The organism is Loktanella sp. DJP18 (assembly GCF_049310965.1).
Taxonomy (GTDB): domain Bacteria; phylum Pseudomonadota; class Alphaproteobacteria; order Rhodobacterales; family Rhodobacteraceae; genus Loktanella.
This window is the reverse complement of sequence record NZ_JBMERN010000027.1, coordinates 1-47,596: the sequence shown is the minus strand read 5'-3', so window position 1 is coordinate 47,596 and position 47,596 is coordinate 1. Positions and strand designations below refer to the sequence as shown.

At 64.5% G+C, this 47,596-nt stretch carries 52 protein-coding genes; 27 read left to right on the top strand and 25 right to left on the bottom strand.

Annotated features, from left to right (window positions below):
• The coding region (locus ACOI1H_RS10420; RefSeq protein ID WP_422437231.1) for a hypothetical protein at nt 1–363 on the bottom strand (363 nt) is incomplete at its 3' end.
• Between the two features lie 75 nt (nt 364–438).
• Complete coding sequence (locus ACOI1H_RS10415) at nt 439–1,722, bottom strand: tyrosine-type recombinase/integrase (RefSeq protein ID WP_422437230.1); 1,284 nt, start codon at nt 1,720–1,722, stop codon at nt 439–441.
• A 183-nt stretch (nt 1,723–1,905) separates the two neighbouring features.
• Between ACOI1H_RS10415 and ACOI1H_RS10410 the strand changes: the two genes are divergently transcribed.
• The gene (locus tag ACOI1H_RS10410) at nt 1,906–2,250 is read left to right on the top strand and encodes a RidA family protein (RefSeq protein WP_422437229.1); all 345 of its coding nucleotides are present in this window, start codon (nt 1,906–1,908) and stop codon (nt 2,248–2,250) included.
• Complete coding sequence (locus tag ACOI1H_RS10405) at nt 2,250–2,720, top strand: acyl-CoA thioesterase (RefSeq protein ID WP_422437227.1); 471 nt, start codon at nt 2,250–2,252, stop codon at nt 2,718–2,720. The genes ACOI1H_RS10410 and ACOI1H_RS10405 overlap by 1 nt, the downstream gene beginning before the upstream one ends.
• Nucleotide 2,721: 1 nt before the next feature.
• On the opposite strand, the gene pgi is transcribed toward ACOI1H_RS10405, so the two are convergent.
• The 8 genes from pgi to ACOI1H_RS10365 all read right to left on the bottom strand — a co-directional run bounded on the left by pgi (nt 2,722) and on the right by ACOI1H_RS10365 (nt 10,503).
• Nucleotides 2,722–4,320 carry a glucose-6-phosphate isomerase gene (pgi, locus tag ACOI1H_RS10400; protein WP_422437226.1) on the bottom strand — a complete coding sequence of 533 codons (1,599 nt, stop codon included), beginning with the start codon at nt 4,318–4,320 and terminating at the stop codon, nt 2,722–2,724.
• Nucleotides 4,321–4,322: 2 nt separating this feature from the next.
• Nucleotides 4,323–4,994 carry a 6-phosphogluconolactonase gene (gene pgl / locus ACOI1H_RS10395; protein ID WP_422437224.1) on the bottom strand — a complete coding sequence of 224 codons (672 nt, stop codon included), beginning with the start codon at nt 4,992–4,994 and terminating at the stop codon, nt 4,323–4,325.
• Between the two features lie 99 nt (nt 4,995–5,093).
• A complete protein-coding gene (zwf, locus tag ACOI1H_RS10390) occupies nt 5,094–6,548 on the bottom strand; it encodes a glucose-6-phosphate dehydrogenase (protein ID WP_422437223.1) in 1,455 nt (484 codons plus the stop codon).
• A 134-nt stretch (nt 6,549–6,682) separates the two neighbouring features.
• Nucleotides 6,683–7,267, bottom strand: coding sequence for an HNH endonuclease (locus tag ACOI1H_RS10385; protein ID WP_422437222.1), 585 nt, complete (start codon nt 7,265–7,267; stop codon nt 6,683–6,685).
• A gap of 170 nt (nt 7,268–7,437) precedes the next feature.
• On the bottom strand, nt 7,438–8,106 hold the full coding sequence (locus ACOI1H_RS10380; RefSeq protein ID WP_422437220.1) for an alpha/beta hydrolase: 669 nt from the start codon (nt 8,104–8,106) through the stop codon (nt 7,438–7,440).
• Nucleotides 8,103–8,732 (bottom strand): DNA-3-methyladenine glycosylase family protein, encoded by a 630-nt coding sequence (locus tag ACOI1H_RS10375; RefSeq protein WP_422437219.1) that lies wholly within the window; start codon nt 8,730–8,732, stop codon nt 8,103–8,105. The genes ACOI1H_RS10380 and ACOI1H_RS10375 overlap by 4 nt, the downstream gene beginning before the upstream one ends.
• The gene (locus ACOI1H_RS10370; protein ID WP_422437218.1) at nt 8,729–9,460 is read right to left on the bottom strand and encodes a cobalt-precorrin-6A reductase; all 732 of its coding nucleotides are present in this window, start codon (nt 9,458–9,460) and stop codon (nt 8,729–8,731) included. Before ACOI1H_RS10370 ends, ACOI1H_RS10375 begins: the two co-directional genes overlap by 4 nt.
• The gene (locus ACOI1H_RS10365; protein ID WP_422437216.1) at nt 9,457–10,503 is read right to left on the bottom strand and encodes a cobalt-precorrin-5B (C(1))-methyltransferase; all 1,047 of its coding nucleotides are present in this window, start codon (nt 10,501–10,503) and stop codon (nt 9,457–9,459) included. Before ACOI1H_RS10365 ends, ACOI1H_RS10370 begins: the two co-directional genes overlap by 4 nt.
• 85 nt (nt 10,504–10,588) lie before the next feature.
• Here ACOI1H_RS10365 and cobA point away from each other — a divergent pair, with 85 nt between their 5' ends.
• The 3 genes from cobA to ACOI1H_RS10350 are packed head-to-tail and all read left to right on the top strand — an operon-like array spanning nt 10,589 to nt 13,992.
• Entirely contained in the window at nt 10,589–11,440 is an 852-nt protein-coding gene (gene cobA / locus ACOI1H_RS10360) for a uroporphyrinogen-III C-methyltransferase (protein WP_422437215.1), read from the top strand.
• Nucleotides 11,441–11,489: 49 nt separating this feature from the next.
• Nucleotides 11,490–12,752 (top strand): cobyrinate a,c-diamide synthase, encoded by a 1,263-nt coding sequence (locus tag ACOI1H_RS10355; protein ID WP_422437213.1) that lies wholly within the window; start codon nt 11,490–11,492, stop codon nt 12,750–12,752.
• 25 nt (nt 12,753–12,777) lie between these two features.
• A complete protein-coding gene (locus ACOI1H_RS10350; RefSeq protein ID WP_422437212.1) occupies nt 12,778–13,992 on the top strand; it encodes an MFS transporter in 1,215 nt (404 codons plus the stop codon).
• Here ACOI1H_RS10350 and ACOI1H_RS10345 read toward each other — a convergent pair.
• The 3 genes from ACOI1H_RS10345 to cysS are packed head-to-tail and all read right to left on the bottom strand — an operon-like array spanning nt 13,989 to nt 17,900.
• Complete coding sequence (locus ACOI1H_RS10345) at nt 13,989–14,756, bottom strand: squalene/phytoene synthase family protein (RefSeq protein WP_422437210.1); 768 nt, start codon at nt 14,754–14,756, stop codon at nt 13,989–13,991. The genes ACOI1H_RS10350 and ACOI1H_RS10345 overlap by 4 nt on opposite strands.
• A 17-nt stretch (nt 14,757–14,773) precedes the next feature.
• Entirely contained in the window at nt 14,774–16,399 is a 1,626-nt protein-coding gene (cimA, locus tag ACOI1H_RS10340) for a citramalate synthase (RefSeq protein WP_422437209.1), read from the bottom strand.
• Nucleotides 16,400–16,439: 40 nt separating this feature from the next.
• Entirely contained in the window at nt 16,440–17,900 is a 1,461-nt protein-coding gene (gene cysS, locus ACOI1H_RS10335) for a cysteine--tRNA ligase (protein ID WP_422437207.1), read from the bottom strand.
• 207 nt (nt 17,901–18,107) lie between these two features.
• Here cysS and ACOI1H_RS10330 point away from each other — a divergent pair, with 207 nt between their 5' ends.
• Together ACOI1H_RS10330 and ACOI1H_RS10325 are read left to right on the top strand one after the other, a co-directional pair.
• Nucleotides 18,108–18,449, top strand: a complete 342-nt coding sequence (locus ACOI1H_RS10330) for an MmcQ/YjbR family DNA-binding protein (RefSeq protein WP_422437205.1) — start codon at nt 18,108–18,110, stop codon at nt 18,447–18,449.
• A 31-nt stretch (nt 18,450–18,480) separates the two neighbouring features.
• Entirely contained in the window at nt 18,481–19,656 is a 1,176-nt protein-coding gene (locus ACOI1H_RS10325) for a pyridoxal phosphate-dependent aminotransferase (protein WP_422437203.1), read from the top strand.
• 107 nt (nt 19,657–19,763) lie between these two features.
• Here the strand turns inward: ACOI1H_RS10325 and ACOI1H_RS10320 are convergent, their stop codons facing one another.
• The gene (locus tag ACOI1H_RS10320; RefSeq protein ID WP_422437202.1) at nt 19,764–20,360 is read right to left on the bottom strand and encodes an outer membrane protein; all 597 of its coding nucleotides are present in this window, start codon (nt 20,358–20,360) and stop codon (nt 19,764–19,766) included.
• Between the two features lie 99 nt (nt 20,361–20,459).
• Nucleotides 20,460–21,566 carry an anhydro-N-acetylmuramic acid kinase gene (locus tag ACOI1H_RS10315; RefSeq protein WP_422437201.1) on the bottom strand — a complete coding sequence of 369 codons (1,107 nt, stop codon included), beginning with the start codon at nt 21,564–21,566 and terminating at the stop codon, nt 20,460–20,462.
• A 61-nt stretch (nt 21,567–21,627) separates the two neighbouring features.
• On the opposite strand from ACOI1H_RS10315, the gene tyrS reads away from it, so the two are divergent.
• A complete protein-coding gene (gene tyrS, locus ACOI1H_RS10310; protein ID WP_422437199.1) occupies nt 21,628–22,878 on the top strand; it encodes a tyrosine--tRNA ligase in 1,251 nt (416 codons plus the stop codon).
• Here tyrS and ACOI1H_RS10305 read toward each other — a convergent pair.
• Nucleotides 22,875–22,997, bottom strand: coding sequence for a hypothetical protein (locus ACOI1H_RS10305; protein WP_422437197.1), 123 nt, complete (start codon nt 22,995–22,997; stop codon nt 22,875–22,877). The two genes, tyrS and ACOI1H_RS10305, sit on opposite strands and share 4 nt — an antisense overlap.
• 67 nt (nt 22,998–23,064) lie before the next feature.
• Here ACOI1H_RS10305 and ACOI1H_RS10300 point away from each other — a divergent pair, with 67 nt between their 5' ends.
• From ACOI1H_RS10300 to ACOI1H_RS10290, 3 genes are all read left to right on the top strand, one after another.
• Nucleotides 23,065–23,934, top strand: a complete 870-nt coding sequence (locus ACOI1H_RS10300; RefSeq protein WP_422437196.1) for a GNAT family N-acetyltransferase — start codon at nt 23,065–23,067, stop codon at nt 23,932–23,934.
• 179 nt (nt 23,935–24,113) lie between these two features.
• A complete protein-coding gene (locus tag ACOI1H_RS10295; protein ID WP_422437195.1) occupies nt 24,114–24,962 on the top strand; it encodes a PhzF family phenazine biosynthesis protein in 849 nt (282 codons plus the stop codon).
• Nucleotides 24,949–25,926, top strand: a complete 978-nt coding sequence (locus ACOI1H_RS10290) for a CorA family divalent cation transporter (protein WP_422437193.1) — start codon at nt 24,949–24,951, stop codon at nt 25,924–25,926. The genes ACOI1H_RS10295 and ACOI1H_RS10290 overlap by 14 nt, the downstream gene beginning before the upstream one ends.
• Here ACOI1H_RS10290 and ACOI1H_RS10285 read toward each other — a convergent pair.
• Complete coding sequence (locus tag ACOI1H_RS10285; RefSeq protein ID WP_422437191.1) at nt 25,923–26,657, bottom strand: DUF533 domain-containing protein; 735 nt, start codon at nt 26,655–26,657, stop codon at nt 25,923–25,925. The two genes, ACOI1H_RS10290 and ACOI1H_RS10285, sit on opposite strands and share 4 nt — an antisense overlap.
• Nucleotides 26,658–26,804: 147 nt before the next feature.
• Between ACOI1H_RS10285 and ACOI1H_RS10280 the strand changes: the two genes are divergently transcribed.
• The 3 genes from ACOI1H_RS10280 (at nt 26,805) to eno (ending at nt 29,515) form a co-directional block, all read left to right on the top strand.
• Nucleotides 26,805–27,218, top strand: coding sequence for a Fur family transcriptional regulator (locus tag ACOI1H_RS10280; RefSeq protein WP_422437190.1), 414 nt, complete (start codon nt 26,805–26,807; stop codon nt 27,216–27,218).
• 90 nt (nt 27,219–27,308) lie between these two features.
• A complete protein-coding gene (locus ACOI1H_RS10275; RefSeq protein WP_422437188.1) occupies nt 27,309–28,199 on the top strand; it encodes a DMT family transporter in 891 nt (296 codons plus the stop codon).
• Between the two features lie 38 nt (nt 28,200–28,237).
• On the top strand, nt 28,238–29,515 hold the full coding sequence (gene eno / locus ACOI1H_RS10270) for a phosphopyruvate hydratase (protein WP_422437186.1): 1,278 nt from the start codon (nt 28,238–28,240) through the stop codon (nt 29,513–29,515).
• Nucleotides 29,516–29,601: 86 nt separating this feature from the next.
• Here eno and ACOI1H_RS10265 read toward each other — a convergent pair whose 3' ends face one another.
• Both ACOI1H_RS10265 and ACOI1H_RS10260 read right to left on the bottom strand, forming a co-directional pair.
• A complete protein-coding gene (locus ACOI1H_RS10265) occupies nt 29,602–30,309 on the bottom strand; it encodes an NYN domain-containing protein (RefSeq protein WP_422437184.1) in 708 nt (235 codons plus the stop codon).
• Between the two features lie 133 nt (nt 30,310–30,442).
• The gene (locus ACOI1H_RS10260) at nt 30,443–31,024 is read right to left on the bottom strand and encodes a PRC-barrel domain-containing protein (protein WP_422437183.1); all 582 of its coding nucleotides are present in this window, start codon (nt 31,022–31,024) and stop codon (nt 30,443–30,445) included.
• Between the two features lie 143 nt (nt 31,025–31,167).
• Between ACOI1H_RS10260 and ACOI1H_RS10255 the strand changes: the two genes are divergently transcribed.
• From ACOI1H_RS10255 to ACOI1H_RS10240, 4 genes are read left to right on the top strand one after another with little or no spacing between them, the layout of a single operon-like run.
• Nucleotides 31,168–31,596 (top strand): cupin domain-containing protein, encoded by a 429-nt coding sequence (locus tag ACOI1H_RS10255; protein ID WP_422437182.1) that lies wholly within the window; start codon nt 31,168–31,170, stop codon nt 31,594–31,596.
• A gap of 34 nt (nt 31,597–31,630) precedes the next feature.
• On the top strand, nt 31,631–32,335 hold the full coding sequence (locus ACOI1H_RS10250; RefSeq protein WP_422437181.1) for an ABC transporter permease: 705 nt from the start codon (nt 31,631–31,633) through the stop codon (nt 32,333–32,335).
• The gene (locus tag ACOI1H_RS10245; RefSeq protein WP_422437179.1) at nt 32,332–33,042 is read left to right on the top strand and encodes an ATP-binding cassette domain-containing protein; all 711 of its coding nucleotides are present in this window, start codon (nt 32,332–32,334) and stop codon (nt 33,040–33,042) included. Before ACOI1H_RS10250 ends, ACOI1H_RS10245 begins: the two co-directional genes overlap by 4 nt.
• Nucleotides 33,039–33,839 carry a substrate-binding domain-containing protein gene (locus ACOI1H_RS10240; protein WP_422437177.1) on the top strand — a complete coding sequence of 267 codons (801 nt, stop codon included), beginning with the start codon at nt 33,039–33,041 and terminating at the stop codon, nt 33,837–33,839. The genes ACOI1H_RS10245 and ACOI1H_RS10240 overlap by 4 nt, the downstream gene beginning before the upstream one ends.
• Nucleotides 33,840–33,916: 77 nt before the next feature.
• Here ACOI1H_RS10240 and ACOI1H_RS10235 read toward each other — a convergent pair whose 3' ends face one another.
• Genes ACOI1H_RS10235 through ACOI1H_RS10215 form a run of 5 tightly spaced genes read right to left on the bottom strand, consistent with a single transcriptional unit; the run spans nt 33,917 to nt 38,353 of the window.
• The gene (locus ACOI1H_RS10235; RefSeq protein WP_422437175.1) at nt 33,917–34,426 is read right to left on the bottom strand and encodes a DUF6505 family protein; all 510 of its coding nucleotides are present in this window, start codon (nt 34,424–34,426) and stop codon (nt 33,917–33,919) included.
• The gene (locus ACOI1H_RS10230) at nt 34,423–35,124 is read right to left on the bottom strand and encodes a DUF4444 domain-containing protein (protein ID WP_422437174.1); all 702 of its coding nucleotides are present in this window, start codon (nt 35,122–35,124) and stop codon (nt 34,423–34,425) included. The genes ACOI1H_RS10235 and ACOI1H_RS10230 overlap by 4 nt, the downstream gene beginning before the upstream one ends.
• On the bottom strand, nt 35,121–36,185 hold the full coding sequence (gene apbC, locus ACOI1H_RS10225; protein ID WP_422437172.1) for an iron-sulfur cluster carrier protein ApbC: 1,065 nt from the start codon (nt 36,183–36,185) through the stop codon (nt 35,121–35,123). The genes ACOI1H_RS10230 and apbC overlap by 4 nt, the downstream gene beginning before the upstream one ends.
• Nucleotides 36,182–36,391: a DUF6494 family protein gene (locus tag ACOI1H_RS10220; protein WP_422437170.1), complete on the bottom strand. Its 210-nt coding sequence runs from the start codon at nt 36,389–36,391 to the stop codon at nt 36,182–36,184. Before ACOI1H_RS10220 ends, apbC begins: the two co-directional genes overlap by 4 nt.
• Before the next feature lie 12 nt (nt 36,392–36,403).
• Entirely contained in the window at nt 36,404–38,353 is a 1,950-nt protein-coding gene (locus tag ACOI1H_RS10215) for a 4Fe-4S binding protein (protein WP_422437168.1), read from the bottom strand.
• Between the two features lie 221 nt (nt 38,354–38,574).
• Between ACOI1H_RS10215 and ACOI1H_RS10210 the strand changes: the two genes are divergently transcribed.
• The 9 genes from ACOI1H_RS10210 to typA all read left to right on the top strand — a co-directional run bounded on the left by ACOI1H_RS10210 (nt 38,575) and on the right by typA (nt 46,274).
• The gene (locus tag ACOI1H_RS10210; protein WP_422437166.1) at nt 38,575–38,718 is read left to right on the top strand and encodes a hypothetical protein; all 144 of its coding nucleotides are present in this window, start codon (nt 38,575–38,577) and stop codon (nt 38,716–38,718) included.
• Nucleotides 38,708–39,307 carry a DUF3306 domain-containing protein gene (locus ACOI1H_RS10205; RefSeq protein WP_422437164.1) on the top strand — a complete coding sequence of 200 codons (600 nt, stop codon included), beginning with the start codon at nt 38,708–38,710 and terminating at the stop codon, nt 39,305–39,307. The genes ACOI1H_RS10210 and ACOI1H_RS10205 overlap by 11 nt, the downstream gene beginning before the upstream one ends.
• Nucleotides 39,304–39,909 (top strand): TorD/DmsD family molecular chaperone, encoded by a 606-nt coding sequence (locus ACOI1H_RS10200; protein ID WP_422437162.1) that lies wholly within the window; start codon nt 39,304–39,306, stop codon nt 39,907–39,909. The genes ACOI1H_RS10205 and ACOI1H_RS10200 overlap by 4 nt, the downstream gene beginning before the upstream one ends.
• Nucleotides 39,910–39,979: 70 nt before the next feature.
• Nucleotides 39,980–40,963, top strand: coding sequence for a quinone oxidoreductase family protein (locus tag ACOI1H_RS10195; RefSeq protein ID WP_422437161.1), 984 nt, complete (start codon nt 39,980–39,982; stop codon nt 40,961–40,963).
• A 57-nt stretch (nt 40,964–41,020) separates the two neighbouring features.
• The gene (locus ACOI1H_RS10190; protein ID WP_422437159.1) at nt 41,021–42,022 is read left to right on the top strand and encodes a serine hydrolase domain-containing protein; all 1,002 of its coding nucleotides are present in this window, start codon (nt 41,021–41,023) and stop codon (nt 42,020–42,022) included.
• A gap of 91 nt (nt 42,023–42,113) precedes the next feature.
• Nucleotides 42,114–43,322, top strand: a complete 1,209-nt coding sequence (locus ACOI1H_RS10185; protein ID WP_422437157.1) for an NADP-dependent isocitrate dehydrogenase — start codon at nt 42,114–42,116, stop codon at nt 43,320–43,322.
• A 108-nt stretch (nt 43,323–43,430) separates the two neighbouring features.
• A complete protein-coding gene (locus ACOI1H_RS10180; protein WP_422437155.1) occupies nt 43,431–44,033 on the top strand; it encodes a YitT family protein in 603 nt (200 codons plus the stop codon).
• 24 nt (nt 44,034–44,057) lie between these two features.
• Nucleotides 44,058–44,393 carry a DMT family transporter gene (locus tag ACOI1H_RS10175; protein ID WP_422437154.1) on the top strand — a complete coding sequence of 112 codons (336 nt, stop codon included), beginning with the start codon at nt 44,058–44,060 and terminating at the stop codon, nt 44,391–44,393.
• A 63-nt stretch (nt 44,394–44,456) separates the two neighbouring features.
• The gene (gene typA, locus ACOI1H_RS10170; protein WP_422437153.1) at nt 44,457–46,274 is read left to right on the top strand and encodes a translational GTPase TypA; all 1,818 of its coding nucleotides are present in this window, start codon (nt 44,457–44,459) and stop codon (nt 46,272–46,274) included.
• 768 nt (nt 46,275–47,042) lie between these two features.
• Here typA and ACOI1H_RS10165 read toward each other — a convergent pair.
• On the bottom strand, nt 47,043–47,596 hold a 554-nt coding region (locus ACOI1H_RS10165; protein ID WP_422437151.1), incomplete at its 5' end, for a hypothetical protein.

Genomic DNA, 47,596 nt, shown 5'->3' with positions numbered 1-47,596 from the left:
CTCGATTACGACTTGATCAGTCCAAGCTTCGCTAACCCATTCTTCAGGGGGTAGAATTATATCGTAGGACAGTTCGGTCTCTATCCGCCCCATTTCGAGGACGACAGTTGCGTTAGCGCCCGGCATTCTATCAAGCTTAGTTCGGGCTGGATAAGCTAACCGTGCGTTTAATGAACCCGCGATTACCGCCGATTTGAGGCTCTCGAAAACGGCATAAAAACCATCGTATCTATACTCGGGATCTCCTGTCTCGAAGTTCGGCTCTAAGCCCGCGCTAGGGTCCTCGCCAAGTATCAGCACCGCAGCGTGCGGCACAGATAGTCTGTCCGATAATCGCCAATGATCGAGATTCTTTGAAGTCATCTGCTATTTCCCTAAACATTCATTTCTTACTCGCTAACCAAGAGAGTTCCTCGATGGCAGCGCCAAATTTTTTGGTTACAAAAACCGAACAACTCCCCCTATTTTTTGATCATTGCCCACAAGAAAACCCGCCCAAGCGTCCATCATTGACCGCCGCTTTTCGATCATGTCTGACCTATCGTAGGCTTGCCTGACCTTGCTGCCCACCATATGCGCCAGTGCGATTTCGGCCATGTCGCCATCAAAGTTGGTGCGCTCCGTTACCCACACACGAAAGCAGCTTCTAAGCCCATGAGGCACGGCCCGCTCTTTTGTTTTGGCGTCAAGGTAGCCAATGCCACCCCGCTCAATGTCAGCTTCGTGTATCGCCCGCATGGACTTACCCAAGGTCGCGTCTGACAAGCTGCCGCCGCGCGGTGCCGTGAAAAGCAGGTCACCTAGGCGCGGCAATGTATCTAAAAGCTCAATCATAGCCTCCGTTAGTGGTACTCGGTGCGGTTTGCCTGTCGGGGGTATCTTGCTTGCAATGCGCCCCGGCTGGATGGTCCACAGACGTGCATCAAGGTCTATTTCATCCCACTTCGCGAAACGCACGGCCCCGGTTCGTGATGCTGTCAGAGCCTGAAATGCCAAGGCAGCTGCGCCCATACCTTTCTGTGCTTTCAGGTCGAACCACCATCGCGTTGCATCATCAAGCTGCAAGGCAGGATAGTTTTGCTTTGGCGCAATCTTATTCGGTGCTGAAAGTGCCAGTTCGAGATTGCCGCGCCATGCCGCCGGATTATCCCCAGTCCGGTGACCAGCCGCTTTTGCGTAGTCGAGGGTCTTCTCGATCCGTTGGCGAACTTTGGTTGCCGTCTCAGTGCGGGTTTCCCAGATCGGATGCAAAATCCGCAGGATGTCTTCACGACCGATCTCCTGCACCAACATGCCACCGAGTTCTGGGAACGCGTACTTTTCGACGGTCGCCCGCCACTGCTCCCGGTATCGTTCTGTTCGGAGTTCCGGCAATTTCTTTGCAGCATACTTTTCGAACGCCTCGATAAAAGTCAAACCTTGCCGTTGAGATGCGATCAGCGCCGATCTTGCGGCCTTGCGGCTTTCTACTGGATCAATACCTTTGCGGATGTCAGTTTTCGTCTCAGTGGCTCTCTCACGCGCCTTTGCAAGAGTTACCTCGGGAAAAGGACCCAAGCCAATTTCGCGCCGCTTGTGTCCGACCCTCACACGCAACAGCCACGACTGCGCACCATTTTCCGAGACTTGCATCAGCAGACCAGCCACGCCGCCCACATTATGCACACCCCGACCAAGCCGCCTAACTTCGATGGCAGAGAGTTCCTTGGCACGCTTTGGCATATCAGCCCCACATTCAACCCGCCCAAGAAGGGGTAATTGATTGCTACGTGACACAACGCGAGGTTACAACTGCTTCTTAAAAATGCCCCTATTTACTTGACCCTAAGATACGAAGTGATACAGGAAACGACACCACAGCGGAGTTCGTTACCCGCTCCATCCTCTTTCGCGCAGGAACATCCCATGACCATTCAACGTATCGAATCCGGCGACCGGATGTCCCAGGCTGTCGTGCACAACGGCATCGTCTATCTGGCGGGTCAGGTCGGCAAGCCCGGTGAGGATGCGACGGCGCAGACCACCGAGGTGCTGGCCCAGATCGACCGCCTTCTGGCGCTGGCCGGAACCGACAAGACAAAGATCCTGACCGCACAGGTCTGGCTGGCCGACATCGCCGATTTCGCCGCGATGAATGCGGTCTGGGACGGCTGGGTGTCCAAGGGCCACGCCCCCGCCCGCTGGACCGGAGAGGCAAAGCTCGCGACCCCCGCCTACAAGGTCGAGATCATCGTTACCGCAGTCGTCTGATGACCGTCCCGTTCCTGACCCCGCTGCATGCAGATGACCTGCGCGCGGCTGGCATTCCCGAACCCTGGTCCTTCGGCATGGCCGACAAGGTCCGCTTCGGAGAGATCGATGCGCTGCAACACGTCAACAACGCCGTCTACCTCAAGTGGTTCGAGAACCTGCGCATCCTCTATTTCGCCGATCGCGCGATCTGGAAAGTCGACGGCAAGCGGCCAAAGGTCGTGCTGCGCAGCATCGGTCTGGACTACATCCGAGAGATCAAGCTGACCGACACCTACATCATGACGGGTCGCACGACAAAGCTCGGGAACACCAGTTTCACGATGGAATATGCGGTCTGGGTTGATGGGCAACTGTGCACGACCAGCCACGCGGTGATCGTCATGCTGAACGACGACGACACCAAGCGGCCCCTGCCCGATCACATCCGGCAAATGTTCATCGACCGGGACGGGTCGGTCACGGGCTGACCTACAGCCCGTGCCCTTGCAGAAAGCCCACGAGCGCCGCCGTCGATCCGTCCTTGTCGGTGGCGGGCTTTTCGCCTTTGACGACAGGTTGTAGCGACGTCGCAAGTTCCTTGCCCAATTCCACGCCCCATTGATCGTAGGAGTTGATGCCCAGCACGACGCCTTCGACGAAAACGCGGTGTTCATACAAGGCGACCAGCATCCCCAACACCTCTGGCGTCAGTTGCGGATAGGTCAGCGTGATCGACGGGCGGTTGCCCGGAAACACCCGGTGCGCCGCCTGCCGATCCAACGCGGCACCGTCGAACTTTCCGGCAAGTTTCTTTTTCGCTTCTTCCAGCGTGCGCCCCTTCATCAATGCCTCGGACTGTGCAAGGCAGTTGGCCGCAAGCAGGCGGTGCTGGTGATGCAGCGTGTCGTCGTGGCCGCGCGCGGCGACAAGGAATTCGCAGGGCACGACCCGCGTGCCCTGATGGATCAACTGGTAGAAGGCGTGCTGTCCGTTGGTCCCCGGTTCGCCCCAGACGACCGGGCCGGAATTGAACGGCAGCGGCACGCCGTCAAGGCTGACGCCCTTGCCATTGCTCTCCATCTCCAACTGCTGAAGATAGGCCGGCAGGCGCGACAGGTTGTTGTCATAGGGCAGCACGGCGCGGGTCGCATGATCGCAGACCTGATTGTGCCACAGGCCAACCAGCGCCAGCAGCGCCGGCAGGTTTTCCCGCCAGGGCGCGCTGCGGAAATGAAGGTCCATCGCCTGCCCGCCGCGCAGAAAGGCCCGGAAGGCGTCGGGACCGATCGCGATCATCAGCGACAACCCGATCGGCCCCCACATGGAATAGCGCCCCCCGACCCAATCCGCGAAACCAAAGACGCGGGCCGGGTCGATGCCGAAGTCAGCCGTCTTGTCAGCGGCGGTAGACAGGGCCACGAACTGACGTCCGACATCACCGCCGCCCTCGCTCATCCACGCCTTCGCGGTGCGGGCGTTTGTCATCGTCTCGATCGTGGTAAAGGTCTTTGACGCCACGATCACCAGCGTCGTGGTGGGATCGAGTCCGCGCAGGGTCTGCGCGATATCCGCCGGATCGACGTTGCTGACGAAATGGCACCGCGGCCCGTCATGGTAGGGGGCCAATGCCAGCGTGCCCATCTTGGGGCCAAGATCGGACCCGCCGATGCCGATGTTGACGACATCGGTGATCGCGCCACCCTGCCCGGCATAGCTGCCGTCACGCATGGACGTGGCGAAGTCGGCCATGCGGTCCAGCGTCGCCCGCACCTCTGTCATGATGTCCTGCCCGTCGACCGTGACCGCGCCTCCGTCAAGGTTGCGCAGCGCGGTATGCAGAACCGCGCGGCCTTCGGTGTCGTTGATGGCCGCCCCCGAGAACATCGCCTCGCGCTTGTCCGCGACGCCGGTCCTCTCCAGCAGGTCGATCAACTGCGACAGGGCGCGGTCGTCGATCTGGGTCTTGGCAAAATCAAGCCGCAGGTCGCCCGCCTGCGCGGCAAAGGCCGCTGCGCGGTCGGCGTCCAGCGTCGCTTCGATCCGGCGATCCTTGATTGCCGCATAATGCTTTCTCAGATCTGCAAACATTTTCAGGACTCCGCCCAGTGAACGATGGACCCGGGCAGGATCGCAGCGACGGGGGCCTCTTCGGGTGACAGGTTGACGGCGCGTTCCAGCGCATCGCGTTTCTCCTGGCCGACGATGACGATGTGACGGCTCATCGCCTCGCGCAGCACCTTGGCCGACAGGGTGATCCGCGGTTCAGGCGCGCCGGGCGCCCGCATCGCGATCAACCGGTCGTCGCCATAAAGGGCGCGGTCCAGCTGGTCGGCACCGGGAAAGATCGACGCAGTATGCATGTCCGTCCCCATGCCCAGCAGGACCAGCGACAACGGCAGGTCGGGCGTCAGCGCCTCTTGCAGGTCGTCCAGCTGGTCCTCTGGCGTCGGTGCGTCGGCGTAAAGCGGGACGTAGATCGCCTCTGCGGCGCGGTCCGTCAGCAGACGCTGGCGAATCAGGCGGGTGTTGGACCTCTCGGACGTCTCTGGCACCCAGCGTTCGTCGGTCAGCATGACATGGACCCGCGCCCAATCAAGATTGGCCGAACACAGATTGTCGAAGATCGGCCCCGGTGTGGTGCCGCCCGGTACCGCAAACGACGCGTGGTCATGCGTCTGCAGACATTGGCGCAGTTCGCCCGCAAGCACGTTGGCAAGGTCGATCATCATCATTTCGCCGTCGGGATACGCGATGAATTCCATGGGTTTGGCCTTTGGATCAGGATCAGTGTCGGGGGAACCAAAGCACAGCCGGCGCGCTTTGCCAAACCGGGCGTGATGCAGGGTTCGGCTGCCGGTCGCCTAGCCCTTGATATCGCGCCAGCGGCGGCCGTCGCGGTGCATCAGCATCATCGCATCCTCTGGACCCGCGCTGCCTTGTTCATAGTGTTTGGGGACGTCGTTGCGCCCTTCCCAGCCGTCGATCAGCGGATCGGTCCAGGCCCAGGCGGCCTCCACCTCATCGCCGCGCATGAACAGGGTCTGGTTGCCGCGGATCACATCCATGATCAGACGCTCGTAAGCGTCGGTCGCAGGTTCGGAATCCTCTCCCAGTGCGTCGGCAAAGGTCATGTCCAGCGGCACGTCGATCAGGCGCATGCCGCCGGGACCGGGTTCCTTGATCGTGACCTGCAAGTCCATGCCTTCGTTCGGCTGCAACCGGATGGCGAGGATGTTGCGATGCCGCGCCGTGTCGCCTTCGAAGATGGAATGGCCAAGGTCCTTGAACACCACTGCGATCTCGGATGCGCGGCCCTTCAACTTCTTCCCGGTGCGCAGGTAGAACGGGGTATCCGCCCACCGCCAGTTCGAGACCTGAACCTTCATCGCAATGAAGCTTTCGGTAAAGCTGCGTGGGTTTTCCACATCGGCGCGGTAGCTGGGACTGTCGGCGTCCGCGTCATACTGGCCGCGCACGATGTGATGCGGCTCCACCGGTTGCAGCGCGCGGATCACCTTCAGCTTTTCGTCGCGCACCTCGTCCGCGCCAAAGACCGAGGGCGGTTCCATCGCGATCAGACACAGCAGTTGCATCAGGTGGTTCTGCACCATGTCCCGCATGGCACCTGACTTGTCGTAATAGGCCCCGCGCCCGCCAACACCGACGGTTTCCGCCACGGTGATCTGGATGTGATCGACATAATGGCTGTTCCACAACGGCTCGAACAGGACGTTGCCAAAACGGACCGCCATCAGGTTCTGCACGGTTTCCTTGCCCAGATAATGGTCGATCCGGTAGATTTGCCGTTCCTCGAAATGGGCGGCGAGCGTGTCGTTCAGCGCCTTGGCTGACGCAAGGTCGCGGCCGAACGGCTTTTCCACGACGATGCGGCTGGTGTCGTCGGCGATGCCGTGCTTGTGCAGGCGTTCCGCAAGGTCGCCGAACAGCGACGGCGCGACCGAAAAATAGAAAGCCTGGATCACGCCATCGCGGGTCACGTCGAACAGTTCGGTCCAGCCGCCGTCGCCCTGTGCGTCGATGGCGACATAATGCAATGTCTCGAGAAACCCATTCAGCTCCGTGGAATCCTTGCGTTCCTCGCCACCGAACTCCGCGATCGCTTCGGCGATCATCGCACGGTAGCCGTCGCTGTCCATCTCGGACCGCGCGGCACCGATGATGCGGCTGCCCTTGGGCATCTGGCCCGCAAGGTAGCGGCGAAAAAGGCCCGGCAGGATCTTGCGCCGCGCCAGATCGCCGGTGCCGCCAAAGATGACAAGGTCGAATTCATCGACGGGAATGACACGAGAGACCATGAGAACTCCGGGCAGTGAGGGGCGCGTTAGCGCTAACGCCTAGCTGATACCCAGCGGCATCGGAAAAGTCTAGCGCGCGCCGTTCCGATCGATACCATCCCGGATATCAAGATCAGGTCGCCGAAAACAAGACGTCATGCCTCCAGTTCGGCGTCCCAATAGAGGTAGTCCATCCAGCTGTCGTGCATGTGACCCGGCGGAAATTTCCGCCCGATGTTGTTCAGTTCAGCCGCTGCTGGCTGACGCGGCGGTCGGCGCAGGGTCATGCCCGACTGTTTCAGCAGCTTGGACCCCTTATGCAGGTTGCAGGGGCTGCAAGCGGCGACGACATTCGTCCAGCTTGTGACGCCGCCTCGGGCGCGCGGCAGAACGTGATCGAAGGTCAGATCGCCCTTGCTGCCGCAGTACTGGCAGCAGAATTCGTCGCGCAGAAAGAGATTGAACCGGGTAAAGGCCACGCGTTTCTGGGGTTTGACGAAATCCTTCAGCACCACGACCGACGGGATGCGAATCCGGGTCGATGGGCTGTGCACCTCTGCGTCGTATTCGCTGATGATCGTGACCCGATCAAGGTAGGCTGCCTTCACCGCCTCCTGCCAGGGCCAGAGCGACAGCGGGTAGTAGGACAAGGGCCTGTAGTCCGCGTTCAACACCAGAGCCGGGAAGTGTTTCAACGCCCCCGGTTCCCGCACGAATTCCGTTCTGAAATCACCGTCCATCGTCGCCTGCATCCATCTGCTGGCGGTCGGCTGACGGCACCCTTTGCCACGGGGCCGCACCGGCCGCGTCAGGAAAACTATATCTGGGGCGGATCAAAAGCCAATGGCTAATGTGACCCCAGATATCGCTGGTATGCCCCGGTCAGGTAAAACCGATGTGACGGTCGGGATCAGTCCATACCCAGCCGGTCAGCCATGAAGGCTAGCGCCACCTGCAACCCGTCCGGCGCGATGCCATGGGCGGTGCCTTTCATGACGTGGGCATAGACATCGGTCCAGCCAGCCCCCTGCAGGGCCTCTGCCGCCTGCGGCAGACTTTGCGGCGGCACCACATTGTCCAGATCGCCGTGGATCAGCAGGATGGGCGGACGGCTGACAACCTCGTCGGCCAGCGATTCCGGTTGCAGCAACCGGCCAGAGAACGCCACCAGCCCCGCGACCGGGTCTTCGCGACGCGGCAAAACGTGCAGCGCCATCATGGTCCCTTGGGAAAACCCAACCACCATGACCTGTTCCGGCAACAGGTCCTCGTCCACCATCACGCCATCGAGGAAGGCATTCAGATCCTCCGCCGCGCGGCGCAGTCCGGCTTCGGCCTCTTCCTCGCTCGATCCGTCGATCCAGGGAATGGGAAACCACTGGAACCCCATCGGCGACCCTGCGCAATCCTCTGGCGCGTCGGGTGCCAGGAACAGCGTGTCGGGCATGTGGTCGATCAACGGGTCGGCCAGCCCCAGCAGATCGGCACCGTTGGCCCCGTACCCGTGCAGAAAGATGACAGCGGCGCGCACCTCTCCCGATGCGGGTTCCTTGCGGCCGGCGTGAAGTGCGCGTGTCATCGGATCCCCTCGCGTGATTTCATCTGCGCGTAATAGGCCCAGAGCAGCCGTGCCGCAACCGACCGCCAGGGCGACCAGTCCGCGGCCATCGTGCGCAGGGCCTTGTCGGGCGGGCGGGCGGGCAGCGCGAACAGCATCCGCGCGCCTTCCTGCAACGCCAGATCGCCGGGCGCGATGACATCGGCGCGGCCCAGACTGAACATCGCATAGATCTCTGCCGTCCAGACGCCGACCCCCGGAACCTTGACCAGCGTCGCAATGATCTCGTCGGTCGGTGCCGTCCGCAGCGCGTCGTAGTCCAGATCGGCCGCGGCCAGCGCCAGCACATAGCGCGACTTGGGCCGGGACAGGCCAAGACCGCGCAGATCGTCCTCGGTTGCCCTTCGCACGTTGGCCGGGTCGGTCATGCCAGCGGCCTGCAACCGCCCGAAGATCGCGCTGGCCGAGGCCACGCTGACCTGCTGGCCACAGATCGCTGAGACGAGCGCCGGAAACCCGTCGCCGCGCAGGCGCAGCGGCAACGGTCCGAGCGTCGCGACCGCATGGGCAAAGCGCGCATCGCGCGATGCCAGCCAAGCCGCCCCCTCGGCGACGCAGGCATCGCCGCGGATGATCCGGCCCGTCACCTTGCCCTGGCCCAATCCACGGCCGACTGCACGCTATCCGTGATGGCCACCCCTGCGGGTGTCGCGGGCCGACGGATCATCAGCACCGGGATGCCAAGCTCCTGCGCCGCCGTCAGCTTTGTGCGGCTGGCTGCACCGCCCGCATTCTTGACCACGATCCAGTCAATCCGCAACGCCGCAAACAGATCGCGTTCATGCGCCACCGAAAACGGCGGGCGACCGATCAGGAACTCGCCACCTTCAAACGGAAAGGGGGCGGTCGGCGGATCGATCTGGCGACAGATCACACGCCGCCCTTCCAGATTGACGAAGCGGTCCAGCGTCTGCCGCCCGGTGCCCAGAAAGACCGTCTTGCCAGAGGGGATCAACGCTGCGGCATCCTCCTCCCGCGCGATCTCGCGCCAGTCGTCGCCGGGGTCGGGCAGCCAGGGGGCGCGCAGGTGATACAGATAAGGAAGCCCCATTTCGGCGCAGACCTGCGCCGTGCGGGCGGTAATCCGGTCTGCAAAAGGATGCGTGGCATCCAGCACGGCAGTGATCCCCGCCTCATTCAAATAGGCCACAAAACCCTCGCGTCCGCCAAAGCCGCCGATCCGGGTCGGCAGTGGCAAGGGCCGCGCCCGTTGCGTGGCACCGGAAAGAGAGGCTATGGCCGTGATACCCGATCCCTGAAGCCCCTCGGCGATGACGCGCGCCTCGGCCGTTCCGGCCAGCAGAAGTATGGTCATGCGCCAGCCCGCGCTAGCACCGCACCCGCCCGGTCGATCACCACGATGTCGAATGTCATCTTGCCCCCGAATCCCGTTGTCACGACTTGCAAGGCGCGGTCGGCGACCGCCTGTGCCGCAGGTTTGCCCGCGATCTCGTAAGCCTGCAAGGCCGTGTTCGCCTGCGCCAGTCGTGGATCGCCGCAAAGCGCCGCGAGGGCCGCAAAGTCCACCTGACTGCGCCCCGAATGCAGGTCGAGCGCACCCTGCGCCAGCTTGGTCATTTTGCCGATGCCGCCGCCGATGGTGACATGCGGCACCGGATGTCGCCGCAGGTATTTCAGCATGCCGCCGGCAAAATCGCCCATGTCCAGCATGGCGTGATCCGGCAGGCCGTGCAGGCGCTGTACCACGGCCTCGCTCGTCGATCCGGTGCAGCCCGCGACATGGGACAGCCCGCTGGCGCGCGCCACATCCACCCCGCGATGGATCGACGCGATCCAAGCCGCACAAGAGAACGGCCGCACGATCCCCGTCGTGCCCAGGACCGACAGGCCACCGACGATGCCAAGACGCGGGTTCCACGTCTTTTCGGCGATCTGAACACCGCCGGGAATCGACACGGTGATCGCCACGTCGGCGGGACGGCCGAACCGCGCCGCCATCTCCTGAACCTGCGCTGTCATCATCTCACGCGGGACCGGATTGATGGCAGGCTCGCCCACGCCGATCGGCAGTCCGGGCTTCGTGACGGTGCCGACCCCCTCGCCCGCATGAAAGGTCACGCCGCCCGCACTGGCCGTCACCCGCACGACGATCAGCGCGCCGTGGGTGACGTCGGGATCATCGCCCGCATCCTTGGTGATGCCCGCCTCGGCCCAGCCGTCGCCCGTCGCGCTATGCGCAAGGGCAAAGACCGGAGTCTCGCCCTTTGGCAGGGTGATCTGCACCGTGTCGGGAAACGCGCCGCCCCAAAGCCGGAGCAGCGCGGCACGCACGGCGGCCGTCGCACAGGCACCCGTGGTCCAGCCACGGCGCAAAGGGCCCTCGGGCTTGCGTGTCATGGCGTCACCCTAGCGGTCGGCGCGACACTTGAAAATGCCGCATCCCGCGCTTTTCAACGCCGCCGCAACGCGGCATAAGACGGGCATGGACACGACGCCCCCGCTCCCCCGCTACGACTGGCCCGTGATGGAACCGGGTTGGGTCTGGCTGTGCGGCGCCGGTCCCGGCGATCCGGGGTTGCTGACGCTGCACGCCCTGAACGCGCTGCGGCAGGCGGATGTAGTGATCTACGACGCCCTCGTGCAGGAATCGATCCTTGACTGGGCACCGCAGGCCGAACGCATCTATGCGGGCAAGCGCGGCGGCAAACCGTCGGCAAAGCAGCGCGACATTTCCCTTCGTCTGGTGGACCTTGCCCGCGCAGGCAAGCGGGTGCTGCGGTTGAAGGGTGGCGATCCCTTCGTCTTCGGTCGCGGCGGAGAAGAGGCGCAGACGCTGGTCCAGCACGGCGTCATGGTCCGCATCATCCCCGGCATTTCGGCCGGTATCGGCGGGCTGGCCTATGCGGGCATCCCCGTGACGCACCGCGACGTGAACCAGTCCGTCACTTTCGTTACCGGCCACGATCAAAGTGGCAACACGCCGGGCTCGCTGGATTGGACAAGTATTTCAAAGGGAAGCCAGGTGATCGTGATCTACATGGGGATGAAACATATCGCCCAGATCGCAGGCCACCTGATCGCGGCGGGCCGCAGTGTGTCGGAGCCGTGCGCCGTCGTCACGAACGCCACCACGCCCGAACAGCGCGTGCTCGAAACCACGCTTGGCACGATCGTCCGCGACATCGCCGCCGCAGGGCTGGAGCCGCCTGCGATCATCTGCGTCGGTCAATCCGTTCTGATGCGGCAGGTACTGGACTGGCAGGGCATGATGGCGGGCGACGCACCCCGCAACCTCGACCCACTCGGCCGCGGCATGCCGGCGATCAGCGCATGATCCCTATCATCTGGCCAGATGAACGCCCGGCGGAGGCATCTGACCCGCGATGCCGGGCCTGATCCTCGCCGCACCGGCGTCGGGCAGTGGCAAGACCACAGTGACGCTTGGACTGCTGCGCGCGCTGGCCCGGTCCGGCGTTGCGGTGCGGGGTGCGAAATCTGGGCCGGATTACATCGACCCCGCCTATCATGCGGCCGCCTGCGGTCAGCCCTGCCTGAACCTCGACGCCTGGGCGATGACACCTGCATCGCTCCAGCGCCGTGCGGCGACCGATGACCTGCTGATCGTCGAAGGGGCCATGGGTCTGTTCGACGGCGCACCGCCCGACGGAGCCGGATCGACCGCCGATCTGGCCCGTCTGCTGGGCCTGCCCGTCGTCCTGATCGTCGACGCCGCCCGGATGGCGCAGTCCATCGCGCCGCTGGTCGCCGGTTTTGCGCACCATGATCCATCGGTGCGCGTGGCAGGCGTGATCCTGAACAAGGTGGGCTCAGACCGTCACGCCGGGATGCTGCGCCGTGCACTGGACCCCCTCGGCCTGCCCATCCTCGGTATCCTGCCGCGCAGGACCGACCTCGACCGCCCGTCACGCCATCTGGGACTGGTGCAGGCGATGGAGGATCCCGACCTGCCTGCCTTCCTCGACCGGGCCGCCGACTGGATTGCCGCTGGTTGTGACATCGGTGCGATCGCGGCCGCTGCGACCCCGTTGCCAAGTCCGGAACCTGCGACCCTGACAGCGCCGGCGCAGCGGATCGCCGTGGCGCAGGATGCCGCCTTCTCGTTTCTCTATCCGCATCAGGTGCAGGACTGGCGGGCGGCCGGGGCGGAGGTCACGCCCTTTTCGCCTTTGGCAGACGACGGCGTGCCACCCGCCGACTTGATCCTGTTGCCCGGTGGCTATCCGGAACTACACGCCGACCGCCTGTCCGGCTGCACGACCTTCATGCAAAGCCTCAGGAATGCCGCGGAAACTTCTGATATATATGGAGAATGTGGCGGCTACATGACCCTCGGCGACAGCCTGACCGCCGCCGACGGCGTGACCTATCCGATGGCCGGGCTTCTGCGTCTGCGGACCTCATTTGCCGCACGCAGGCTGCACCTTGGCTATCGTCAGCTGCAGTCCGACACCGGCCCGTTTGCCGGGGACTGGAAGGGGCATGAGTTCCACTATGCCACCACACTGTCGGCGCAGGGCGAGCCGCTTTTTGCGGCCCGCGACGCCGAAGGCACTGTCCTGCCCCCGATGGGCCTGCGCGTGGGGCGTGTCACGGGGTCTTTCGCCCACCTGATCGACCGGGCATAACAGGCTTCGAACAGGGGGCACAGCGATGATCGACGATTCCCGGGCCAGGCGAAACGTGGCTGTCCTCGTCGCGGCGCAGGCGATCCTTGGCGCGCAGATGCCGATGATCTTCGTCATCGGCGGTCTTGCGGGCGGGATGCTTTCACCGAACGTCTGCCTCGCCACACTGCCGATCAGCGTCATCGTATTCTCGTCCATGACGACGGCACCTTGGCTGTCACCGCTGATGCAAAGCCGAGGTCGCCGCTTCGGCTTCGTGCTCGGGGCATCGGCCGGGGCGATCGGTGCGCTCATCGCCGCCTACGGGCTGTTCATCGGGTCGTTCGCGATCCTCCTGCTCGGCTCCTTCTTCACCGGCATCTACATGAGCGCGCAGGGTTTCTACCGCTTCGCCGCCGCCGATACGGCCTCTGACGCGTTCAAGCCCAAGGCGATTTCATACGTCCTCGCAGGGGGCCTGATATCGGCCCTGATCGGGCCGCAACTGAACAAGCTGGTGCAGGATGCGCTGGTCGTGCCGTTCCTTGGCACCTACCTCGCAGTCGCCGGGCTGAACCTTGCCGGCATGACCCTGTTCTACTTTCTGGACCTGCCAAAAGGCACCCGTGGCCAACCGCCGCAGATCAGCGCGATTCCGCCCCGCACCCGTGGTCAACTGCTGCGCGATCCGCGCATCGTCGTGGCGATCATCTGCGGGATGGTCAGCTACGCGCTGATGAACATGGTGATGACCTCGACACCGCTGGCGGTCGTGGGCTGCGGGTTCACCAAGAACAATGCCAACGACATCGTGTCGGCCCATGTGATCGCGATGTATCTGCCCAGCTTCTTCACCGGCCACCTGATCGCCCGTTTCGGCGTGACGCGGATCATGGGAGCAGGGCTTGCGATTCTCGCCGGTGCCGGTGTCGTCGCCTTGTCCGGTGTGACACTGGCCAATTTCTTCGGCGCGCTCGTGCTGCTGGGCGTCGGCTGGAATTTCGGCTTCATCGGAGCGACCACCATGCTGGCCGGATCGCACAACACCGCAGAGCGAGGCGTCGTTCAGGGCCTGAACGACACCATCGTCTTCGGCATGGTGACGGTGGCATCGCTTGCCTCGGGCGGGTTGATGAACTGCGCGGGCGGCAGTGCGGTGCAGGGCTGGGACATGGTGAACCTCGCCATGATCCCACTGCTGGTTCTGGCCGCCGGTGCGCTGGTGTGGCTTGGCCTCACGTCCCGTCGGGCTGTCGCCTAGACCCACCAGCCAAAGGTCGCGGCCCGCATCAGACGCAGCCGGTCTTGGAACGGTGCGGGGTCCAACGCGCCCATAGCCACCCTCTGCGGATCGGCGATGGCGCGCAGCAGGACAGGGCGCGCCTGCCACCCCGCGACAAGCGCAGCCTCTGCAACCCGCGATACCTGCCGGTGCTGCGCCCGCGCCCGGTCCAACCGGTGCAGTGCATCCTGCGCAAGGTCGCGCACGCCTTCGACCGTGCCGTCGATCAGTGGCTTGCGGCCTTCCGCCTCCAGCGCGGGGATCGCGCGCAGAAAGTTGGCGATGCCGACACCATAGGCGAAATCGGCGACGACTTGCCCGTCCGCTTGCCCCAAAAGGCGCGCCCCAGTGCCCATCAGCGCACCGGAGGTTCCGGCAATGTAGCGGTCCAGATGATCGCGGTCCGCGAACACGTCGCTGTAGATGTCCCAGCGGCGCACGTCGATCAGGGTATCCAGATCGCGGCACCCCTGCGCATCCAGCACAGGTGCCAGCGTGTCGATCACCTCATGCGACCGCACCGGCCCGCCCTCGGCGATCTCGGCCAGCACGTCGCGCCACCACTGCAGGCGCATTTCGGCGATCATCGCCTCCTTGGTCACCCAGGGCGTGCGCGCGACTTCGATGTTGAAGCCATATAGCGGGAACAACACACGCCGCGCGGCCAAAGGCACCGCCATCGTGGCGCGAAACCGCACCGGATCGCCCCGTTCGACAAGTTGCGCGCAGGCGTCGAAACTCATGGTGTCCGCTCTGCCATTCAAACCCCGGCCACAGCCCCGTCGCGGATCAGTTTCCAGTTGATCGCATCCAGCAGCGCATCGAACGAGGCGTCGACGATATTGGCGCTGACGCCGACCGTGGACCATGTCCGTCCCTGCCCGTCCGCACTGTCGATGATGACGCGGGTCACGGCCTCTGTCCCGCCGTCGGTTATGCGCACCTTGAAGTCGACCAGCCGCAGATCGTCAATGATCGCCTGATAAGGACCAAGGTCCTTGGCCAGCGCGCGGCTCAGCGCGTTGACCGGTCCCCGGTCCGAACCGTCGGGACCGATCGATTCGGACACGTTCAAAACCTTCTCGCCGCCGATCTTCACGACGACGACGGCCTCTGACAGACTGACCATGCGGCCGCGCTTGTTGCGCCGCCGCTCGACCGTGACGCGGTAGCGTTTCACCTCGAAGAACTCCGGCAGCAAACCCAGCTCGGCCCGTGCCAGCAACTCGAAGCTGGCCTGCGCGGTATCGTAGGAATAGCCGCGGCTCTCCATCTCCTTGATCCGGTCGAGGATGCGCGGCAGGCGCGGATCGTCGCGGCCGACGTCGAGCCCCGCCTGCATCAGCCGTTCGCGCAGGTTGGACTGGCCCGCCTGATTCGACATCGGCACGATGCGCGTGTTGCCGACCAGCGCCGGGTCGACGTGTTCATAAGTGGTCGGGTCCTTGGCGATGGCGCTGGCGTGCAGCCCGGCCTTGTGGGCAAAGGCTGAACTGCCGACATAGGCTGCCTGCTTGGCCGGCACCCGGTTCAGGATGTCGTCCAGCACGCGGCTTGCCTTTTTCAAGCCGCGCAGCGCGTCGAGGGTCACGCCCGTCTCGAACCGGCTGGCAAAGGGTTCCTTCAGCAGCAGGGTCGGGATTAGCGCGGTCAGATTGGCATTGCCGCAGCGTTCGCCCAGACCATTCAGCGTCCCCTGCACCTGCCGCGCCCCGGCCAGCACGGCGGCCAGCGAATTTGCAACGGCATGTTCGGTGTCGTTATGGGTGTGGATGCCCAGCCTGTCGCCGGGGATCCCGCTCGCAATGACCTCGCGTACCACACGGCCGACGTCGTCGGGCAGGCTGCCGCCATTGGTGTCGCACAGCACGATCCAGCGCGCACCCGCGTCATGGGCGGCGTGGATCGCCTCCAGCGCGTAGGCCGGATCGCTCGCGTAGCCGTCGAAGAAATGTTCCGCATCCAGCAGCGCTTCACGTCCCTGCGCCACGATATGCGCAATGGAGGCGCGGATGTTCTCGGTATTCTCGGCGTTGGTGACGCCCAGCGCCGTCTTGACATGAAACGAATGCGACTTGCCGACAAGACAGACGGCCGGTGTCTGCGCGTTCAGCACGGCGGCCAGCACGTCGTCGTTTTCGGCCGACCGCCCCGCCCGTTTGGTCATGCCGAAGGCGGTCAGCGTCGGGCGCAATGTGCCGACCTGCTCGAAGTATTCGGAATCCGTGGGGTTGGCACCCGGCCAGCCACCTTCGACGTAATCGACACCCAACGCATCGAGGACGGCCGTGATCTTCAGCTTCTCGGCGGTCGAGAATTGCACGCCCTGCGTCTGCTGCCCGTCGCGCAGGGTCGTGTCGTACAGATAGAGGCGTTCTTTCGTCATGCCGCTGCCTTCCGGTCCAGCTTTTTCCCAAACTCCGACATCACGTCTCGACCAGCGCTGCAGCGTCGAAATCGGGACCGGCGGCCCAGCTGGCCTGCCCGCCCACGTCCGTCACGATGACACCGGCGGCGGTCAGGATCTCTCGCACCCGGTCGGCGGTGTCCCAATCCTTTGCGGCCCGGGCGGTCGCCCGCGTTTCAAGCAGCGCATCGATGCGCGCGGCGATGGCATCATCGACCATCGCACCGCCCTCGCCCCCGGCAAGCCGCGGCAGGTCGGCCCAATCGGGCACCAGACCCAGCAGGTCCATGCCATAGGCAAACCCGGCCAGCTGCGCCGGGGTCTTGCCCTTGGCCAGCACATGCAGCCGCGCGATAGCCCCCGGCGTGTTGATGTCGTTGGCCAGCACGCCAAGGAATTCCTCGTCCGGGTGCCATTGCCCGTCAGCCTTCAGCGCGCGCAGCAACGCGGGGCCGAAGCCGTGACCGGCAAGGATGCCATACCAGCGGCGCAGCACAGCCTCTGCGTCGTCGCGCTTTTTCGCGGTCCAGTCCATCGGCTTGCCGTAATGAGTGCCAAGCATCACCAGTCGGATCACTTCGCCACTGACGCCCTGATCCAGCAGGTCGCGCACGGTGACGAAGTTGCCGAGGCTCTTGGACATCTTCTTGCCCTCGACCTGCAACATCTCGTTGTGCAGCCAATATTGCGCAAAGCCCGCCTCGGGGTCGGCACAGCAGGACTGCGCGATCTCGTTTTCGTGGTGCGGGAACAGCAGGTCGTTGCCGCCACCGTGGATGTCGAAGGCCGGTCCCAGAAGCGCCCGGGACATGGCGGAGCATTCGATGTGCCAGCCGGGGCGCCCGTAACCCCAGGGGCTGTCCCAACCGGGCTGGCCGTTGCCCGAGGGCTTCCACAGCACGAAATCCATCGGGTTGCGCTTGTAGGGTGCCACCTCGACCCGCGCGCCAGCGATCATGTCGTCCAGCGACCGGCCTGACAGGCTGCCGTAGTCCTCATAACTATCCACCGCAAACAGCACGTGACCTTCCGCTTCATAGGCGTGGCCCCGGTCGATCAAATCGCGGATCATGTCCACCATCGCCCCGATGAACTGCGTCGCGCGCGGCTCATGGTCCGGGCGCAATGCGCCCAGCGCGTCCATGTCCTCGTGATACCAGCGGATCGTCTCGGCGGTGATGTCGCCGATCTCGCGCCCGGCCTCGGCGGCGCGTGCGTTGATCTTGTCGTCGACGTCGGTGAAATTGCGCACATAGACCACGTGATCGGCGCCGTAGACCTGCCGCAGCAACCGATAGAGCACGTCGAACATCAGCACAGGGCGCGCGTTGCCCAGATGCGCGCGGTCATAGACCGTGGGTCCGCACAGATAGAGGCCGATGCGCGCAGGGTCCAGCGGCACCAATTCCTCGCGGCGGCGGGTCTTCGTGTTCTGCAGGCGGATGAAGGGCTGTTCGATGGACGGCTGGTCGATGGTCATGGGGCCTCGCACGGGCGTTGTGCCTGCGGGACTAGCGAATTCGGTTCAGGGATGGAACGTGAAAAAGCGGCCCGCGGACGATGTCAGCAGGGAATGATGCAACAAATGAGGATGCAACGCTTGTTCATGCGCGGTGCATAGCACTCCCGCGGCGGTCTGTCGATCACAAGTTGACGCCACACCCGCGACGGGCGCATCCTCCACGTCATGACCCGCGATACCGTCACCCGCCTGTGCAAGGCGTTGCCCCATGCGACGCTGGATCACAATTTCGGCCCCGGCCACGACAGCTGGAAGGTCGGCGGCAAGCTCTTTGCGATCGTCGGCAGCCTGGGTCACGGCGTCAGCGTCAAGACCGACAGCGTCGACACCGCGCGGATGCTGATCGACGCCGGTGCCGCAGCCCGCGCGCCCTATTGCCATGCATCCTGGGTGAATGTGCCGCTTGACGCGGCCGAGGACGAACTGGCGCACCGCATCGGCGTGTCCCACGACCTCGTGCTGGCCAGCCTGACGCGCAAGGCCCGGGAGGCACTGGGGACGGGTTGACAGCAGCTTGCGCCCCGGATTGGGTGCGGGCATGAAACTATCACACCGTATCAGCAACATCACTGGCGGCGGGTCCGACGGCTGGGCCGTCCACTACCGCGCCCTTGCCCTGCGGGCCGCAGGCGTCCCCGTCATTCTACTGTCGATGGGCGAACACGACACACGCACGGACCCGTCCATTCTGGACGCCATGCATGACGCAGCCCGCGCCGGGAATACAGGGTATTCGCCCGTCGTCGGCTTCGACAGCCTGCGGGACGCCGTCGCCGACCGCATCCAGACCCGCACCGGCGTGCCGACCGGGCGGGACAATGTGATCATCGTGCCGGGCGGTCAGGCGGCGCTGTTCGCGACGCATCACGCGGTCTGCGATCCGGGCGATACAGCCCTGTTCATCGACCCCTATTATGCCACATACCCCGGCACGATCCGGGCCGTCGGGGCCACACCCCGCGCGGTGCTGGCCCATGCGGACAACGGGTTCCAGCCGCGGCGCGCCGACCTTGCGGCGGCCGCTCCGGACGCGAAATCCCTGATGATCAACTCGCCCAACAACCCCACGGGTGCCGTCTACACCCCGCAGACGATGGACGACATCGCCGATACCTGCCGCGATCATGACCTCTGGCTGATTTCGGACGAAGTCTATGACACCCAGGTCTGGGAGGGCAGGCACATCAGTCCGCGCGCCCTGTCCGACATGGCTGACCGCACGCTGGTCGTGAACTCCCTGTCCAAAAGCCACGCCATGACCGGCAGCCGCGTGGGCTGGGTCTGCGGCCCCCCGGACGTGATTCACGCGATTCACAACCTTGCCACCCACAACACCTACGGCGTCGCGGGTTTCGTGCAGGACGCAGCCGTCTTTGCCCTGGCTCAGGGCACGGCGGCAGAGGAAGCGGTCGCGGCACCCTTTCGCCGCCGCCGCCAGCTCGTCCTCGATGCGCTGGCGGGGCAGAATGTCGTACGCGCAGCCCCGATTTCCGGGGCGATGTATGCGATGCTGGATATCCGCGCGACCGGCCTGACCGGAGATGCGTTTGCCGAGGCGCTGCTGGACGCGGAACGCATCGGCACGATGCCGGGCGAAAGCTTTGGGGCCGGGGGTGCCGGGCACATCCGCGTCGCCATGACCGTGGCCGACGATCTACTGGTCGATGCCCTGCGCCGCATCGCGACCTTCGCTGCAAGCCGGTGCGCGCCGTAACGCCGGCAACGTTTCTTGCGGCGTGTCCCCGAAAACAGCCGATCACCTGATCAATTAAACGCAGAAAAGGCGCCCGAGGGCGCCTTTTCCGTGTCCGCGTTCAGCGTTCAGAAGCTGTAGGAGACCTTCAGCGAAGTCGTCTTTGCGCGCAGATCGACACCGCTGTCGTCGAAATCGTCGAAGCGGTGATCGAGATACTCCAACCCGACCTGCACATTGCTGGTCACGGCATATGTCGCACCGATACCGTAGTAATAGCCACTGTCGGACGCGGAGGTCGTGCCGTCGTCGGTGTTCAGATAGCCGTAGCCACCCGTCACGTAGGGCAGGAAGCGACCGGCATCGTAACCGGCGATCACGCCTGCGCGGCCAACATAGGATCCGTCAGAATCGACGCCGTCGACGTCAGCCGCGACATAGGCCGCCTCGCCACCCAGCACGAAGTTGCCAAGGTCATAGAGGTAACCGGCGTGCACGCCGTAGGTCGTCAGATCGACGTCGTCGGTGCCGTCCTCCAGCGAACCGGCGCCGTACTGACCACCGACATAGAAGCCGGACCAGTCAGCCGACATCGGGGCTATCGCAACGGGGGCCGGAACGAGGGCGGGAGCCGGCTCCACCACGGGCGCTGCGATGCCGCCAGCGAATGCGGCGGACCCGGTGGCCAGAAGTGCTGCGGCACTGAGTGTGATGAGGGTTTTCATAAGACTGTCCTTCTTGGTTTGGTCATGCCGCTGAAACGACGACATGCTTTGCTTGGTTTCCTCCCGTTGCGCGGGGAAGGAAAGCCCGTTGCAATCACGTCACAGTGATTTCGGCGAAGGTCTGCTGATCGTGCCGCCGGAAACCGCCGCGCGCACGCCGGTGGTGCCTCGACAAGAGGTCGGCAGACCCCGCGCGACTCGCACGGCCAGATAGGCAAAGGCCTGCGCCTCCAGCATGTCACCATCGAGGCCCGCGTCCTCGACCGGTGTGACCGGCACGTCGACCGCCGCTGCGATCATCTGCATCAGGGTCGGGTTGTGCCGTCCTCCGCCTGCGACCCGGATGGCGGATGGCGGCTGCGGGCAATGGCGCAGCGCCTCTGCCACCGAAAGGGCGCTGGCGGCGGTCAGCGTCGCCGCCGCATCGGCATCCGACAGTGGCAGAACCGCTTTCGCCAACGCGCCGAAGGTGTCGCGGTCCAGCGACTTTGGCGGCATCCTAAAGAAATAGGGATGGGCCAGAAAGGCCGCGACGATCGCGTCGTCGATGACACCCGATGCCGCCAGCGCGCCGCCCTCGTCCCGCGCGACACCGCGCCGGGTGAACATCGCATCGTCCAGCAGCGCGTTGGCCGGTCCGGTATCGAAGGCCAGCAGGGCACCGTCATCCTCTGGCCGGGCACAGGTCGGGTTGATCCACGTCAGATTGCCGACCCCGCCGAGGTTAAGGAACGCGACCGGGTCGTCCGCCTGCATCCACCGTGCCAGCGCAAAGTGATAGAAGGGGGCCAGCGGCGCGCCCTGCCCGCCCAGCTGCACGTCGGCACTGCGGAAATCCCACACCACCGGCCACCCAAGACGATCCGCCAGTGCGGCTCCGTCACCGACCTGATGCGTGCCGCGCCCGCCCGGATCGTGGGCGAGAGTCTGGCCATGAAACCCGACAAGCTCCACATCCTCGAACCCGGCCAACAAGGAATAGTGGCCGTGTTCCACGACCTTTTGCGCCGCTGCCACGTCGTCACCGGGCCATCGCCCCAAGGCCGCGCGCAACACGCCGCGTTCGCGATCGGAATACTCGCGGTAATCGGTCTCTCCGAAAGACGTGATCGTCTCGCCGTCCGTGACCAGCACGGCGGCGTCGATCCCGTCCAGCGATGTGCCCGACATCGCGCCCAATGCCCGGATCGGGCCCTTGATCTTCATGCTCTTTCCCTTGTCCGCGGCCATCGCTATTGATGCCCCGGCACGAGACAGGGAACAAGACATGACCTACCATCCCAAATCAGACTTCATGGCCGTGATGATGGAGCGTGGCTTTCTGGCCGATTGCACCGACTATCAGGCCCTTGACGATGCGTTGAGCGTCGGGGTCGTGCCGGCCTACATCGGCTATGACGCGACGGCGGCGTCTCTGCATGTGGGTCATCTGATGAACATCATGGTCCTGCGCTGGCTGCAGAAGATGGGCCACAAACCGATCACGCTGATGGGCGGCGGCACGACGAAGGTGGGCGATCCGTCCTTCCGCAGCGATGAGCGCCCGCTGCTGGGGCCGGACCAGATCCAGTCCAACATCGACGGCATGGGACAGGTCTTTGCGAAATACCTGACCTATGGCGACGGTCCGACCGATGCGATCATGCTCAACAACGCCGAATGGCTGGACCAGTTGAACTACCTCGATTTCCTGCGCGACATCGGGCGGCATTTCAGCGTGAACCGGATGCTGGCGTTCGAATCCGTCAAATCCCGGCTGGACCGCGAACAGTCGCTGAGCTTCCTCGAATTCAACTACATGATCCTGCAAGCCTATGATTACCTTGAACTGAATCGCCGCTATGGCTGCCTGTTGCAGATGGGCGGGTCGGACCAGTGGGGCAACATCATCAACGGCATCGACCTGACGCGCCGGGTGCTGGACCACGAGATTTTCGGCCTGACCACGCCGCTGCTGACCACCAGCGACGGGCGCAAGATGGGCAAGAGCGCCGGCGGTGCCGTCTGGCTGAACGGCGACATGCTGGCCCCCTATGGCTTCTGGCAGTTCTGGCGCAACACGACGGATGCGGACACGTCAAAGTTCCTCAAGATCTTCACCGAACTGCCTGTCGATGAATGTGACCGTCTGGGTGCCTTGCAAGGGTCGGACATCAACGCCGCCAAGATCATCCTTGCCAACGAGGTCACGGCCCTGCTGCACGGTCGTGCCGCGGCCGAAGCGGCAGAGGCCACGGCCCGCGAGGTGTTCGAGCAAGGCGGAGTCGGTGACGACCTGCCGACGCTGGACCTGACCGCGGCCGATCTGGGCGCGGGTCTTTCGATCGCGCAGGTGATCGTACGCGCGGGCCTTGCCGCATCCGGCAAAGAGGCGAAGCGGCTGATCGCCGACAACGGCGCAAGGCTGAACGACGAAGCCCTGACCGACGCCGGCCTGATGGTCACACCCGCCATGCTGGACCAGCCGATGAAGCTATCGGCAGGGCGCAAGCGGCACGCGCTGGTGCGGCTGGTCTAGACCAGCAGCACGATCAACAACAGCGGCAGACAGGTGACGGCGGCCAGCACCGCCGTCGCCGGTAAGGTCAGACGCGGGGCTGCGGCGTGAATGCCGTGGACGGCGGGGCGTTGGCGCAAGGTGATCCTCCCGGATGGCTTGACCGCATTAATCACGCCTTAGGTTTCGAATGCTTTAACCGCGTTCATGTTGATGCGCCCTGCCCTGCCGCTGCCCGACCGACCGCTGCCTTTGCAGCAGTCCGCGGGATTCGCCCGTGCCTTGACCGCACTGGGGCGAGAGGCGGCCATCGACGGATTGCAGGGCTGTGGTCAGGTGCTAGTCCTGACGCGACGGATCGGGCCGCTGGGACGCCTGCGCTTTGCGTCGCGCGGGCCGGTCTTTCAGGCCGACACGACGCCCGATGACCGGGTGGCTGGCCTGCGGGCTGCACGGCTTCATGTCGTAAACCCAGAGGCTTGCGATCCACAGGTCATGCGCCGCGCGGGCTTTGCGCAGGTGATGTCTGCCGCGACGGTGGCAATCCTGCCGGTCTGCGCGAACCCCGAGGCGCAACTGGCGCAGGCCATTTGCAAATGGCGCAACGCCGCCCGACAGGGTGCCGGTGCGGGGCTGCGCATCCGTCAACGCCTGCTGTGTGCAAGCCGTGACCGGTGGCTGCTGGACGCCGACAGCGCACAGCAACGCGACAAACGGTTCCGCGCCCTGCCCCATGCGATCAGCCTGGCCTACAGCCAGTCCAACCCCGGCGACGCGCTGGTCCTGACCGCCAGCGAGGGGGCGACGCCCGTGGCCGGCATGGTCTTTCTGCGTCACGGAGCCGCCGCCACCTACCAGATCGGCTGGTCCGGCGCCCGGGGCCGCAGCCTGCGCGCGCATCATGCGCTGCTGATCCACGCCTCCCGCCGGTTCGCAGCGCTGGGGGTGACAGAGCTTGACCTTGGCACGCTCGATACCGAAAACGCCCCCGGCCTTGCGCGGTTCAAGCTGGGCAGCGGTGCCGTGGCGCGGCAGCTGGGCGGCACCTGGGTCCGCCTGCCGGGGTGGCGCGGCTAGGACAGTTCGTCGGTAGGCTCGCGATTCCCGGCTGGTCTGTACGTGATCCACCGCTCATGATGTTGCGCGGTGACGACGTTGCCCATCGGTGCGTCGTTCGGTGGTCGTCATCCGTCGCGACATCGTGCAGGATCGTGCGACCAGCACCGCCTCCATGATACCGAACCGAAGTTGATCCCATGAGCCCCTATCTCGTCTACGACGTCTTCACCGACCGCCCCTTTGGCGGCAACCAACTGGCGATCTTTCCCGATGCGGAGGGGCTGCCGCAGCATCGGTTGCAGGCCATCGCCGCCGAGTTCAACTTTTCCGAAGTCACATTTGTCTATCCCCCCGACGACCTCCGCCACACGGCCCGGGTCCGGATCTTTACACCGACGATGGAGATCCCCTTTGCGGGTCATCCGATCATCGGCACGGCAATAGCACTGGTGGATGCCGGGTTTCCGCCCCGGATGGTCCTCGAACTCGGGATCGGACCGATCCCCTGCACCGTCACCGACGGGCGCGCCAGCTTTACCACGTCCGTGCCGCTGACCCGCGACGCGACGCCGGAACCGTCCCTTGTCGCGCGCGTCCTTGGCCTGACCGAGGCGCAGATCGACCTGTCGGTCCATGCCCCGGTACAGGCGGGGCTGGGCCTGTCGTTCGTCATCGCGCGGCTGACGGACCGCGCCGCCCTGTCCGCCTGCCAGCCCGATGTCGCCGCGATGCGCGACGGGGCATCGCGTCATCCCGGCAGCTTCGACTTTGCAACGCTTGCCTACTTTGTCGATGGCGATGGTGTCCACGCCCGCATGTTCGCCCCCCTCGATGGCATCCCCGAGGACCCGGCCACGGGCAGCGCCGCGGCGGCACTGGCAGCCCTGCTGCGCGATGTGACCGGACGGCCGCAGGATCTGACGATCCGTCAGGGTGTGGACATGGGCCGCCCGTCGCTGATCCTCGCACGGGCCGATGCGGAGGGTGTCACAATCACGGGTCAGGCCGTGCGCGTGATGGAAGGGCAATTGCATGTCGACGCATAACGAGGACTCCACGTTGACACCCTTGTCCGCCTTCGACATCTGGGCCGACGGCACGGCAAGGCCCGCGTCGGACGAGACCGTGCGACCTGCGACCGGCGCGGCCTATCGCTGGCTGCATTTCGACCTGTCCGACGTGGGGCTGGCGGGTTGGTCCACCCGGAACCTGCCCGGCCTGGCGCGACGCACGCTGCTGGCCGATAAGACGCGGCCCCGCATGGACCTGGACGACCACGGGATGTCGATCACGCTGCGCGGCATCAACATGAACGCGGGCGAGGAAACGGCCGACATGGTCTCGCTGCGGATCTGGATGGCGCATGACCTGATCATCACCGTACGTCGCCAACGCATCTTTGCGCTGGAGGAGCTGCGCGGGCAGGTCGTCACAGGCGACGCCCCCCGCAGCCCAGGCCACATGCTGGCCCGCATCACCGAGGGCCTTGTGGAACGGCTTGAGAATATCGCCTTCGCACGCGAAGATACTGCCGACGACATGGAGATCGACGTCTACGAACATGACCGCGCACCGCTTGACGACCTGGCCCCGCTGCGGCGCGAGATCATCAAGTTCCGCCGGCACGTGGCCCCCCTAGCCGAGGCGCTGACCCAGGTGGCGCAATCCCGGACCGATCTGATCAAGGACGACCTGCGCCACCGGCTGCGCGATACTGCAAGCCGCTGCCGCTGGGCGCTGGAGGAATTGTCGGAGGTGCATGACCGCCTGACCGCGATGGCCGATCATCTGGATGCCGTGCAGAACGCGCGGTTGGAGAAGAACGGCTACCGCTTGTCGATCGTCGCGGCGATCTTTCTGCCGCTGGGGTTCCTGACCGGCCTGTTCGGCGTGAACGTCGGCGGGATGCCCGGAGTCGACCATCCCTACGCCTTCTTCTGGCTGACGGTCGGGATGGCGGCGATCGGTGTGCTGTCCGCCGCCATCATGCGCTGGTTGCGCTGGTTCTAGCTGTAAAGCGGCACGATGCCCATCTGGGCATGGATGTCGTTCACCGCATCGGAGCGCAGGCCAAGCTCGTCCGCAAAGCTGCGCAGGAAATCGACCTCCGCGGGGTGGTCGAGGTCGATGGCCATGACGGCCATGGAATAGACCTGCGCTTCCGTCCCCTCGGGCACCTGTGCGGCCAGATCGGTGACGGACATACGCTGCGACATCGCCCGTTCGACGAATGACCGCTCGGCCGGGGTCGCTTCGTCAAGGTGTTCCATGATGCGTGACCGTTCGCTTTCGTCCATGTGACCGTCGGCCTGCGCGGCCTGCACCATCGCCAGCAGCATCACGGCCGCCAGACCTTCCTGGTCGGCGGTCGGTTCCACTGCAACATCGGGCGAGGTGTCGAACTGCGATTGCAGGGTCTGGCCAAAGCCGCCGGCCTTGCCCCCCGACAGACCGCCCAGCAGACCGCCGATGCCACCGGCCCCGGCCAAACCGCCCAGCATGTCCTGCAACCCGCCAGAGGTGCCCGGCCGCGTGCGGCGCTGCGACGCCTGCTTGTTCTGCAAGCCGTCCAGAAGACCACCAAGACCGCCGCCCGATCTGCCCGACTTCGCGTTCGGCCCGAGCATGTCATCCAGCATCGTGCCGGACTTGCCGGCGCGGGCGTTACGGGTCAGGCTTCCTGCCCCCTTCGCCACGGCGATGCCGACGGCAACGCGGGCCAGTGTTCTCATCAGGCTCATGGTTTGTTCCTTCGCTGTTTCATGCCCCAGGGGCTGCCTGACTGGCAGATAGGACACCGTTCGCATTTCGCAAGCATGCGGCCTGACCGGTGGCCGGACGCCACCGTATCCGCTATCACGGGTGGACCACGACAGCCCGAGGTTCCGATGACCGACACGATACAAAGCCGCGCCGCCGCCGCAGGGCTGCGCATGACTGCCCCCAGACGCGTGATCGCCCGCGTGCTGGATGCAGCGACCGATCATCCCGACGCAGAGGCTCTGCTCGCCCGTGCATCGCGGATCGACCCGCGCATCTCTCTCGCCACGGTCTATCGCACGGTAAAACTGTTCGAGGAGGAAGGCATCCTTGAGAAGCACACCTTCGGCGATGGCCGCGCGCGCTACGAATCCGCAGACGCCGCGCACCACGACCACCTGATCGACATGGCGACCGGACAGGTCATCGAATTCGTCGACCCCGAGATCGAGGCGCTGCAGGAAAAGATCGCGAAACGCCTGGGCTACCGGCTGGTCGGTCACCGGTTGTCCCTGTTCGGTGAACGGATCGCACCGCGCTAGCGCAACCTTCGTCACGATTAGCGATACGACCGCTTTCCAACCGGGACGCATCGGCTTAACCGGGCCGCACACGGACAGGGGACGACGGAATTGGACAACCTGCGCGGCAGCATCCTGATGGTTCTCGCGATGCTTGGCTTCGCGCTGGAGGACATGTTCATCAAGCAGATGGCAGGCGCCCTGCCGACGGGACAGATCCTCGCCATGCTGGGCCTTGGCGGCTTCATCGTCTTTGCCGCCGTGGCCCGGGCGCAGGGCGACAGGCTTTGGCAACGCGACGTCCTGCATCCAATGGTCCTGTTGCGCAATCTGGGCGAAATCTTCGGCACCATGGGCTACGTCACGGCGGTCGTGCTGACGCCAATCTCCTCGGCCTCGGCGATCTTTCAAGCGACACCACTGTTCGTCACGCTGGGGGCCGCGCAGTTCCTGCGCGAGGCAGTGGGCTGGCGCCGCTGGGTCGCGATCTTCGTCGGGTTCTGCGGCGTCCTGCTGATCATCCGGCCCGGGATGGAGTCCTTTCGCCCCGCGTCGCTGTTCGCCGTGCAGGGCGTCGTCTTCCTAGGTATCCGCGATCTGGCGACGCGGCGCATCCCGTCCACGATCAGTTCCATGCGCGTTTCGACCTATGCTTTCGGTGTCATTGTGCCCACCGGCATCGTCATGATGGCGGTGATGGGCGAACGTGCCGTGCAACCCGGCATGCTGGATACGTTCCGCATCGCTGGCTCCATCGTTGCGGGCGTGCTGGGCTACTACGCTCTGGTCACAGCGACACGGCTGGGCGACATGTCCCATGTGGCGCCGTTCCGGTATTCCCGTCTTGTATTTGCGCTGGTCATCGGCGTCTTCGTCTTCGGCGAACGGCCCGACGCGGCAACCCTGATCGGGGCTGCGATCATCGTCGGCTCCGGCGTCTACACCGCGTTCCGCGAAGGCCAACGCCGCCGGACTTCCCTTGCGGCAGCAGGCGCGATATAAGCCCGTTAACGCTAACACACACCTCTCGGAGACCTCTCATGAGCAGCATCATCGACATTCACGCCCGCGAAATCCTCGACAGCCGGGGCAACCCTACAGTGGAGGTCGATGTGACCCTCGAGGACGGCACGATGGGCCGCGCCGCCGTCCCCTCGGGTGCGTCGACCGGCGCGCACGAGGCCGTCGAACGGCGCGACGGCGACAAGGCGCGCTACATGGGCAAGGGCGTGCTGGAGGCCGTGGCATCGGTGAATGGCGAGATCTTCGAGGCGCTTCTGGACTGCGACGCGCTGGATCAGGTCGGCATCGACGAGGCGATGATCGAGCTCGACGGGACCGACAACAAGGGCCGTCTGGGGGCCAACGCGATCCTTGGCGTGTCGATGGCCGTGGCCAAGGCCGCCGCCGATTTCACCAGCCAGCCGCTGTTCCGCTACATCGGCGGCACATCCGCCCGGATGCTGCCCGTGCCGATGATGAACATCATCAACGGCGGCGAACACGCCGACAACCCGATCGACATCCAGGAATTCATGATCATGCCGGTGGCCGCAGACAACATCCGCGAGGCCGTCCGCATGGGGTCCGAGGTGTTCCACACGCTGAAAAAGGAATTGTCGCAGGCCGGCCACAACACCGGCATCGGCGACGAGGGCGGCTTTGCCCCCGGTCTCAGCTCGACCCGCGAAGCACTTGATTTCATTCTGAAGTCGATCGAGAAGGCCGGCTACAGACCCGGCGAGGATATCTACCTCGCGCTCGATTGTGCGGCGACCGAATACTACAAGGGCGGCAAGTACGAGATGAAGGGCGAAGGCAAGTCGCTGACGTCCGAGGAAAACGTCGACTACCTGGCCCAGCTTGCCAGCGACTATCCGATCATCAGCATCGAGGACGGCATGTCCGAGGACGACTGGGACGGCTGGAAGGCGCTGACCGACCGCATCGGCGACCGGGTGCAGTTGGTGGGCGACGACCTGTTCGTGACCAACCCCAAGCGTCTGGCGGAAGGCATCAAGCGCGGATCGGCCAATGCCATGCTGGTCAAGGTCAACCAGATCGGCACCCTGACCGAGACGCTGCAGGCTGTCGAAATGGCGCACCGCGCAGGCTTTCGTAATGTGATGTCGCACCGGTCGGGCGAGACCGAGGACGCCACCATCGCTGACCTTGCGGTCGCCACGAACTGCGGTCAGATCAAGACCGGGTCGCTGTCGCGCTCTGACCGTCTGGCGAAATACAACCAGCTGATCCGGATCGAGGAAATGCTGGGTGAAACGGCGCAGTATGCCGGACGGTCGATCCTGAAAGGGTGAGGCTCAATTTTCGGGACACACCTGCTGCCACCCGGCGAGGTGGCGGCAGAGCGGGCATGGTGGGCCAACCTATGGCGTGGCTGTCGTCAAGACCCTGGCAGTTTCCCAAATCCGCTGATCTTGAATCGCAGCATTGCGTCAGTGCTCCGCGGATCGATGTCGTAAAGATGTGGCCGCTTCTCAAAATAGCTGCGCCAGGTCTTCCCGGAGACCGAGCTGATCTGGGTCTGATGCTTGACTTTCATAGCATTGGCCAAGTCACTCACCAGCATTCCTTTTCCTTCACGACTGTGCGTTGAGATGACGCCGCGGATCTTATTGTCGAAAGCTGACACGGTTTGGGGCGCAGATTTCGACGACGGCGTGTTGGAGCGTTCTTGACCTACATCTACCACCTTGGTCGCCGTCGATGACGGTCCCACCACAATGAATTTGCTGCAGCCGGCTTTGAAAAATTGTGGCACCTTCGCTTCGCCTATCCCGCAAACCACGATTCCTCGTTCGCGCAGCCTCTGCGCCAGATGGACGAAATCGCCGTCAGAGCTTGCGATGACGAATCCGCCCCAGTCGCCCGACAGCGCCAGCTCCATCGCGTCGATGCACAGCAGGACGTCAGCAGCGTTCTTGCCGCAGCCAGCATGGATCATGCGAAAACCCGGCGTCGTCAGGGACGCATTGCAGTAGACGCGCGCCAGATCGACGCGGCCCAGCTTGCGTGCCTCGGCCATGATCTTGGCCGCGTGCACCGCACTCAGATTGTCGCCATCGACGAGGACGGCAATGCGTTGGGTCATGGCACCGGGTCCTGGATCGCCGTTCTCTCAGGCCCCCGTCCGCGCATTGCGGCAAGATCGGGACCGAATCTGGACGCGAAACGAAAAAGGGGTGACCGAAGCCACCCCTCTCCTGTCGTTCACCAAGATGGTGTTATTCCCAGAAACCTTCGTCGACGTCCTGCGCCGCTTCAATCTCTTCCTGCGTCAACTGCGTGACATAGGCGTAGCTGCCGTCATCCAGCGCGGTCAGACGCACATCGCTGATGGGCATCATGACCATCTTGTCGCCGAGACCCAGAAAGCCACCGACTTCACCCACGATACCGACCATCTGGCCGGTCTTGGACAGCACGACGTCCTCGATCGAACCAATACGCTCCCAGCCTTCACCGGTACCGGCATAGGCTTCATTGCTGGTCCAAGCGGTGTTGTCTTCGGCCGCATCCATGCGCCAGATCTCACCACCGGTGATGTCACGGGTGCGGATCAGATTCTCGGACGTAGTCAGATCGAAGTTCTGCATGTCACCCGCGGACTCGGCGGTCTCGGTCATTGCATCGCCTGCGTTCTCAGCCGTATCACCCATGGATTCGACAGTATTTTCCATCGGCTGCTCGGTCTGAACCGCATCGGTATCCATCGCAGGATCGGCAGTGACGTGGCTTTCGGCAAAGGCCATCGAGCCGGCAACGGTCAGGGCGACGGCGGCGGTTGATGTCTTGAGGATATTCATGTCTTGCTCCTAAATCTTGTTCTGTAAACACAACGGACTGAAGCGGGAATGGTAGCGACTGACGTATGGTAAAGCCTCCCGGATTTCACCTGAATCAGCAAAAGCTGGACTGAACCGATTTTCATGTAATTGGAGGAGCCACATTGGAGGCCGATGCCATCATTGCAGCGCTGTCCTTGTCGCCACACCCCGAGGGCGGCTGGTATCGTCAGACGTGGATCGCCGACAACCCCGGCCGACCTGTCGGGACGGCGATCCTGTTCCTGCTGAAGGAGGGTGAGGTCAGTCATTGGCACACCGTGGATGCAACGGAAATCTGGTTCTGGCACGCCGGCAGTCCGCTGGTGCTGTCCCGCGCGGCCAAGGCCACGGGCCCAGCGACCGACGACATCCTTGGCCCTGACGTGCTGAATGGCCAGTCCGCCCAGTTGATCGTGCCGCCTTTCCATTGGCAATCGGCCCGCAGCATCGGCGACTGGACGCTGGTCAGTTGCACCGTGTCGCCGGGTTTCGACTTTGCCGGATTCCATCTGGCGGAACCCGGCTTTGACATTCCGCGCGGGCCTGCCTAGCAAGTCCGCAGCTTGAAAGGCGGACCTACCCACGATGAACACGATCACCGAAGGTATCGTTGCGGCCCTGCGCCTGATCGTGACGCTGGACCCGGACCTGATCGAGATAAGCCTGCGGTCGTTACAGGTCACGCTGACAGCTCTGGTCTTCGCCAGCCTCATCGCCATTCCGCTTGGCACGGTCCTGGCCGTCCAGCGGTTCCGCTGGCGCCGCACGGTCATCGCCCTGCTGAATGCGCTGATGGGGCTGCCCCCGGTGGTCGTCGGCCTTATCGTCTACGTGCTGCTGTCGCGCGCCGGGCCGCTCGGCGTGCTGGGCCTGCTGTTCACGCCAACGGCGATGATCATCGCACAGGTCGTGATCATCACGCCTCTGATTGCCTCCGTCACCCATCAGGCGATGCGGGATCTTTGGGCCGATTACCACGACCTGCTGATCTCGCTCAGCACAACAAAGCGGCAGCGGATCGTGACGCTGATCTGGGACGGGCGCCGCACCTTGCTGACCGCGATCCTCGCCGGGTTCGGCCGCGCGATCGGAGAGGTCGGCGCAATCATGATCGTCGGCGGCAACATCGATCACGCCACGCGCGTGCTGACCACGGCGATCGCGCTGGAAACCGGCAGGGGCGACTTCGGCCTGGCACTCGGCCTCGGTTTCGTGCTGATCGGCATCGCCATCGCGGTCAACCTCGCGATCCATGCGCTGTCGGGCACCGAACGGGAGGAGCGCTGGTGAGCATCCTGCCCCTGACCCTGACCGCCGCCACGGTGCAGCGGCGCGGCAAGCGGCTGCTGGGTCCGGTGGACCTGACATTGGGTGCCGGCGGAGTCACCGTGATCGTCGGCCCGAACGGGTCCGGCAAGACGACTTTGCTGCGTGTGATGCACGGCGTCGAGCGGCTGACCGGCGGCAGCGCGCGGTGGGCTGTGCCGCAACGCACGGCCCAGGCGCGGCAGGCCTTCGTCTTTCAAAGCCCGATCATGCTGCGCCGATCCGTCGCCGCGAACCTGCGTTATCCGCTGGTCCTGCAAGGGACAGCCCGGGCGGAACAGGACGCCGCCGTGGCCCACTGGGCCGGGCGCATCGGGCTGGCGGACGCGCTCGACACCCCGGCCCCGCGCCTGTCGGGCGGTGAGCGGCAGAAGCTCGCCTTGGGCCGTGCGTTGATTGGCGGGCCTGAGGTGCTGTTCCTCGATGAACCCTGCGCCAGCCTTGATGGCGCGGCAACGCTCGCCATCGAAGGGCTGCTGCGCGAGGCCCGCGATGCCGGCGTCCGCGTCGTCATGGCGACGCACGACATTGGCCAGGCGCGCCGTCTTGCGGACGACGCCCTCTTCGTGTTGGCTGGACGCATCGCAGAGGCTGGCCCGCGCGCACAGATGTTTGACGCACCACGGACCCCGGCCCTTGCAGCCTTTCTGAATGGAGACATCGTCACATGATCGCCCGTATCGCCCTCGCTGCCGCCCTATGTGCCACGTCCCTTTCCGCCGAAGAGATGAAGATGGCCGTGACCACGTCCTTCGACAGCTCTGGCCTGGCCGAAGTGCTGTTGCCCGCCATCAAGGACGACCTCGATATCGACCTGCAACTCCTGGTCGTCGGGACCGGGCAGGCCATCGAACTGGGCATGAATGGCGACGTCGATGCCGTGCTTGTCCATTCCCGCACGGCCGAGGAAGATTTCGTGGCCTCTGGCAACGCCACCCACCGGCGCGAGATCATGTACAACGATTTCGTGGTGATCGGACCTGCCGATGATGTTGCCGGTGTGGAACAGGCAGACACGGCGGCGGCCAGCTTTCAAGCGATCGCGACGGCCGAGGCACCCTTCGTCAGCCGCGGCGACGACAGCGGGACGCACAAGGCGGAACTGACGCTCTGGACCGATGCAGGACTTGATCCGCAGACCTTCGGCGACTGGTACAATGCCGTCGGGGCCGGCATGGGGGCCGCGCTGAACACGGCGGCCGGGCTAAATGCCTATATCCTGTCGGACCGGGCCAGCTGGCTGAACTTCGGCAACACCGGCGACCTTGCCTTGCTGTTCGCAGGCGATCCGGCCCTGTTCAACCAGTATGCCTATCTGCCCGTGAACCCGGAGCTACATCCGTCCGTAAGGAACGACCTTGCGATGAAGCTGGAGGACTGGCTCGTCTCAGACACCGCCAAGGCGCTGATCGAGGAATACACCATCGACGGTGAGCCGCTCTTCGTCTTCAACGCGCAGGCGGAGTGACCGATAGCACTGCCGATTTCGGGGCTCTGCCCCGATCCCCGGGATATTGCTGACCAGAAGAAGGTGCGGCCGCGACCCTAATGGTCGTGGCCGTTGTGATCGTGACCGGCATCGTCATCGGTGACGTGGATCGCGAATTGGTCCAGCCCCGCGTCCTGCGGCGGGATCGCGCGAAAGCTTTCGCGCACGCCGCTTTCGGTCAATTCGCGCGTCACCGTGAGCAGCGTATTCGTATCGTGTTCGGCGCAAAGGTCCGTCATGGCATGCAATTCTTCCAGCGCCGTGGGGCGGGCCGTTGCGCGGTCCGGTGCGCCGTAGATCGCGACGAAATGGTCGGCCAGCGCATCGGCCAGCGTGTCCAATTCAGCGGGCGTGATCGGCGTCACTGCGACGAAGCTGGTGCGCCCGAAGGTTTCCACGCCCATCCAGCCGTTCGTGAACGCCTGCCGCGCGCGGCCAACAAGATCGCCCGCGCTCCAGTTCGAGAACTCGAACCCGCCGGGGATGCACCATTCGCCGGTGCGGGCGGGACTGTGAAAGACGCGCGTGTCGCTGTCGTCGAAGTGGATTGCGCGGGCGAGGTTCATGGGGCGTCCTTCAGCAGGGTGGTCAGCGCAATCAGGTCGGTGCCGGTTGCGGTTTTCAGCAGCATGTTCAGGTCTTCGTCTGTGCCAAGAAAGGCGCCGGTCCGCCCCGCCACCGTCACGTCACCGTTCAGGCCATGAAGCAGACCCGACCATTCGCGGTGCAGGGCAGCCACGTCTTGATTGTCCCAGCTGTCGAGCCAGGACAGCGTGTGCCGCAGCCACCCCGCCAGCAGGTCCGGGGCCGCAACGTCTCCGCAGCCTTCGGCATGAAGCGCCGTGCGATCCGGCTCCGTCCCTCCGTCTTCGGTCGCAGGGATCAGGTCGAGCGTCAGGCCGATGACCAGCCAGTCGGGCACCTGCGCCGGATCGGTCGTGCTGGCCGCCATCGTCAGGTGCCCACAGCGCCCGCCGTTGACGCAGATCGCGCCGCCCCATCCCAGATGCAACGCCACCGCCGGCGGGGCCAGCACGCCAAGGGCGTTCTGGAACCCCACACCGCACAGCGGCAGCATGATCGCGGCCTGCGCGAGCGGCACCTCTGGCGCAAAGACGATTGCGGCGCGCATCTGTGCGGGGCTCAGGTCGTGGATGACGAGACCCGCCTCCGTGCCGTCCCGCGCCGCCTGACAGGCCAGCGCAAAGGGGTCGCCCCCCGCGCTGGCGTAGCCGGTGAACAGCGGCGGCAGGTCGTCGGTCATGCGAGCCGTGCGGCAATCAGCTGCCGAGCCACGGACCGGAAACCCGCCGCCTGTGCAGAGTCGGGGTCGGAGACGACGATGGGTGCACCGCCGTCGGAGGCCAGCCGGATCGACAGGTGCAGCGGGATTTCTGCCAGCAGCGGCACGCCCAGCTTCTCGGCCTCGCGCGCGACGCCACCGTGGCCGAAGACGTGTTCCTCGTGCCCGCAGGCAGAACAGATATGCGTGCTCATGTTCTCGATCATGCCGATGATCGGGACATGTAGCTGCTGGAACATGTCGATCCCCTTGCGGGCGTCGAGCAGCGCGACGTCCTGCGGCGTGGACACGATGATCGCGCCGTCGACCTGCGCCTTCTGCGCCAGCGTCATCTGCACGTCGCCGGTGCCGGGCGGCAGGTCCACGATCAGCACGTCGAGCGTGCCCCATTGCACTTGATTCATCATCTGCTGCAGCGCGCCCATCAGCATGGGCCCGCGCCAGACGACGGCCTGATCCTCGTTCGTCATGAGGCCGATGGACATCATCGTCACACCGAAGTTGCGCAGGGGCAGGATCGTCTTGCCATCGGGGCTGGCGGGTCTGCCCGAGACACCCAGCATCCGGGGCTGGCTGGGTCCGTAGACATCCGCATCCAGCAGACCGACGCGGCGGCCTTCGGCGGCCAACGCACAGGCAAGGTTCGATGCCACGGTCGACTTGCCCACGCCGCCCTTGCCAGAGGCTACGGCGATGATCCGGTCGATGCCGGGGATTTTCTGCGGGCCAGACGGCGTCGCGCGCTGCGGCTTCAGGTCGGGCGGTGCGGCGGGCGAGGTGTGTGCGGTCAGGACCACCGTGACCTTTGCCACACCGTCAAGCGCAGCGATTTTCGCCTCTGCCTCGGCCTGCACCGGCGCGTAGGCGGCAGCGCGGCTGGGCGCGATTTCCAGCACGAAACGGACCACGCCCTCATCCACCGTCAGCGCCTTGACCGCACCGGACGCATTCAGCGGCCCGCCCGTTCCGGGATCGGTGATACCGGCCAGAACGGCCTGCACGTCGTCGCGGGTGACCGTCATGTCTGCTGTTCGGTCCGGCCTTCGATCCGGCCCGTCACGACATGTTCCAGGTCCAGCCCGTCCACGGTCAGCACGACCCTGGCCTGAAACGTCTGGCCGGTGGTGTCACCCTTTGCGCGCATGGCTTCCTCGATCGCCTGCTGACTGGTCACGCCAACCTGTTTCAGGAATTTGCGCATGGACATGTTGAAGGTGTCGTCGGACATCGTCGTCTCTCCTCAGTGATCGCGGCGTTTGGACAGGTAGTCGTCCGTGGTGCGCGGCTTGGGGCGCTCTGCGCCGGTGAAGGGGTTGTCGTCGGCATGATACTGCGCGGCGACCCGGCAATTGTCGCACATCTGGATCATGCGCAGGGCGGCAGGATTGGCGAACATCGCATGGCCGGTCAATTTTGCCGTGATGTTGTCGATGGTGGATTTCACGCCAAACAACGTGCCGCAGTCCACGCAGGCAAAGGGCTCTTCCTCGTGCAGCACGATCTGGCGAAAGGCTTCTGGCGTCAGGGTCAGGCGTGGTTCGAGTGTGATCGCGTCTTCGGGGCAGATGTTGGCGCAGAGGCCGCACTGCAGGCAGGCGTCCTCCTGGAATCGCAGTTGCGGACGGTCGGGATTGTCGCCAAGCGCGCCGGAGGGGCAGAGCGACACGCAGGCCAGGCACAGCGTGCAGGCGTCGTTGTCCAGCAGAACAGCGCCGTATGGCGCGTCGGCTGGCAGATCGATGACAGTGGCCTGCGGTTGCAGCGTCCGTGCGGCAAGGCGCGTGACCTGACGGCGGGTGCCGATCTGCAGGGTGGGCGTGGCGACAACCGGGCCGGGCTTGGCCGCATAAAGGTGATCGGACAGTGCGTCCGGGTCAGTCAGGTCAAGAAGCGTCAGCGCCTCGCGTCCGGCGATGGCATTGGCAAGGGATCTTTCGCACAACGGCGCCGCGGTCTCCGTCGTGGGCGACAGCAAGATCGCCACGTCGCTGAACCCGGCCCCCAGCGCCGCGACCGCCTCGGCATGGCCGAAGGCGGCAAGCGCCGCGACCTGCAGCGGAATGACGTCGGCGGGCAGACCGCGGCCAAAGCGCGCGGCAAGGCGGATCATCTCGATCCCATGGTCGGCATCGTGGACCAGCAGACGGGGTGCTGTGCCACCCGCCTTGCGGTAGGTCTGCGCGAGGGTGTTGAGGCGGGCGAACGTGTTGTCCACTGACGGCGCATCGAAGCTGATCGCGCCCGACGGGCAAACGGCGGAACAGGCCCCGCAGCCTGCGCAGATCATCGGATCGACCGAAACATGATCGCCATCGGGCGTGATCGCGCCCGTCGGGCAAAGGTCGAGGCAGTTGGAACAGGCCACCTGTTCGGCGCGCGAATGGGCGCAAAGCGATTGCTCGAGCCGGACGTAAAGCGGCTTTTCGAAGGTGCCGATCAACTGGCTGGCGGCCAGCACGGCGGCGGCAACGGCAGGTTGACTGGCGGGGTCGGCGCGCAGGTATCCGTCACGCTTGGCGTCGGCGGCGAACAGCGGCCCCTGCCCCCGCAGATCGAGGATCAAGTCGCAGCCCGACTGGGCCCCGTCCTGCGGTGGGGTCAGTCGCACGGGGCCACGCCCGCCGGGGATCACCTGTTGCAGCGCATCCATCCGGGTTTCGAACCGGCCCAGCGACCCGGTCGCCTGCACCATCGATCCCGTCACGGTGTCGAAGCCCGGGTGCAGGTCCACGTCCCAGCCCGCAGGCATCAGCAGCGTGACACCCAGCGTATTCGACAGCGCGCGTGCGGCGTCGACGGCCACCTGATCGCGACCGAGGATCAGGCAGGTGCCTTCGGACGTCACGTCAAGCGTGCGGATCACGGGCGGCGGCAGCAGCGCCTCGGCCAGCAGGGCAGCCTGTTTCGGGGTGGCGTCCTTCGCTTCGGTCCAACCGGCGCGGTCCCGGATATCGACGAAGGTCGGGACCGGGGCCCCGATCTCCTCGGCCAGTGCAGTGAACCGTGGTGCCTCTTGCTGGCAGGCGATAACGACGTCACCGTCCGTCATAGCGGCCGTGGCGGCGTCGATCTGGTGGTCGCACAGGCCGGTGTGCAGGCGCGAGCAGGTGGCCCCCGTTGCCGACTCGAGCGCCGCGCGATCCACGCGTTGACTGCCAAGGCAATCGCAGATCAGAACTGTCCTGGACATACGATGCCTCCAACCTCATGCGGCGTCCTGTTCAACACCAAACGGCACGAAGGTAAACCGCAAACCTGCGTGATAACGCAGCACGAAATTGCTGCATTGACGCATGCGCCGCCAGCACCAGGTTTCCCTTCGAACCGAATAAAGCCTTGGCGACCCCGTCATGTTCCGACATGATCGCGGACCTGTAGCCGAGACCATTGAACCAGACGCGGGAGCGGGCCTTGCCGATCATCGTCCCAGACAGCCAGTCCATGCCCGTCGGTTCGGTCGGCGTGATCGTCGCGAGGATTGCCGCCTCGCGTATCGACCGGACCGCCCACGTGTGTCGGGCGCACATCCGGGGAGAGGCCGCACATGACCGGTGAGCCGTCCTTTTTCGCCCGCCGACGCGCCGGACTTGAGGCAGAACGAGAGGCCGAAAAGGCCGCCGCGCTGCCGCACGACGCAAAGATCGACGAACAGCCGGACTATGGCGAGATGTCGGACGCCGAGATCCTCGGTGCCTTGGAGCTTCCCGACCCCGAGACATTGCGCAAGGGCGACAACTTTGCCGCTTTCATGGCAAAGGCCGTGCCGCTGCACCTGCGCAACCGCGCGCTGCGCAAGCTCTGGCGGTCCGATCCGACGCTGGCCTGCCTTGACGGACTGAACGATTACGATGCGGATTATCTGACCGGCTCGACGGGCCAGGGGGTGATCCAGACCTCTTATCAGGTGGGCAAGGGGCTGATGGCGCATGTGGAAAAGCTGTCCGCAGCAGCAGCGCAGGACGACGCCACATTAGCAAATGTGCCGGACGACGACGTCGACACGCTGGCGCTGTCCGAAGACCTCACCGTCGCTGACGCGGCCGTTGCTCAGACGGCAGCCCCCGCGCCCGACGACGCCGATGACGCGAATGTCGCCGCCAGCCACCCGCGCCGCATGCGCTTTGCCTTCGGAGACCACGCATGACGGCCGATCGCCTGCGCGACATCGACGCCGAAGATCGCCTGCGCGCCGATCTGTACAACTACCTTGGCCTGATCCTGTCCGGTCCGCCGGACGGTAAGCTGCTGGACCAGACGGCGGGGCTGTCGGGGGATACTTCTGAACTGGGTCGCGCGATCGACCAGTTGGCGAAGGTCGCGCGGGTCGCGACACCCAAGGGGGTGACGACCGAATACAACGCGCTGTTCATCGGGCTGGGGCGTGGTGAACTGCTGCCCTACGCCAGCTTTTATCTGACCGGTTTCCTGAACGACAAGCCGCTGGCGCGTCTGCGCGGCGACATGGCGGCGCTGCGCATCGCGCGGCCGGACAATGTATTCGAGCCTGAAGACAACATTGCCTCCCTGATGGAGATGATGAGCGGACTGATCGTCGGACGCTTCGGCGCGCCCGCGACGCTTGCGGCACAAAAGGATTTCCACGCCAAGCACATTGGCCCCTGGGCCGGACACTTCTTCAGCGACCTCGCAGCGGCGAAAGCCGCTGTCTTTTACGCAGGCGTGGGGGACGTGGGACGCGTCTTCATGCAAATCGAACGCGAAGCCTTCCGGCTTGCGACGGACTGAGAGCGGATCACCGCGAGGGACACCGACGCGACCGCCACCCTTCGACCATCAGACTTAAAGGAAACGACCCATGACCGACACAGCCCGCACCGTCATCATCCGCGATACTGGCGGACCAGAGGTCATGTCGCTGGAGGATCGCCCCGTCGGTGATCCCGGCCGGGGCGAAGTCCGCATCCGCCACATGGCCTGTGGGTTAAACTACATTGACGTCTATCACCGCACCGGGGTCTATCCCTTGCAGATGCCCCACGGTATCGGCATGGAAGCCGCTGGCGTGATCGAGGCGGTGGGCGAGGGTGTGACGCACCTGAAGGCCGGAGACCGCGCGGCCTACGCGTCGAATCCGCCGGGCGCCTATAGCGAAGCGCGCGTCATGCCCGCAGCACAGGTCTGCCCCCTGCCCGACGCCATCAGCTTCGAGGAAGGGGCCGCGATGATGCTGCAGGGCATGACGGTGGAATACCTGTTTCACCGCACGGTGCCGCTGAAGGCGGGCGATACGGTCCTGATGCACGCGGCCGCCGGTGGCGTGGGCCTGATCGCCTGCCAATGGGCGAAATCCGAAGGCATCACCCTGATCGGCACCGCGGGATCGGACGCGAAGTGCCAGCTTGCGCTGGATCACGGGGCGACGCACATGATCAATTATGCGACTGACGACTTTCCCTCCCGCGTTCGCGCTCTGACGGATGGGCGCGGTGTCGATGTGGTGATGGACGCGGTCGGCCGCGATACCTTCGAAGGGTCGCTCGACTGTCTGCGACCTGTCGGCATGATGATCAGCTTTGGGAACGCCTCCGGCGTCGTGCCGCCGTTCGACCTGGCGATTCTGGGCAAGAAGGGATCGTTGCAGATCACGCGCCCGACCCTGTTTTCCCATATCGCGGATCACGAGACCTGTCAGGCGATGGCCGCGCATCTGTTCGACAAGGTCATCAGCGGTGCGGTGACGATTAACATCGGCCAAAGCTATCCGCTGGACCGGGTCGCGGATGCGCATCGCGATCTGGAAGCCCGCAAGACAACGGGGTCGACGATCCTGACGCTCTGACGCAGGCGTGATCGTGGGGTGAGTGGCAAGGTGCCGGTGCTGCCCCAATTCAGGGGCATGAGACACATGACCCGTCGCCTGTTCCTTGCCGGCACGCTTGCCGCGACCGCCGCCCGCCTGCCCGCGCAAGCGGCCGGATGGGACGCCATTGCCGACCGCGCGCGCGGTCTTGACCAACTGCATAGCCTGATCGTCGCCCAGAACGGCACGCGCGTCATCGCAATGGCACCGCGCGGGCCGGGGCTGGACCAACTGGCGAACGTGAAATCGGTGTCGAAGACCCTTGTCGCCGCCCTGACCGGGGCAGCGATCGATCGGGGAGAATTGACGTTGGACAGCACACTGGCTGACGCCGCTCCGTCGCTGATCCCCGGCGATGCCGATCCTCGCGTGGCCGCCCTGACGGTGCGCGACCTGATCACCATGCGCGCCGGGTTGGAACGCACGTCCGGCGGCAACTATGGCGGCTGGGTGTCGAGCGGCAACTGGGTCGCGGACGCCCTGTCGCGCCCCTTTGTAGCGGAACCGGGCGGTCGGATGCTGTATTCCACCGGCTCGATCCACATCCTTGGGGCCGTGCTGGCGCAGGCCGGCGACGCGAGCCTGCTGGACCTTGCCCGCGCGCGCCTGGGCCGCCCCCTTGGCATCGACATCCCGCCCTGGACCCGCGACCCGCAGGGCCGTTATCTTGGCGGGAACGAAATGGCGCTAACGCCCAACGCGATGTTGCGGTTCGGCGAGATGGTGCGGCAAGGCGGTGTCTGGGACGGCCAGCAGGTGCTGAGCAAGGCGTGGATCGACGCGTCTTTCGTGCCCAACACACGCTCGCCCTATTCTGGCCTGTCCTATGGGCTGGGCTGGTTTCTGGGTCAGGCGCAGGGGCAGGACTTTGCCCTTGCCCGTGGCTATGGCGGCCAGATCATCGCGGTCGTCCCAAACCTCGCCACCACCGTCGTCATCACCTCGGACCCGACCCTGCCCGCCCGCAGCGAAGGCTACTTCGGCACGTTGATGGACCTGATCGCGCGGGACATCATGCCCGTCGCCCGCAAGGCTTGAGGTTTTCGCGGTATACCGACGTATACCGCCTTCCCGAACGCGGCAATATCCGCTAGGACGTCTGCAATCGCAACGTGCCAAAGGGGACACCATGTCCAAGATCAAGGTCGCAAACCCCATCGTCGAACTCGACGGTGACGAGATGACACGCATCATCTGGGATTTCATCAAGCAGAAGCTGATCCTGCCCTATCTGGACGTGGACCTGCTGTATTACGATCTGAGCATGGAGGAGCGTGACCGCACCGACGACCAGATCACTATCGACGCGGCCCACAAGATCGCCGAAATCGGCGTCGGCGTGAAATGTGCGACGATCACCCCGGACGAGGCGCGGGTCGAGGAATTCGGCCTCAAGAAGATGTGGCGCAGCCCGAACGGCACGATCCGCAACATCCTTGGCGGCGTGATCTTCCGCGAACCGATCATCTGCAAGAACGTGCCGCGTCTGGTGCCGGGCTGGACCCAGCCCATCATCGTCGGCCGCCACGCCTTTGGCGACCAGTACAAGGCCACGGATTTCCGCTTTCCGGGCAAGGGCAAGCTGACGATCAAGTTCGTCGGTGACGACGGCGAGACGATCGAACACGAGGTGTTCCAGTCCCCCTCTGCCGGTGTGGCGATGGCGATGTACAACCTTGACGACAGCATCCGCGACTTCGCACGCGCCTCGCTGAACTACGGGCTGAAGCGGAACTACCCGGTCTATCTGTCCACCAAGAACACTATCCTGAAGGCCTATGACGGCCGGTTCAAGGACATCTTCCAAGAGGTCTTTGACGCTGAATTTGCCGAGAAATTCAAGGAAGCCGGAATCACCTACGAACACCGCCTGATCGACGACATGGTCGCGGCCTCGATGAAATGGTCCGGCGGCTATGTCTGGGCGTGCAAGAACTACGACGGCGACGTGCAGTCGGACACCGTGGCGCAGGGCTTTGGGTCGCTTGGCCTGATGACCTCTCAACTGATGACCCCCGATGGCAAGATCGTGGAGGCCGAGGCCGCCCACGGCACCGTCACCCGCCATTACCGCCAGCATCAGGCGGGCAAGGCGACGTCCACGAACTCCATCGCGTCGATCTTTGCCTGGACCGGCGGCATCAAGCACCGCGCCAAGCTGGACGACAACGCAGAACTGATGCGCTTTGCCGAGACGCTGGAAAAGGTCGTCGTGGACACAGTCGAATCTGGCCAGATGACCAAGGACCTCGCCCTGCTGGTCGGCCCGGACCAGAAGTGGCTGACCACCGAGGGCTTCCTCGACGCCGTGGATCAGAACCTGCAAAAGGCGATGTAAGCCCGTTTTTCGGGCAGACGTCCGAAATTCGCGCCAACCAAGGGGCCGCTCCGCAGGGAGCGGCCTTTCGTCTCTGGACAGGTCAGATGTGCTGTCCTATCGCAGGGCATGACCCCAGCCAACAAGCACTCCCTTCTCGAAGACATCCAGGGCATGACCCTCGGCGTGTTCCTCTGTGCGCTCGGACTGACCGTTCTGACGTCGGTCGGGTTGATCACGGGCCAGACAGCGGGCATCGCCGTCATCACCGCCTATCTGACCGGCTGGTCCTTCGGCCCAGTATTCTTCGTCATCAACCTGCCCTTCTACGCGCTGGCGTGGCGCAGACTGGGGCGCGCTTTTACCATCAAGTCGTTGCTCTCCGTAACGGCTCTGTCCGTGATGACCGACCTGATCCCGCGCGGCATGACCTTTGCCACGCTGAACCCCGCACTGGGGGCGGTGACATTCGGTGCCGTCACCGGCCTAGGCCTGCTGGCCCTGTTCCGCCACAACGGCAGCCTTGGCGGGCTGGGCGTCGCGGCCCTGCTGGTGCAGGACACGACCCGGTTCAAGGCAGGCTACGTCCAGCTTGCCGTCGATGCGGTGATCTTTGCCGCAGCCTTCCTGCTGTTCCCGGCCACCATCGTCATGTGGTCGCTGCTGGGGGCCGTCGTGCTGAACCTGATCATCACCTTCAACCACCGCCGCGACCGGTATATTGCCACCTGAACGGCGCTGAGGTAGGTCACTGCCATGCCGTTCCATTACCTCGCCCTGATCGTCGCCATCGTGACCGAAACCATCGGCACCACGGCGCTGCAAGCCAGCCAGCAGTTCACCCGGCCACTGGCCTCGGTCGTCTGCGTGGTGTTCTACGGGCTGTCCTTCTACTTCATGGCGCACGCGCTGCGGGTGATGCCCGTCGGCATCGTCTATGCCATCTGGTCGGGTCTTGGCATCGTACTGATCGCGGGTATCGGCTATATCGTCTTCGGCCAACGACTCGATCTGCCGGCGATCGTGGGGCTTGCGCTGATCATCGCGGGGATCGTCGTGATCCAGCTTTACTCGGACACCACGCCGCACTAAGGGACTAGCCTTTGCTGCGATTGCACTGTATGCGCGCGGCAACTCCGGACAAAGGCTGACCTCATGGACATTCGCAATATTGCGATCATCGCACACGTTGACCACGGCAAGACCACGCTGGTGGACGAGCTTCTGAAGCAATCGGGCGTCTACCGCGCGAACGAGGCGACGACTGAGCGCGCCATGGACAGCAACGACATCGAACGCGAACGCGGCATCACGATCCTTGCCAAATGCACGAGCGTCGAGTGGAAGGGCACCCGCATCAACATCGTCGACACCCCCGGCCACGCCGATTTCGGTGGCGAGGTGGAGCGGATCCTGTCGATGGTCGACGGTGTGGTCCTGCTGGTCGACGCCGCCGAAGGCCCGATGCCCCAGACGAAGTTCGTGACCTCCAAGGCGTTGGCACTGGGCCTGCGGCCCATCGTCGTCCTGAACAAGGTCGACAAGCACGACGCCGAACCCGACCGCGCGCTGGACGAGGTCTTCGACCTGTTTGCCGCTCTCGACGCGGATGACAAGCAGCTTGATTTCCCGGCCATGTATGCCTCTGGCCGGTCCGGCTGGTGCGACATGGAACTGGACGGCCCGCGCGAAAATCTCGATGCGCTGTTCGACATGGTCCTCAGCCACGTGCCGATGCCTGCACAGATCTCCCGCCGCGCAGAGCCGTTCCAGATGCTGGCGACCACGCTCTCTGCCGATCCGTTCATCGGTCGCATCCTGACTGGCCGGGTCGAGGCAGGCACCCTGCGCGCCGGTGAGACCGTGAAGGCCCTTCACCGCGACGGCGAAAAGTTCGAGCAGTTCCGCGTGTCCAAGATCCTGGCCTTCCGCGGTCTGCAACAGCAGGCCATCGACGTGGCAGAGGCGGGCGACATCGTGACCCTCGCCGGCATGTCCAAGGCCACCGTCGCCGACACCATCTGCGACCTCAGCGTCGACACCGCCCTGCCCGCGCAGCCGATCGACCCGCCCACGATCACCGTGACCTTCGGCATCAACGACTCGCCCTTGGCAGGCCGTGACGGCAAGAAGGTCCAATCCCGGGTGATCCGCGAACGCCTGATGCGCGAAAGCGAAGTGAACGTCGCGATCAAGGTCGCCGACACCCCCACCGGCGATGCCTTCGAGGTGTCGGGCCGCGGCGAGCTTCAGATGGGCGTGCTGATCGAGAACATGCGCCGCGAAGGGTTCGAACTCTCGATTTCGCGCCCGCAGGTCATCTACAAGACCGAAGACGGCGTCCGGATGGAGCCGATTGAAGAAGTCACCATCGACGTGGATGACGAATACACCGGTGCCGTGGTCGAGAAGCTGACCGGCCCCCGCAAGGGTGACCTGCTGGAAATGAAACCCGCTGGTGCCGGCAAGACCCGCATCATCGCGCATGTCCCGTCGCGCGGCCTGATCGGCTACCACGGCGAATTCCTGACCGACACGCGCGGCTCTGGCGTGCTGAACCGCCTGTTCCACGGCTGGACCCCCTACAAGGGCCCGATCCAGGGTCGCAGGCAGGGCGTCCTGATCTCGATGGAAAACGGCACCTCCGTCTCCTATGCCCTGTGGAAGCTGGAGGACCGCGGCAAATTCTTCATCGGCGCGCAGGAAGCGGTCTATACCGGCATGATCATCGGTGAACACACGCGCGAGAATGACCTGGAGGTGAACCCGCTCAAGGGCAAGCAGCTCACGAACGTGCGTGCCTCCGGCACCGACGAGGCCGTGCGCCTGACCACGCCCGTTACGCTGACGCTGGAACAGGCCATCGCCTATATCGACGACGACGAACTGGTCGAAGTCACGCCGAATGCCATCCGCCTGCGCAAGCGCTTCCTCGACCCGCATGAACGCAAGCGCAACGCAAAGTCTGCCTGAACGTCAAAAAGGCCCGCCAAATCGGCGGGCCTTTTCATGTCATGCATACTGCCCAGCTTCTTTTTGTCAGAAATATCCCGGGGGGACTGTGATGGCTAATGCAATTCAGACAGTTCCCATTGGCTTTCGTCCCTTATTTTTTTGGCTATACCATCTAATTCGACGCCTCGCGTAGTCCTGATTGTTTGTCAATTCTTTGTCAGCGGCCAGACAACTCCCAAAGTGCAGACCGGATGAGCGTGAGCCGCACATATTGGCGTCGATTTAATTGCTGGATCGGCTGCCTTGCCCCCCTCTGGGGGGGGGCGGCGGCGGTGCGGGACATGCCCAAGAACACGGACGGATGGAACGGAAAAACCCGGAGCCTGCGGCATCCGGGTTTCGTTTTGTTCTCATCGTGGCGGGGCTGGATGGCGGTGCGGGTCAGTCGTCCGTGTCGCTGCCATCGTCTGCCAAGCCGCCCTCGATCACCCGCAGCTTGCGACGACTTGGCATAAGCAGGGCCGTAGCGTTGAGCTGCGCCGAAGTGAACTTGGCATAACGCGCCGTCTCTGCTGTCGTGGCGTGGCCCCCATCAGCTTTGCGATCTTTTCCAGCGACACGTCCTGCTGCACCAACAGAGAGGCGAAGGTGTGGCGGGCATCATAGACAGTGAAGCCGCCCTTCCTGCCCCTCCCAAGCCCGAGCTTGGCGCAGGCGTCATAGAGGTGGACGCGCAGTCTATGATGATCCCGATCCCACGGTCGTGGACCATCAGGGTGGTGCTTGTCATAGAACACCGGGCCTTCCAGACCGAAGGGCTTGGGTTTGCGCACACTGGCCTCTCCGTAGCGTCGCAGGATCATGTCGCGGGCATCTGCTGGCAACTGCATCCTGCGCTCTTTCTTCATCTTGCTGCCGCCTTTGAAGTTGTAGCGTCACATAAACTTCGCCCATCTCGACCCGCACATCGCTCCACATAAGTCGGTTCATCTCGACAGGACGCGCCCCACTAAAGAAAAGGAAAATCAGCTCGTCCCTGGCCTCATGCGATATGGCCGTCAGAATGTCGTCGCGCTGGTCGGCCGTGCAAAATCTGGTCGGCGTATCCTCTGCATTTGGTTTCTTGATCTTGATGTCAGGCACGTTGGGCATCGTGAGCTGGTCCCGTGCATAGGCCATGCTCGCATTGATGACCGCGATGAGGCCACGCTTCGATGCGTTGGCGATGTCGTGACCGTTGACCCAGCGAATGAAGTCCAGCCCGGTCAGGTCCGACAACTGTCTGCTTCCGAACTGTTTGTGCAGCCGCTTCGCAATCCCAACGTGCGAACGCCCAAGTC

What these genes read in the sequence shown, in the direction of transcription:
- ACOI1H_RS10380 (WP_422437220.1), bottom strand. Translation starts at nt 8,106, where the DNA reads ATGACACGCGCACTTCACGCCGGCCGCAAGGAACCCGCATCGGGAGAG.
- ACOI1H_RS10325 (WP_422437203.1), top strand. Translation starts at nt 18,481, where the DNA reads ATGAAACTATCACACCGTATCAGCAACATCACTGGCGGCGGGTCCGAC.
- ACOI1H_RS10370 (WP_422437218.1), bottom strand. Translation starts at nt 9,460, where the DNA reads ATGACCATACTTCTGCTGGCCGGAACGGCCGAGGCGCGCGTCATCGCC.
- ACOI1H_RS10240 (WP_422437177.1), top strand. Translation starts at nt 33,039, where the DNA reads ATGATCGCCCGTATCGCCCTCGCTGCCGCCCTATGTGCCACGTCCCTT.
- ACOI1H_RS10410 (WP_422437229.1), top strand. Translation starts at nt 1,906, where the DNA reads ATGACCATTCAACGTATCGAATCCGGCGACCGGATGTCCCAGGCTGTC.
- pgl (WP_422437224.1), bottom strand. Translation starts at nt 4,994, where the DNA reads ATGGAATTCATCGCGTATCCCGACGGCGAAATGATGATGATCGACCTT.
- pgi (WP_422437226.1), bottom strand. Translation starts at nt 4,320, where the DNA reads ATGTTTGCAGATCTGAGAAAGCATTATGCGGCAATCAAGGATCGCCGG.
- ACOI1H_RS10250 (WP_422437181.1), top strand. Translation starts at nt 31,631, where the DNA reads ATGAACACGATCACCGAAGGTATCGTTGCGGCCCTGCGCCTGATCGTG.
- ACOI1H_RS10190 (WP_422437159.1), top strand. Translation starts at nt 41,021, where the DNA reads ATGAGACACATGACCCGTCGCCTGTTCCTTGCCGGCACGCTTGCCGCG.
- ACOI1H_RS10415 (WP_422437230.1), bottom strand. Translation starts at nt 1,722, where the DNA reads ATGCCAAAGCGTGCCAAGGAACTCTCTGCCATCGAAGTTAGGCGGCTT.
- ACOI1H_RS10200 (WP_422437162.1), top strand. Translation starts at nt 39,304, where the DNA reads ATGACGGCCGATCGCCTGCGCGACATCGACGCCGAAGATCGCCTGCGC.
- ACOI1H_RS10385 (WP_422437222.1), bottom strand. Translation starts at nt 7,267, where the DNA reads ATGGACGGTGATTTCAGAACGGAATTCGTGCGGGAACCGGGGGCGTTG.
- zwf (WP_422437223.1), bottom strand. Translation starts at nt 6,548, where the DNA reads ATGGTCTCTCGTGTCATTCCCGTCGATGAATTCGACCTTGTCATCTTT.
- typA (WP_422437153.1), top strand. Translation starts at nt 44,457, where the DNA reads ATGGACATTCGCAATATTGCGATCATCGCACACGTTGACCACGGCAAG.
- eno (WP_422437186.1), top strand. Translation starts at nt 28,238, where the DNA reads ATGAGCAGCATCATCGACATTCACGCCCGCGAAATCCTCGACAGCCGG.
- ACOI1H_RS10355 (WP_422437213.1), top strand. Translation starts at nt 11,490, where the DNA reads ATGCCGGGCCTGATCCTCGCCGCACCGGCGTCGGGCAGTGGCAAGACC.
- ACOI1H_RS10300 (WP_422437196.1), top strand. Translation starts at nt 23,065, where the DNA reads ATGTTGATGCGCCCTGCCCTGCCGCTGCCCGACCGACCGCTGCCTTTG.
- ACOI1H_RS10185 (WP_422437157.1), top strand. Translation starts at nt 42,114, where the DNA reads ATGTCCAAGATCAAGGTCGCAAACCCCATCGTCGAACTCGACGGTGAC.
- ACOI1H_RS10235 (WP_422437175.1), bottom strand. Translation starts at nt 34,426, where the DNA reads ATGAACCTCGCCCGCGCAATCCACTTCGACGACAGCGACACGCGCGTC.
- ACOI1H_RS10180 (WP_422437155.1), top strand. Translation starts at nt 43,431, where the DNA reads ATGACCCCAGCCAACAAGCACTCCCTTCTCGAAGACATCCAGGGCATG.
- ACOI1H_RS10230 (WP_422437174.1), bottom strand. Translation starts at nt 35,124, where the DNA reads ATGACCGACGACCTGCCGCCGCTGTTCACCGGCTACGCCAGCGCGGGG.
- ACOI1H_RS10315 (WP_422437201.1), bottom strand. Translation starts at nt 21,566, where the DNA reads ATGAAGATCAAGGGCCCGATCCGGGCATTGGGCGCGATGTCGGGCACA.
- ACOI1H_RS10350 (WP_422437212.1), top strand. Translation starts at nt 12,778, where the DNA reads ATGATCGACGATTCCCGGGCCAGGCGAAACGTGGCTGTCCTCGTCGCG.
- ACOI1H_RS10285 (WP_422437191.1), bottom strand. Translation starts at nt 26,657, where the DNA reads ATGAGCCTGATGAGAACACTGGCCCGCGTTGCCGTCGGCATCGCCGTG.
- ACOI1H_RS10175 (WP_422437154.1), top strand. Translation starts at nt 44,058, where the DNA reads ATGCCGTTCCATTACCTCGCCCTGATCGTCGCCATCGTGACCGAAACC.
- ACOI1H_RS10220 (WP_422437170.1), bottom strand. Translation starts at nt 36,391, where the DNA reads ATGTCCGACGACACCTTCAACATGTCCATGCGCAAATTCCTGAAACAG.
- cimA (WP_422437209.1), bottom strand. Translation starts at nt 16,399, where the DNA reads ATGACGAAAGAACGCCTCTATCTGTACGACACGACCCTGCGCGACGGG.
- apbC (WP_422437172.1), bottom strand. Translation starts at nt 36,185, where the DNA reads ATGACGGTCACCCGCGACGACGTGCAGGCCGTTCTGGCCGGTATCACC.
- ACOI1H_RS10290 (WP_422437193.1), top strand. Translation starts at nt 24,949, where the DNA reads ATGTCGACGCATAACGAGGACTCCACGTTGACACCCTTGTCCGCCTTC.
- ACOI1H_RS10330 (WP_422437205.1), top strand. Translation starts at nt 18,108, where the DNA reads ATGACCCGCGATACCGTCACCCGCCTGTGCAAGGCGTTGCCCCATGCG.
- cobA (WP_422437215.1), top strand. Translation starts at nt 10,589, where the DNA reads ATGGACACGACGCCCCCGCTCCCCCGCTACGACTGGCCCGTGATGGAA.
- ACOI1H_RS10265 (WP_422437184.1), bottom strand. Translation starts at nt 30,309, where the DNA reads ATGACCCAACGCATTGCCGTCCTCGTCGATGGCGACAATCTGAGTGCG.
- cysS (WP_422437207.1), bottom strand. Translation starts at nt 17,900, where the DNA reads ATGACCATCGACCAGCCGTCCATCGAACAGCCCTTCATCCGCCTGCAG.
- ACOI1H_RS10215 (WP_422437168.1), bottom strand. Translation starts at nt 38,353, where the DNA reads ATGTCCAGGACAGTTCTGATCTGCGATTGCCTTGGCAGTCAACGCGTG.
- ACOI1H_RS10280 (WP_422437190.1), top strand. Translation starts at nt 26,805, where the DNA reads ATGACCGACACGATACAAAGCCGCGCCGCCGCCGCAGGGCTGCGCATG.
- tyrS (WP_422437199.1), top strand. Translation starts at nt 21,628, where the DNA reads ATGACCTACCATCCCAAATCAGACTTCATGGCCGTGATGATGGAGCGT.
- ACOI1H_RS10345 (WP_422437210.1), bottom strand. Translation starts at nt 14,756, where the DNA reads ATGAGTTTCGACGCCTGCGCGCAACTTGTCGAACGGGGCGATCCGGTG.
- ACOI1H_RS10405 (WP_422437227.1), top strand. Translation starts at nt 2,250, where the DNA reads ATGACCGTCCCGTTCCTGACCCCGCTGCATGCAGATGACCTGCGCGCG.
- ACOI1H_RS10260 (WP_422437183.1), bottom strand. Translation starts at nt 31,024, where the DNA reads ATGAATATCCTCAAGACATCAACCGCCGCCGTCGCCCTGACCGTTGCC.
- ACOI1H_RS10320 (WP_422437202.1), bottom strand. Translation starts at nt 20,360, where the DNA reads ATGAAAACCCTCATCACACTCAGTGCCGCAGCACTTCTGGCCACCGGG.
- ACOI1H_RS10195 (WP_422437161.1), top strand. Translation starts at nt 39,980, where the DNA reads ATGACCGACACAGCCCGCACCGTCATCATCCGCGATACTGGCGGACCA.
- ACOI1H_RS10295 (WP_422437195.1), top strand. Translation starts at nt 24,114, where the DNA reads ATGAGCCCCTATCTCGTCTACGACGTCTTCACCGACCGCCCCTTTGGC.
- ACOI1H_RS10205 (WP_422437164.1), top strand. Translation starts at nt 38,708, where the DNA reads ATGACCGGTGAGCCGTCCTTTTTCGCCCGCCGACGCGCCGGACTTGAG.
- ACOI1H_RS10365 (WP_422437216.1), bottom strand. Translation starts at nt 10,503, where the DNA reads ATGACACGCAAGCCCGAGGGCCCTTTGCGCCGTGGCTGGACCACGGGT.